The 40,652-nt window shown below is 49.5% G+C and carries 40 protein-coding genes (1 of these 40 only partly in view); 20 read left to right on the forward strand and 20 right to left on the reverse strand.

The window, feature by feature from the left end; translation table 11 throughout:
* Nucleotides 1-710, reverse strand: the 5' portion of a protein-coding gene (locus L5462_RS01345; RefSeq protein WP_237779045.1) for a sugar phosphate isomerase/epimerase. 37 nt of this gene lie to the left of the window's left edge; 710 of the gene's 747 nt are visible here — the first part of the coding sequence; its start codon is at nucleotides 708-710; its stop codon lies beyond the left edge, outside the window.
* A gap of 19 nt (nucleotides 711-729) precedes the next feature.
* Nucleotides 730-924 carry a hypothetical protein gene (locus L5462_RS01350; protein WP_237779046.1) on the reverse strand — a complete coding sequence of 65 codons (195 nt, stop codon included), beginning with the start codon at nucleotides 922-924 and terminating at the stop codon, nucleotides 730-732.
* Between the two features lie 72 nt (nucleotides 925-996).
* Here L5462_RS01350 and L5462_RS01355 point away from each other — a divergent pair, with 72 nt between their 5' ends.
* Genes L5462_RS01355 through L5462_RS01375 form a run of 5 tightly spaced genes read left to right on the forward strand, consistent with a single transcriptional unit; the run spans nucleotide 997 to nucleotide 5,837 of the window.
* Nucleotides 997-1,419: a PadR family transcriptional regulator gene (locus L5462_RS01355; protein WP_237779047.1), complete on the forward strand. Its 423-nt coding sequence runs from the start codon at nucleotides 997-999 to the stop codon at nucleotides 1,417-1,419.
* Nucleotides 1,416-2,465: an ATP-binding cassette domain-containing protein gene (locus tag L5462_RS01360; RefSeq protein ID WP_237779048.1), complete on the forward strand. Its 1,050-nt coding sequence runs from the start codon at nucleotides 1,416-1,418 to the stop codon at nucleotides 2,463-2,465. Before L5462_RS01355 ends, L5462_RS01360 begins: the two co-directional genes overlap by 4 nt.
* A 5-nt stretch (nucleotides 2,466-2,470) precedes the next feature.
* Nucleotides 2,471-3,628, forward strand: coding sequence for an ABC transporter permease (locus L5462_RS01365; RefSeq protein ID WP_237779049.1), 1,158 nt, complete (start codon nucleotides 2,471-2,473; stop codon nucleotides 3,626-3,628).
* 33 nt (nucleotides 3,629-3,661) lie between these two features.
* Nucleotides 3,662-4,867: a PQQ-binding-like beta-propeller repeat protein gene (locus tag L5462_RS01370; RefSeq protein ID WP_237779050.1), complete on the forward strand. Its 1,206-nt coding sequence runs from the start codon at nucleotides 3,662-3,664 to the stop codon at nucleotides 4,865-4,867.
* Between the two features lie 34 nt (nucleotides 4,868-4,901).
* On the forward strand, nucleotides 4,902-5,837 hold the full coding sequence (locus L5462_RS01375; protein WP_237779051.1) for a pyridoxamine 5'-phosphate oxidase family protein: 936 nt from the start codon (nucleotides 4,902-4,904) through the stop codon (nucleotides 5,835-5,837).
* Between the two features lie 66 nt (nucleotides 5,838-5,903).
* On the opposite strand, the gene L5462_RS01380 is transcribed toward L5462_RS01375, so the two are convergent.
* From L5462_RS01380 to L5462_RS01410, 7 genes are all read right to left on the reverse strand, one after another.
* Nucleotides 5,904-7,784, reverse strand: coding sequence for a hypothetical protein (locus L5462_RS01380; RefSeq protein WP_237779052.1), 1,881 nt, complete (start codon nucleotides 7,782-7,784; stop codon nucleotides 5,904-5,906).
* Between the two features lie 366 nt (nucleotides 7,785-8,150).
* On the reverse strand, nucleotides 8,151-8,426 hold the full coding sequence (gene albA, locus L5462_RS01385; RefSeq protein WP_013294904.1) for a DNA-binding protein Alba: 276 nt from the start codon (nucleotides 8,424-8,426) through the stop codon (nucleotides 8,151-8,153).
* A gap of 79 nt (nucleotides 8,427-8,505) precedes the next feature.
* Nucleotides 8,506-9,693 carry a nitrogenase component 1 gene (locus L5462_RS01390; protein WP_237779053.1) on the reverse strand — a complete coding sequence of 396 codons (1,188 nt, stop codon included), beginning with the start codon at nucleotides 9,691-9,693 and terminating at the stop codon, nucleotides 8,506-8,508.
* Nucleotides 9,694-9,701: 8 nt separating this feature from the next.
* The gene (locus tag L5462_RS01395) at nucleotides 9,702-11,219 is read right to left on the reverse strand and encodes a 2-isopropylmalate synthase (protein WP_237779054.1); all 1,518 of its coding nucleotides are present in this window, start codon (nucleotides 11,217-11,219) and stop codon (nucleotides 9,702-9,704) included.
* A gap of 153 nt (nucleotides 11,220-11,372) precedes the next feature.
* Nucleotides 11,373-12,164, reverse strand: a complete 792-nt coding sequence (locus L5462_RS01400; RefSeq protein ID WP_237779055.1) for a DUF63 family protein — start codon at nucleotides 12,162-12,164, stop codon at nucleotides 11,373-11,375.
* Nucleotides 12,154-12,816: a PHP domain-containing protein gene (locus L5462_RS01405; RefSeq protein ID WP_237779056.1), complete on the reverse strand. Its 663-nt coding sequence runs from the start codon at nucleotides 12,814-12,816 to the stop codon at nucleotides 12,154-12,156. The genes L5462_RS01400 and L5462_RS01405 overlap by 11 nt, the downstream gene beginning before the upstream one ends.
* Nucleotides 12,817-12,856: 40 nt before the next feature.
* Complete coding sequence (locus tag L5462_RS01410; RefSeq protein ID WP_237779057.1) at nucleotides 12,857-13,876, reverse strand: DUF1786 domain-containing protein; 1,020 nt, start codon at nucleotides 13,874-13,876, stop codon at nucleotides 12,857-12,859.
* A gap of 142 nt (nucleotides 13,877-14,018) precedes the next feature.
* Between L5462_RS01410 and L5462_RS01415 the strand changes: the two genes are divergently transcribed.
* The 9 genes from L5462_RS01415 (at nucleotide 14,019) to L5462_RS01455 (ending at nucleotide 21,785) form a co-directional block, all read left to right on the forward strand.
* On the forward strand, nucleotides 14,019-15,305 hold the full coding sequence (locus L5462_RS01415; RefSeq protein WP_237779058.1) for a TrpB-like pyridoxal phosphate-dependent enzyme: 1,287 nt from the start codon (nucleotides 14,019-14,021) through the stop codon (nucleotides 15,303-15,305).
* A 179-nt stretch (nucleotides 15,306-15,484) separates the two neighbouring features.
* Nucleotides 15,485-15,772: a hypothetical protein gene (locus tag L5462_RS01420; RefSeq protein ID WP_237779059.1), complete on the forward strand. Its 288-nt coding sequence runs from the start codon at nucleotides 15,485-15,487 to the stop codon at nucleotides 15,770-15,772.
* Nucleotides 15,773-15,784: 12 nt separating this feature from the next.
* Nucleotides 15,785-17,005 (forward strand): bifunctional 5,6,7,8-tetrahydromethanopterin hydro-lyase/3-hexulose-6-phosphate synthase, encoded by a 1,221-nt coding sequence (locus L5462_RS01425; protein ID WP_237779060.1) that lies wholly within the window; start codon nucleotides 15,785-15,787, stop codon nucleotides 17,003-17,005.
* Between the two features lie 18 nt (nucleotides 17,006-17,023).
* Nucleotides 17,024-17,608: a flavodoxin family protein gene (locus tag L5462_RS01430; protein ID WP_237779061.1), complete on the forward strand. Its 585-nt coding sequence runs from the start codon at nucleotides 17,024-17,026 to the stop codon at nucleotides 17,606-17,608.
* Nucleotides 17,609-17,684: 76 nt separating this feature from the next.
* Entirely contained in the window at nucleotides 17,685-19,241 is a 1,557-nt protein-coding gene (locus L5462_RS01435; protein WP_237779062.1) for a flippase, read from the forward strand.
* A 40-nt stretch (nucleotides 19,242-19,281) separates the two neighbouring features.
* Nucleotides 19,282-19,953: a TOBE domain-containing protein gene (locus L5462_RS01440; protein ID WP_237779063.1), complete on the forward strand. Its 672-nt coding sequence runs from the start codon at nucleotides 19,282-19,284 to the stop codon at nucleotides 19,951-19,953.
* A gap of 19 nt (nucleotides 19,954-19,972) precedes the next feature.
* Nucleotides 19,973-20,203, forward strand: coding sequence for a ferredoxin family protein (locus L5462_RS01445; RefSeq protein ID WP_237779064.1), 231 nt, complete (start codon nucleotides 19,973-19,975; stop codon nucleotides 20,201-20,203).
* A complete protein-coding gene (gene hisB / locus L5462_RS01450) occupies nucleotides 20,169-20,744 on the forward strand; it encodes an imidazoleglycerol-phosphate dehydratase HisB (RefSeq protein WP_237779065.1) in 576 nt (191 codons plus the stop codon). Before L5462_RS01445 ends, hisB begins: the two co-directional genes overlap by 35 nt.
* A 267-nt stretch (nucleotides 20,745-21,011) precedes the next feature.
* Nucleotides 21,012-21,785, forward strand: a complete 774-nt coding sequence (locus tag L5462_RS01455; protein WP_255772340.1) for a class II glutamine amidotransferase — start codon at nucleotides 21,012-21,014, stop codon at nucleotides 21,783-21,785.
* A 210-nt stretch (nucleotides 21,786-21,995) separates the two neighbouring features.
* Here the strand turns inward: L5462_RS01455 and L5462_RS01460 are convergent, their stop codons facing one another.
* The 6 genes from L5462_RS01460 to L5462_RS01485 form a co-directional block, all read right to left on the reverse strand.
* The gene (locus L5462_RS01460; RefSeq protein WP_237779066.1) at nucleotides 21,996-22,826 is read right to left on the reverse strand and encodes a F420-dependent methylenetetrahydromethanopterin dehydrogenase; all 831 of its coding nucleotides are present in this window, start codon (nucleotides 22,824-22,826) and stop codon (nucleotides 21,996-21,998) included.
* Nucleotides 22,827-22,994: 168 nt separating this feature from the next.
* Nucleotides 22,995-23,408: a cysteine peptidase family C39 domain-containing protein gene (locus tag L5462_RS01465; RefSeq protein ID WP_237779067.1), complete on the reverse strand. Its 414-nt coding sequence runs from the start codon at nucleotides 23,406-23,408 to the stop codon at nucleotides 22,995-22,997.
* 220 nt (nucleotides 23,409-23,628) lie between these two features.
* Nucleotides 23,629-24,567: a hypothetical protein gene (locus tag L5462_RS01470; RefSeq protein WP_237779068.1), complete on the reverse strand. Its 939-nt coding sequence runs from the start codon at nucleotides 24,565-24,567 to the stop codon at nucleotides 23,629-23,631.
* A gap of 79 nt (nucleotides 24,568-24,646) precedes the next feature.
* A complete protein-coding gene (locus L5462_RS01475; RefSeq protein WP_237779069.1) occupies nucleotides 24,647-25,729 on the reverse strand; it encodes an oligosaccharide repeat unit polymerase family protein in 1,083 nt (360 codons plus the stop codon).
* Nucleotides 25,719-27,074 (reverse strand): Ni-sirohydrochlorin a,c-diamide synthase, encoded by a 1,356-nt coding sequence (gene cfbB / locus L5462_RS01480; protein ID WP_237779070.1) that lies wholly within the window; start codon nucleotides 27,072-27,074, stop codon nucleotides 25,719-25,721. Before cfbB ends, L5462_RS01475 begins: the two co-directional genes overlap by 11 nt.
* Before the next feature lie 90 nt (nucleotides 27,075-27,164).
* Nucleotides 27,165-27,545 (reverse strand): hypothetical protein, encoded by a 381-nt coding sequence (locus L5462_RS01485; protein WP_237779071.1) that lies wholly within the window; start codon nucleotides 27,543-27,545, stop codon nucleotides 27,165-27,167.
* 643 nt (nucleotides 27,546-28,188) lie between these two features.
* Here L5462_RS01485 and L5462_RS01490 point away from each other — a divergent pair.
* Nucleotides 28,189-29,295, forward strand: a complete 1,107-nt coding sequence (locus L5462_RS01490) for a radical SAM protein (RefSeq protein WP_237779072.1) — start codon at nucleotides 28,189-28,191, stop codon at nucleotides 29,293-29,295.
* A gap of 1 nt (nucleotide 29,296) precedes the next feature.
* Here the strand turns inward: L5462_RS01490 and L5462_RS01495 are convergent, their stop codons facing one another.
* The 4 genes from L5462_RS01495 to L5462_RS01510 all read right to left on the reverse strand — a co-directional run bounded on the left by L5462_RS01495 (nucleotide 29,297) and on the right by L5462_RS01510 (nucleotide 33,208).
* Complete coding sequence (locus L5462_RS01495) at nucleotides 29,297-29,596, reverse strand: hypothetical protein (protein ID WP_237779073.1); 300 nt, start codon at nucleotides 29,594-29,596, stop codon at nucleotides 29,297-29,299.
* A gap of 4 nt (nucleotides 29,597-29,600) precedes the next feature.
* Nucleotides 29,601-30,368 carry a ParA family protein gene (locus L5462_RS01500; protein WP_237779074.1) on the reverse strand — a complete coding sequence of 256 codons (768 nt, stop codon included), beginning with the start codon at nucleotides 30,366-30,368 and terminating at the stop codon, nucleotides 29,601-29,603.
* 117 nt (nucleotides 30,369-30,485) lie between these two features.
* Nucleotides 30,486-32,303: a threonine--tRNA ligase gene (locus L5462_RS01505; protein WP_237779075.1), complete on the reverse strand. Its 1,818-nt coding sequence runs from the start codon at nucleotides 32,301-32,303 to the stop codon at nucleotides 30,486-30,488.
* A 158-nt stretch (nucleotides 32,304-32,461) separates the two neighbouring features.
* The gene (locus tag L5462_RS01510; RefSeq protein WP_237779076.1) at nucleotides 32,462-33,208 is read right to left on the reverse strand and encodes a TrmB family transcriptional regulator; all 747 of its coding nucleotides are present in this window, start codon (nucleotides 33,206-33,208) and stop codon (nucleotides 32,462-32,464) included.
* Between the two features lie 74 nt (nucleotides 33,209-33,282).
* On the opposite strand from L5462_RS01510, the gene hcp reads away from it, so the two are divergent.
* Both hcp and L5462_RS01520 read left to right on the forward strand, forming a co-directional pair.
* Nucleotides 33,283-34,770, forward strand: a complete 1,488-nt coding sequence (gene hcp / locus L5462_RS01515; protein WP_237779077.1) for a hydroxylamine reductase — start codon at nucleotides 33,283-33,285, stop codon at nucleotides 34,768-34,770.
* Entirely contained in the window at nucleotides 34,770-35,093 is a 324-nt protein-coding gene (locus L5462_RS01520) for a cupin domain-containing protein (protein ID WP_237779078.1), read from the forward strand. The genes hcp and L5462_RS01520 overlap by 1 nt, the downstream gene beginning before the upstream one ends.
* Before the next feature lie 113 nt (nucleotides 35,094-35,206).
* Here the strand turns inward: L5462_RS01520 and L5462_RS01525 are convergent, their stop codons facing one another.
* Nucleotides 35,207-36,442, reverse strand: coding sequence for an MgtC/SapB family protein (locus tag L5462_RS01525; RefSeq protein WP_237779079.1), 1,236 nt, complete (start codon nucleotides 36,440-36,442; stop codon nucleotides 35,207-35,209).
* A gap of 84 nt (nucleotides 36,443-36,526) precedes the next feature.
* Between L5462_RS01525 and ilvD the strand changes: the two genes are divergently transcribed.
* Genes ilvD through argS form a run of 3 tightly spaced genes read left to right on the forward strand, consistent with a single transcriptional unit; the run spans nucleotide 36,527 to nucleotide 40,320 of the window.
* Nucleotides 36,527-38,176, forward strand: a complete 1,650-nt coding sequence (gene ilvD, locus L5462_RS01530) for a dihydroxy-acid dehydratase (protein WP_237779080.1) — start codon at nucleotides 36,527-36,529, stop codon at nucleotides 38,174-38,176.
* 8 nt (nucleotides 38,177-38,184) lie between these two features.
* On the forward strand, nucleotides 38,185-38,622 hold the full coding sequence (locus tag L5462_RS01535; protein ID WP_237779081.1) for a signal peptidase I: 438 nt from the start codon (nucleotides 38,185-38,187) through the stop codon (nucleotides 38,620-38,622).
* A 15-nt stretch (nucleotides 38,623-38,637) separates the two neighbouring features.
* Nucleotides 38,638-40,320 carry an arginine--tRNA ligase gene (argS, locus tag L5462_RS01540; protein ID WP_237779082.1) on the forward strand — a complete coding sequence of 561 codons (1,683 nt, stop codon included), beginning with the start codon at nucleotides 38,638-38,640 and terminating at the stop codon, nucleotides 40,318-40,320.
* Nucleotides 40,321-40,652 lie beyond the last annotated feature (332 nt).

Consider the following 40,652-nt stretch of genomic DNA (forward strand, 5'->3'; position numbering starts at 1 on the left):
ACTCCCTCATAGTTATTCAGTTCTATAACCCCGCGGTCTATCCCCCGGAGGAGTTCAAGGTCAACTGTACCCTCCCCCAGGGGGAGGTGCTGGTCCCTTTCACCGTTGTTGTCGCTCAGGTGGTGGTGGGCTATTCTTTCCATCCTGAGGAAATCCTCCATGAACCCTGTGGTGTTTGCATGGCCCACATCCACAGTCACGTATGATCCACATTCCTCTGAGAATTCTTCAAGCTCACGGGGGCTGTTGCAGAGGTATGAGAATCTGCCTGGCATGTTCTCAACTGAGAACTTTACCGATGAATCCTCTGCATGGGCCACGCAGTTTCTAAGTGTTTCGGCCGCGAATTTAAGGGCAGCGTTTCTTATCCGCTCCTCCCTCCTGTGCACAAGGCCGGGATGTGTTGTTACGGTCGTTGCCCCTATCCTTGCTGCGAGTTCCACCGTCTCCATCATCTGCTTTTCTGTCTCCTCCCTCACGCCCTGGTTCATGCTGCCAGGGTTCAGGTCTATGGTGGGGGCGTGGAGGAGTATCTCAAGGTCAAAGGATTCAAAGACCTCCAGTGCTGCCCCGTCTTCAAGGAGCCTCCGGGGCCAGTAGGGTCCCTCACAGAGTATCTCAATGAGCTGGAAGCCGTCCTCCTCTGCTTTCTCCAGGATGTTCTCCATTGGTTCCATGAAAAGTGCCAGGGTTGAAAATCCAAGCCTCATATAGATCCCGGTTGATTTTCTATTCAGCCGGCCTTATGAGTGTTTCCATTCCCTCTGAAAATGAAAGATACTTATAGGTGCCTGGATCTGCAGGTCCCTGCGGTGTTAAGACGTCTAAAGTGCCCCTGACCATTGGCTGGATGTGAAGGGCGTTCCTCGCTTGATAATGTGTGGTGATCAGAACCGTTTCAGTGTTACCAGACCTTACCTTCATCGTACCACCAAAAAGTATATATAAAACAGGATATATCAGAAAATTGATATATCACTTTCTGGAGATGTCCTGATGTGTGCAGAAAATGGCCCCCATGGAGAGGGGGGACAGTTCGATGAGAAGATAATAAAGAGTTTCATGAGGGGATTCGGAAAAACAATGATCCTCTGGATGATAAGCAGGGAAAAAATCCATGGATACGAGATAATGCGAAGACTTGAGAAGTTCTACTCAATCAAGGGGATGCACTGCCAGGAGATCAAACCACCCGGTCCAAGCGTCATCTACCCAATACTCCACGACCTGGAGAAGAAGGGACTCATAAGGGGTTCATGGGAGATGCACGGGGAGAAGAGGGTCAAGTACTACGAGATAACCCCACTGGGCAATGAAACCATAGAGAGGATCCGTGATATAATGAAAAACCACATCTCAAGGATATGGGAGGACTTCTGGAACGACATGTTCCCATGTGAGAGGGAGGAGGAAGAATGAAATACGCCATAGAGACCTACGACCTCACAAAGGTCTACGGGGACTTCAAAGCCGTTGACAGCCTTAACATGAAGATAGAGAAGAACTCCATCTTCGGATTCCTGGGGCCCAACGGGGCAGGTAAGACCACAACCATAAAGATGCTCACCTGCCTCATACCACCAAGTTCAGGTACAGCCCGTGTCGCCGGATACGATATACTGGAGAACCCCGACGAGGTGAGACAGCAGATAGGCATGGTCCCCCAGAAGGTCAGCCTCTACGAGGACCTCACAGCAAGGGAGAACGTGGAGATGTGCGCAGACTTCTACGGGATGCCAGAGGACCTCAAGGAAACAAGGATCGATGAACTCATGGAGCTGGTCGACATAAAGTACGCGGCAGATAAACCCGTTGGACAGATGTCAGGGGGACAGCAGCAGAAGGTTTCACTGGTTGCAAGCCTGATACACCAGCCAGACATACTGTTCCTTGACGAACCAACCATAGGGCTGGACCCGACAACAAAGAGGGTGCTATGGGACCTCATCGAGGAACTGAACAGCAGCGGTCACACCATCATACTCTGCTCCCATGACATGTACGAGGTTGAACTCCTCTGCGACTACGTGGGTATAATAAATCAGGGTGTACTTGCGGCCTTTGACACGCCCCAGGGCCTCAAGGACACCGTTATAAGGGAGGAGGAATCCCTCAAGGCACAGGAGATTGGCACCATACTTGAGAGGATACAGGAGGAGACCCCTGAATCCGAAAAAAGGGTCATTGAGGAAATGAAAAAATCCGGGACCTGCACCGGTAAGGAGCTCAGCATGCTGATCACCGACCTCAGTGATGAACTCATAGCTGAACTTGAATCCCTCCCGGTTACACTGGAGGTTAAAAGGCACCACACCGGCAGGATAATACTTGAACTGGATGAGAGCTGTGACACTGCCATAAATGATGTCCTCGGGGCAGTTATAAGGAACAATGCCAGGATCAGCTCAATTTCAACCAGGGACCCCTCACTCGAGGACGTTTTTATGAAGGTTACAGGGAGGTAACCGGTATGGAAATGAAGAAGGTAATGTGGATGCTCAAGAAGGACCTCATAGTCCTCTGGAGGCACAAACCCCGCCTCATATCAATCATACTGTTCCCCATACTCATGATAACCCTCTTCGGTTACGGTATGGGTGGTACACTGGAGAACATACCCGTGGTTATAGTTGAGCAGAGCAGCGGACCCCTCACAGACCAGACCGTCGCTGCAATGAGAAACATGAGCCTCTATGATATAAAGGATATCATGAAGGACCCTGAAACCGCAAGGGACATGGTGGATGCAGGGGAGGTCAAAGCGGCAATAATACTCCCCCCCAACTATGACAACCTCACAGACGAACCCACCGTGGTCATGTACCTTGACTCCTCTGACCAGCTGGCAAGCCAGGCCCTGGTACCTGCAACCCAGGCACTGTTCAGCAGGCTTTCAGGTGAAATAGCGGTTCAGAAAATGCAGAGCCCCACAGTGAACATTCAGAACCAGAATTCAACCCCCGGGGAGACGGGCTTTCAGAGCATCGTGAGCACAATAAACTTCCAGGTTGACAGAATCTACGGGGACGTCAAGTACATGGATTTCCTGGTGCCCGCGGTACTTGCAATGACCATAATGTTCTCCTGCATGTTCGGTATGGGACAGTCAATTGCAGGTGAAAGGGAGAGGGGAGAACTCGCACGTCTCTTCATGACCCCCACAAGCGTATCAACAGTGGTTGGGGGTAAAATAATCTCAAAACTGGTTATAGAAAGTGGAAGAGCATTCCTGCTGCTCTGTGTGGCCATGGTGCTCTTCGGAATAAAGATCAATGGTAGCATGCTCCTTACGGTCCTTCTACTTGTACTCACTGCACTCTGCTTTGTTGGATTTGGAATAATGATATCGGCGAGGGTGGGAACCCAGGAGGACTACATGCAGATGGTGATGCCCTTTGCAATGCCCATGATGTTCGTATCAGGAGTCTTCTACCCCATTGAGACCATGCCATGGGTGTTCCAGAAGCTGGCATACGTGGTGCCCCTCACCTATGCCAACGACGCTCTGAGGTCAGTGATGCTGAAGGGTGCTGGTGTCGGGGACATCTGGCTTGACCTGGCCGTGCTTGTGGGATTCACACTCCTGTTCTTTGCAATGGGGGTTACCAGGTTTAACAGGGACATTTAGGTGGTAATGCAATAAATTTCAGGTGGTAATATGATGAGGAAAGGTTTAATTGCGGCACTTATAATCATTGGGATGGTTTTAAGCCCTGTATCAGCTGCAGACTGGCCCCTCTTCCATGGGGACCAGCAGCGCACAGGTTTCTCTGAGGAGCCAAGTGACTTCTCAGCGAGGACATGGTATCTCTCCATCGGCGGGATAAAGTCATCACCCGCAATATTCAACAAGGTGGCCTACATCGGCTCAGTCGATGGTAGGGTTTATGCGGTGAACCTCGAGACCGGTTCAGTTGTCTGGAGCTACCGGACAGGAGGTGCGGTTGTATCATCCCCCGCGGTGGTCAATGGTACCCTTTATGTGGGTTCAGGGGACGGATACCTCTATGCAATAGACACAGACACCGGTGACCTCGAATGGAAATTCAAAACAGGTAACAGGATAGAGTCATCCCCTGCAGTGAGCGGGGGTACCGTATATGTGGGGTCAGATGACTGCAGGCTCTACGCGGTTGATGCAGATGACGGGTCAAAAAAGTGGGAGTTCTATGCCGGGGAGGCTGTTAAATCATCACCACTTGTGGTGAACGGAACCGTCTACTTTGGATCATGCAACGGTAATGTCTATGCCCTATCAGAGTCCGATGGAAAGGAGAAGTGGAGCTACACAACCGGTGACCAGGTCATCTCATCACCGGCCTTCTGGAACGGGACCATCTACGTGGGTTCAGATGACGGGAACATGTATGCCCTATCAGAGTCCGATGGAAGCGCGGTCTGGAGGTACAGCCTCGGTGATAGAGTCAGGTCAACACCCGCCATTGACACAGAGGAGAACAGCCTCTTTGCTGGATGCGATGACGGCAACGTGACCTCACTTGATACAAGGACAGGTACCCTGAAATGGTCATTCAAAACAGGTGGGGCCGTGAGATCATCACCAGCCATCTTCGAGAACATGGTGGCTGTGGGCTCAGATGACGGGGCACTTCACATCCTCAACAAGTACACAGGAAAGGAGGAGTGGAGCTACTCACCGGGTTACTACCTTTTCAACTCACCTGCAAGTTCATCACCCGTCGTCTACGGCAAGACCATCTACTTTGCAACCGAAAATGGCTACATCTATGCCCTTGACTCCAAGAAGAAGGAGGGTCCCACCTCACCATTCGCATACTATGTGGTTGTGATAATCATAGCCATCATAGGGGCTGGAGCTGTGATAAGAAGGGTTGCTGGAAGATAAACTCTTCTTTTTTATTAAAAATGAAGGTGAATGTATGTTCAGGACACTCATAATCTATGAGAGCACCTATGGAGCCACAGAGGAGGCTGCATCAGCCATTGGGAGGATACTCGGCCCCTCAAGGTGCTGCACCACCGGCGAGTTTCAGGAAGGTTACAGGGAATTTGATTTCTTCGTTATTGGTTCCGGGGTTTACAGGGGCCGTTTACACGACAGGATAACTGATTTTATAAAGAAAAATTCCTGGCTTCGTGATAAACCCGTGGCGATCTTCTCAGTTTCCCTGGACCGGGATGATGGCAGAAGGGCTCTCAGTGAGGCTGAAAAACTTCTTGGGGGCGCTGTCCATTCAGCCACCATTGGTGGGCGCATGATCCTTGACAGACTCTCTGATGGGGATCTTGAGGATCTCAGGAGGTTTTCCGAGGTTGCTGGAATTGAAATTAAGGATTCTGACCTCTTTGATATCTCAGAGGTGATTGAAGTCGCCCTTGATCTTAAAGAGATCAGGGACACGCTTATGACCGGCATTGATGGGGATAAACTCCGTGAATCCATTGATGAGTTTCTGAGGTCCCATAACACATGTGTCCTTGCAACCTGCCATGACAGCTGCCCAAGGGCAACACCACTTGAATACGTGTATGACGGTGAGTCCATATACGTGATCAGTGAGGGTGGGGAGAAATTCGCTGGTATCCTTGAGAACAGTAACGCATCTGTTGCAGTTTACGAGGACTACACATCCATGAGCAACCTTGCAGGGATGCAGATAACCGGTGCCGTGGAGATACTGGATGAAGAGGAATCAGAGAGGATCTATAATCTAAGGGGCCTCGATCCTGAGGCCATGAGAAATCTCCCCGTGGATATGAACGTCATAAAGATCTCCATCCACAGGGTTGAGTTCCTAAACAGCAGGTTCAGGGAGGCCTCATCGGGCGCAAAACAGGTGCTCTGGTTTAAATAGAAGGCCTGAAAAATTTTATGAAATCCTAGAATTGTGCTAAACTCTAAAAAAAGTTTTATGGAATGCCTAGAGCATTCCATTGTTGTATTTATCCAGCATACTCATCCACTGGAGGACTTTCTGCTGATCCTTTTTGCTGAGGCTGCTCCAGCTTGATGCGTCATGGGTTGCGAGGAAAGCATCTGCCTGGGCGATCACGCTGAGAACCTGTGGGGAAGCATAGGCTCCGTTGAGTATATTCAGTTTTGCTGCAAGTAGCTGTGCATATAGCTTGTTTATTCCATTGGATGCTGAACCATTGAAGCTGAGGATTCTCACAGCCTGTTCAGCGGTGGTGACAAGTACACTCCTATCTCCACCGGCAGTTCCAAGCCATAGACCCGTGCCAAGGAGTGGTGTGACAGCATCCCTGTTGTTCCCATTGAAACCTGCGTGGGTCTTCCAGTAACCTATTGTCAGTGTACCGTAGGGGCTCCTCACATATACATCAACCAGCCATGAGTCTGATCCCCCAGTGCTGGTATCACATGTTACAAATGATGCCCCATTAACCTCTGTGTAAGCTCCAGGTGCATTGTAGGGTCCATAGGTCACAGAATAGTTGAATGTGTAGGTTTCTCCGGGCATTATGTCACTGCCCACACTGATGATTCCCAGGCAGCCCCATCTGTCGTCGGATACAGTTACAGATTCATCAACAAGTTCTGAAGGATCAGCGAATGTCACATCAGCCGTTGCGGTGTACTCTGTAGATCCCCCAATCTCTGAACTGTCCAGGTAATGGTCATGGTTCTGCTGAACCACCGTTGCGGTGTTAACCCTTGAAGAACCATCGGGGAGGTGTCCCATGTAGTTTAGGACAAGTGTCCCGCCTGGTTCAAGTACATAGGGGAAGGTTGCGCCGGTTAAATTCATCATAAGTCCCGGTGATACGGTATCGGAGACAGAGTTGATTACAGCGGCGATGGGTGCAGGGTTGAACACTGAGATGGTGCCTCCCACCATCCAGTCACTGTCTGTTCCAGTATCAACTGAAATGTTAACCGTGTATTTCACGGTTACCGTGTCCCCCATATTCACGGTGACCTCTGTTAAGTCGGCCTCCTTGCTGATGTTCCATGTGTAGGTCCTAGTGTATGATGTTGTGGCATTCTTGGAGACCATCAGCTCATATACATTAACGCGGACGGATGCACTGGCACTCTGACCGGTTTCCCTTATCGTGGCCGTGTTGTTGTATGTTCCGGCCCCGCTGAACCTCCTGGTGTAGGTAACTGATCCTGAATCGTTAAAGAGCCATGACTCTCCACTGGTGTCATCAACATGTACGCACTCATTCACAGTCACCGGTACCGCAGCTAGTGCTGCAGTCGCTGATGGTGCCGGTCCAAAGGGTATTCCAAGGCGTCCTGAATGGTTTGTGATTGTAACATTAGCTGTTACCTTGTAGTTGCCCCCTGGGTGTACCTGTGCCGGTGTGAGGTAAATCCTGTATGGGTATGTACCTGTTTCCCCTGGATCAAGAACAGGATTAGCTGATATATCCAGTGGATAAGTGCCTATAAGGTCATTTGGTGGTGGTATACCATCCCTAAGCTCCAGTATAACCGAGAGATTCTCTGTGGAAACACCCCCACCATTGTGTACAGTCACATTACCCTCAATCCATGCCCTGTCTGTTGGGTTTTCTCTCTCAACACCTACTGTGTACTCTGAAGTGGCAGAGTCTCCCTTAAAGATGTCCCAGCTATCGGGTGTGACGTTCTTGTGAATCTGCCATGTGTATTCCCGCACATAGCTTGTGTCTGCCGTGACACTTGCTGTGAGCGTTGTCCCGGACTGACCTCCGCTTTCTGCGGAGGATGTACCTGTGAGGACCAACACTAAAAGAAGTGTCAGCAAACCTACCGGTCCAATGAACCGGGAGGCCCTGAATTTCCTATTCATTCATCCCCCCTCCTTTTCAGAAAAAAATAATTTCCAGTCCCCTCAATTTAAAGTATTGAGGAGTGGTTCTCTGTATGTGGACGATGCCATAAATAGTTTGGTGAAATACTGAAAAACCTTGAAAAAATAATCACAATCTCCAGAATATATGAATAAATTATTACAATCCTGTGAAAATTAGATATTACATTGAGGGTTTAGGTGAAATGGTATGAATACCATCTGGTATTTCTGATAAAGTATTATGGGGTTAAGTGAGAAGGCAATGACTGTTCTGAATCCCCTGATAAAGAGTAAAGGTGCTGAAAATTCAGTGCATATAAAATATAAAAGAATGGAAACCTGTGGCTTCCATCTTTTATATCCCTAATCCTTTCTGAGCTGGATTTCTATTGCTGAAACATTGGTAGCGGTTCCCTCGTTACCAATGATCTCCTCTGTACATATGTCGATGTTCTCTATCTGTATGTCTGGTATGAAACGGTTCCTCACAATCTCTGCAACGTCAACAGCCCGACTTATAGCTCTTCCACGGGCTTTAAGGATCACTTCACTGGTTCCACCGTTCATCTGAGTCACTACGGCCAGAACATAGTTCATTACAGGCTTGTTTCCGATGTATACTACATTCTCCTCTGACATCACTTAACCTCCAAGAGTGTCTGTAATAAAGATAGAAACCCTGGATTATATAAAGTTTGTGATATACTAATTAAAAAATTTAATAACAAATCCTGGACCTGACCGCTTCAAGTATACTACCGCCGGTTACACAGGCGCCCCTGAACCCTGCAGTGAGGGCGGAGCCATGCATAACATCAATTAGAGGTACCCCCAGTGATTGTGAAAACCTTGTCTCTGCAACTCCACCGAGTATGACCTCAGGTTCATTCCTGATAAGCGCATCCTCCAGCTCATAGAGATCAGCCCCAACCAGGACCTCCGACCTCACGCCAGTTCCAGAGAGGTTCTCAAGTGTGTAGTCACCAATCATGTCCATTGCCACCAGAGCAGGTTTCATTCCAAGTTCAGTTACAAATTCAGCCAGTGCAACGGCCCTTGTGGGTCCTGAAACTATACCCACCCTCACACCCCCAAGTTCAGATCTCAGACGATCCATTTCCTCAGCGTATTCACCTATTTCATCCTGGATCGGGTAATCAATGCTGAGGTGGTCAAGTATCCCCTCATAAAACCTGAGTGTGTTTGAAAATCCCAGGGGAATGGGGTGGTGGATGAAGGGAATGCCGAATTTCTCCTCGAGAAACCTGCAGGGATCTATCCCTGATACATCACAGAATGAATAATTCAGATGGGCGGACGCAATCCTCTCAATGTCACTGACTGTGCTTCCTGATGTGAGTACACAGTTCACAGAAACACCCATACCGCCAAGGGTATTCACAATATGGTTGAGGTCGGGCCCGCCCCTGAATTCCCCTATGATGTTTATTGATGGTTCAGCTGATGGTTTCACATCAGCTGAAAGGGACTCGATGAGTGCCATCATAACATCAAGGTATCCTTCACCCTGGTTTGACTCAAAGCCCCCTGCACTGATGGCTATGATTTGAGAGTCAATTTTACCCCTAACCTCCGCCACAGCCCTCCCTAGATCCTCACCTATTATGCTTGTTGCACAGGAGCTCATAACAGCTATGAGGTCCGGTTTAAGGGTTCTGTCAGCATCAACTATGGCCTTCTTGAGTTTATCGGTGGCTCCGAATACCACATCTGATTCAGAGAGCTCTGTTGATAGAACCCTTATCCTCTTACCTCCCCTAGCCGTCAGAAGGTAACCAGTGTGGTATGCGCAGCCCCTGGGGCCGTGGATGAGTGGTACAGCATTGCGGATGCCTGAAACAGCCCTTACGGCCCCGAAGAGTTTGCATGTTGATACTGGTTCCATCGGTACACCTATTTGAGGCTCAGGATCTTGTTGATTGCATCGAGGACCGCCTCCACACTTGCCATTACTATATCCTCCCTGGTGGATCTTCCTGTTGCCTTGTTGCCCTCGGCGTCGCTCATGACAACGAATACCTCTGCAAGGGCATTGGTACCGCCTGTTATTGCCTCTATATTGTATTCATCAAGTTCTATATCTGCTGTTTCACTTACAAGGCTCTGTATGGCATTTATGGCCGCATCCACAGGCCCCACCCCTGTCATTGATGTTGTCTTGATCTCATCTCCGATCCTCAGCTTCACGGTGGCCGTTGGCATCACACTCTCACCTGTCATCACCGCTATACCCTCCAGCTTCACGATCTCCCTTGTTGCCTTTCCAAGGATTGTGACTGCCATTGCCCTGAGATCTGCATCTGTGATCCTTTTTCCCTTATCTCCAAGTCTTTTGACCTGTTCATATAGTGTGCAGAACTGGTCCTCGTTCATATCTATACCGTATTCCTGAAGCTTCGATCTGAGGGCGTTGGCCCCAGTGTGCTTGCCGAGGACTATCCTCCTCTTGTGGCCAACCATCTCAGGGGTTATGGGTTCATAGGTTTCTGCCTTCTCAAGAACCCCGTGGACGTGTATGCCTGCCTCATGTGCAAAGGCGTTTTCACCCACGATTGCCTTGTTGGGGGGCATCCTTACCCCTGTTATCTTTGATACGAATTCTGAGATGTTCACAAGTTCAGTTGTCTTTATGGTGATGGGAAGGTCATAGCGGGTTATGAGGGCCATTACAACCTCCTCGAGGGCAGCGTTTCCTGCCCTTTCACCGAGTCCATTTATGGTTGCATGTACCTGTGATGCACCGGCCTCTACCGCCGCAAGGGAGTTTGCAACTGCCAGTCCAAAGTCATTGTGACAGTGGACGCTTATTTGTGTTTTAATCTCATCCCTGAGGCCCCTTATGAGGTGGTTCATCGCCCTGGGTATCATCACCCCAACCGTGTCTGGAACATTTATCATATCTGCGCCTGCATCCTCTGCAGCCCTATATACCTCCACAAGGTAATCAAATTCAGTTCTTGTGGCGTCCTCGGCAGAGAATTCCACGCTCAGCCCATGTTCAACCGCATATTCCACCCCGAATACTGCCCTGTCTATTATCTCCTCAGGGGACATTTTGAGCTTGTACTTCCTGTGGAGAGGGGATGTCCCTATGAAGGTGTGTATGTAGTCAGCGCCGCAGTCAATAACAGCGTCTATGTCCTCCCTGAGCACCCTTGCCAAACCACAGGTATTCGCATCAAGGTCCAGGTCAACTATCCTCCTTACGGAGTCCATCTCCCCTGGGGAGGCTGCAGGGAACCCTGCCTCTATTGTGTCAACTCCAAGGGAGTCCAGTTTCCTTGCTATGCATATCTTCTCATCCACCGTGAGCGCCACTCCAGGTGTCTGCTCACCGTCCCTGAGTGTTGTGTCAAATATCCTAACCGTCTCAGGTAGCTTCATTTCCGGTTTAACCTCTTCTATGTACATTTATAATTCCCCGTGGTCTGGCCTTTTATCATGATCTATATGCTGCCACAATTAAAAGCTTTTACACCGCAGATCCGGTTATAAGTTATAAGTTATAACTTAAAAGTCAGGGAAAGCCGTCTGTCCCTGGATAAAGGGGTCCGGATATAATTATTAAACAGCCATGCTGAGACTCAAAAAGTTCCTGAGGCCCGGTGCAAGACCAAGTATGAATATCACAAGTTTAAGGAGATCTGAGTCCCCGGGGTCCTCAACATACCTGTCAATGGCATAGAGCGCCGCCACTATGACCGCTATCTTGAGGGGGAACATCACAAGGGCCGTGCCGGTGAGGGCCGTGAATGCCGATGGCAGAACATGCTGCTCAGCATAACCATAGAGGTCAACCGCAACGTAGGTTGAGGATGCATCAAAAAGGTGTGCGCATATCACGTAAAGGTTCATCCTCTCCCTTAGAAGTTCCCATTTAATGCTTATTATATAGAAAAGGACTGCTGATGCCAGGAATACTCCCAGTACAGAGAAAAAGGGTATGGGATTAATGTTCTGCATGCTTATGATGTTTGGTATGGAAAGAATCGCCCCTGTAGCGAATACAAGCTTTCTGTAATCCCATCCATAAATTTTCTCAAGTTTAACCGAGATGAGAAGCGTTGCTATTGCCGTGAGTCCCACGAGGATATATATGCCAGGTGTCACAAGGAGATGGGTGAGGGGGTAGATCCCATTATCAACAAGGGCCCTCGCACCTGACCCGAGAAATATGAAGGGAAGCAGCGGTACCAGGAGTTCCCGGGGACTCTTTTTAAGCCACCTGAACATTCTGAGTATGACGAGAACAACAGCCCCGAGTACAATGCCAAAAACGACTGTGTTGAGGGGTGTGTAGCCCGGGTGTAGGTAGAAGAAGTTGCTCTCCAGGAACTCCTGAAGCTCAGATATCATTTCTCATCCTGCCTATGAGTTTTTTATTGATTACCTCCCTCACAATCAGGGGAAGAGGTGTTCTTCTACCCTCAGGTCTGGTTTTACCCCTTCTTATGCCATCAATTATATCATCAACTGTATTTTCAGATTCCACCACCGTGAATGAACTTCCAACAGCCTCCACAAAGTGTGCATCACTTGCACCTATCTCAGGGATGCCCCTCTTTCTTGCGAATTTCCTGGCCCTCCAGTTGGAATACCCCACTATGTAGCGGGAGTTGAGGGTTTCAAGTGCATCAACACGTAGGTTTCTCTCGTTCACAAAGAGGCCCTGCCTGTACCTGACAAAGGGGTGTGGGATTATGGCAAGTGCATCCTGTGAGTGTATCTCATCCAGGGTCTCTGCAGGTGTGAGGCCCCTCTGTATTTCCTCCTGCACTCCCAGTGCCACTATGTGGCCTGCAGATGTGCTGAGCTCCACTGCAGGAACCACCGTGACCCCAAACTCTGCTGAGGCCCCCATGGCAATCAGGGACCCCTTCACTGTATTGTGGTCTGCAATCGCAACTACATCGAGGCCCACAATGGAGGCCCTTTTCAGTATATCCTGTGGCGTTCCCCTTGCATCCCCTGAGTATACGGTGTGTATGTGGGGGTCAATCCTTATCATGAAATCACCTTAACAATTGCGCTCATGTTCCCTAGACCCATCAGTGCATCACCCTGTATTCTATGCTTCCTATAAGCCCCACGGGCCCCGTCATCATGACGTCCCCTGCAGGTGCAGCATGGTGGACCCTGAGGGGTGTTTCATCGAGAATTCTTCTCTGGGGGCCCGTTGCAACAACCACCTCAGGCTCACCCACCCCTTCAAGGACATGGGCACCATGACCCCCGTCGCCATGGACCTCCTGATGGGTTATCTCCCCACGGGCGAGTTTCAGGAGGAGTTCCTCAAGTTTCTCAGGGGACAGCATTTTTGTGTGGTGCTCCATGACCCCATGTATTCTTCCATCCAGGATGCTGGCTGCCAGGGTGTGGCCGTTACCCGCATCAACAGCGACCAGCGGACCATCTGCGTCCACTGCGGGGTCAAGGAGTGCCCCTGCTATTGATGCGAACTTGGAATCCATCATAAGGATCGGGTGCTCAGCTGAACCCTCAATGGATTTCATCCTGGTGAAGTAATCGGGCACGTCGCCAAGGTATGAGAACTCCTGAGGTTTCACTGGTTCTGTGAGTTTCTCCCGGATCTTCATAAAACGGAAGTTCCTATCACCCATATCACCACCCGCACCATGGTCCTGAACAGCCACCCCCAGGAAGTCAATCTCCAGTTCAACATCAAAGTGTCCCAGGGCCCCGGCTATGGCCTCAAGATCAACATCCCCCAGCTTCACCCTCCTCAGGCCTGGGTCCCTGTCTGATATCTCTATCCCCATTGCCCTGACCCTTTCAAGGTCATCCCTGATTGTCCTTGCTGCCTCAGGGGTCATCACAACCCGGTAGCCCCTCTCAAGGTGTTCCATTATAGCCCTGCTCACGGGCCCCCCACCCATTGTCTGGCCATGAATGAAGATGTCCTCAGTGATTCCCCTGATCCTTTCTGCGATTATCCTTGTGGGTGAGGGCATTACCATTTTTATGGAATTTTCAATTCTATCAACTGTCGTGTCATGGTACATTATATCCTGGGTCCCTGCCCCCACATCGACTGCAAGTATCTTCATGTGGGAATCATATCTTCCCCCCATTTATTAACCGTTTCTTAAATGTACATATATGTACTGTAAAGTTTTAAATAGTTCTTTGAAGAGACGTTATGCATGTAAATGCTGATGATGACTTTATCATAAAATCTAAGGTGATACCATGAACAAGATTGTTCTTGACGAAAACGAAATACCAAAAAAATGGTACAACATCAACCCGGACCTGCCATCACCACTACCCGAACCCAGAAACCCTGAGGGCGGAGAGAACATAGAAAACCTCCCGAGGGTATTCTCAAGGGGTGTGCTTGAGCAGGAGATGTCAATGGAGCGCTGGATAAAGATCCCCCGTGAGGTCAGAGATGTTTACAAGATGATCGGAAGGCCCACCCCACTTTTCAGGGCAAAGGGCCTTGAGGAGATGCTTGACACCCCCGCCAGGATATACTACAAGAGGGAGGATTATTCGCCCACAGGAAGCCACAAATTGAATACTGCGATAGCACAGGCATACTATGCCCGTGAAGATGGTGCTGAAAGGCTCACAACAGAAACAGGTGCCGGACAGTGGGGAACAGCTCTCTCACTTGCATGTTCACTCATGGACCTCCAGTGCAAGGTCTACATGGTCAGGGTTTCCTTCAACCAGAAGCCCTTCAGAAAAACAATAATGCAGCTCTACGGTGGCGAGGTTGTCCCATCACCAAGTGACCATACCGAATTCGGAAAGAAAATACTCAGCGAAGACCCCGAACACCCAGGATCCCTTGGTATAGCCATATCCGAGGCAATGGAGGAAGCCCTTCAGTATGAAAACGTTTACTACTCCCTTGGAAGCGTCCTCAACCACGTTCTACTACACCAGACAGTGATAGGTCTTGAAACACAGAAGCAGCTGGAAATAGCAGGTGAAACACCTGATATCATGATAGGCTGTGTCGGAGGGGGCAGCAACTTTGGTGGGGCAGTTTTCCCATTCATAAAGGATAAAATTGATGGTAAACTCGACTGTGAATTCATAGCAGCTGAACCAAAATCATGTCCAACCCTCACCCAGGGAGAATACCGGTACGACTTCGGTGACACGGCGGGGATGACACCACTCCTCAAGATGTACACACTCGGCCACGACTTTGTACCCCCCTCCGTGCACGCAGGCGGTCTGAGGTACCATGGAATGTCGCCACAGGTTGCACTCCTTGTGAGGGAGGGCATCGTCAAGGCCAGAGCCGTTGCACAGCATGAAATATTTGAGAGCGGTGTTAAATTCGCAAAGGCCGAGGGAGTGGTCCCCGCACCAGAAACATGCCACGCCATAAGTGTTGCCATGGAGGAGGCCAGGAAGTGCAGAGAGACCGGTGAGGAAAAAACAATAGTTGTGAGCTTCTCGGGCCACGGGCTCCTGGACCTCCAGGGTTATGGGGACTATCTTGAGGGCAAAATCTAAAGGCCCATTAATCCTTCAGGAGCAGCTGGCTTAACCCGGCCTTATGTGATGTGAAGCTCAGGCTGACTTCGGCCAGTGCCCCCTATCTTCTTCTTCAATACATATAAATACCATCACAACCTACACTAGATTAGTTTATATCAATCTTTAATTTATATCAATCTCATCAAGGTGATCTGATGGACTACAGGAACATCGTTATCGGTGCCATGATCCTTATCATAGCACTGATGGTCGGTTTCAATGTTGCCCTGTACATGGGGGCCCAGGAACAGAACGTAACCCAGCTGGACTGGGCTGACAATGCAACAACAGATATGAGTTTTGCAAATGAATCCCCCGCGCCGGTCAGTACCGACAACACGAAAACAACCACAAAGAGAACCAGAACAAACATCACACCCGGTGAAGGAAACACCACAGAACCTGAAGAACCCGAACCACCGGCTCAAAATCAAACCACATAAGGAGGATCAATATTGTACAGAATAGGTGAAGCACTCATAGGAAGCGGTAACGAGGTCGCCCATATAGATCTCATCATAGGTGATAAGGAGGGAAACGCAGGGGCTGCCTTTGCAAATGGCCTCACCACCCTCTCCCTCGGCCACACACCACTTCTATCGGTTATACGGCCCAACCTCATGACAAAACCCGCGACCCTCATAGTACCCAAGGTTACGGTGAGCTGCCTTGAGGACGCCGATAAGGTTTTCGGATCAGCCCAGATAGCAGTTGCCCGTGCAGTTGCCGATGCAGTTGAGGAGGGAATAATCCCCGAGGAAAAGGTTGAGGACCTCGTGGTAATTGTCAGTGTATTCATACACCCCGAGGCAGAGGACTACCGCAAGATATACCAGTACAACTACGGGGCAACCAAACTAGCCCTCAGAAGGGCCATGGAGAACTACCCCTCAGCCAGAAAGGTCCTCAGTGAAAAGGACCGTGGAAGTCATCCCATCATGGGCTTCAGGGCAGTCAGACTCTGGAACCCCCCCTACCTGCAGGTTGCCCTTGACCTTGACAGTATGGAGGGGATGGAGAGGATCATTGACGCTCTCCCCAACAGGGAAAGGATACTCCTCGAGGCCGGAACACCGCTTGTCAAGAAGTTCGGTGTTGGTGTTGTAAGCAGGATAAGGGAGCTTCGAAGGGACGCGTTCATAATAGCCGACCTCAAAACCCTTGACGTTGGCAGGATAGAGGTTAAAATGGCTGCAGATGAGACTGCTGATGCCGTGGCCATATCAGGTCTTGGAACCGTTGAATCCATTGAGAAGGCCATCCACGAGGCCCAGAAGCAGGGCATATACTCCATACTGGACATGATGAATGTTGAAAACTTCGTTGATAAACTCAGGGGCCTCAGATACAAGCCAGACATCGTCCTCCTCCACAGAAATGTGGACCTTGAAACCCTCAGGGCAGAGCGTGGAGAGGACATTGGTGAAATGAGCGAATGGGGTAATATCAGGGAAATAAAGGATATACTCGGTCCCAGGGGCCTTGTGGCTGTTGCGGGCGGTATAACGCCCTCCAAGATGCAGGAGGCCCTTGATAGTGGCGCCGACATAATAGTGGTTGGAAGGTACATAATCGGCTCAAGGGATGTGAGGAGGGCAGCCGAGGACTTCCTGGAGCACATGCCCCAGGATCCCGACACCATGAGACTGCCCCTTGACGAGGACGAGTCAATCTAGCCAAGAAGAGGGTTGCATATGATAGTGGGTATATGTGGAAGCCCCAGGAAACAGGCCACCCATTACGTGCTTGAAAGGGCCCTTGAAACACTGGAGGATGAAGGGTTTGAAACCGAGTTCTTCACTGTGAGGGGTAAGAACATCTCACCCTGCAGGCACTGTGACTACTGCCTCAGAAACAGGGAGTGCGTGCTGAAGGACGACATGTACCCACTCTACGACCTCCTGAGGGGGGCCCACGGAATCATAATTGCAACCCCTGTCTACAATGGTGGTGTCAGCGCCCAGGTGAAGGCTATAATGGACCGCTGCCGGGCTCTGGGTGCAGAGGACTACGACTCCCTCAGGGGTAAGGTGGGTATGGGCATAGCTGTTGGTGGTGACAGGTGCGGGGGGCAGGAACCTGCCCTCATGCAGATACACACCTTCTATATCCTCAACGGGGTAATACCAGTAAGTGGGGGGTCCTTCGGAGCGAACCTTGGTGCATGTCTCTGGTCAAGGGACAGTTTGGAGGGCGTTAAGGAGGACTCCTATGGGTTAAAAACCCTTGATAAAACCCTCAAAATGTTTAAAAGGTTTCTGAATTTCCAGAACCCATAAAATTTACTTATTATCGTTACCCTCTGACCCAAAGGCTTATTTAAGGCACCGCCAGATCTATTTTTCCGGTGATTCAATGGCATCTTCAGGTACCTCCAAACTTCTAAAGGGCAGCTTCTTTATAATAATCGGCAACCTCCTTTTCAGGGTGGGTGGATACGTCTACCGGGTTCTAATGACACGTCTCCTTGGACCCGAGGGCTACGGGCTCCTGGGACTGACACTCCCATTCCAGGGTATATTCCAGATACTGGCCGCTGGGGGGCTTCCACCGGCAATAGCCAAGTATGTAGCCCAGCACCGGGCCCTCAAGGAGGATGAAATGGCCAGGCAAGTTGTTGTAACCTCACTGAAGGTCATGATATTCCTTGGTCTGACCTTCTCCCTCGTAATGTTCTTCACAGCCCCCTGGCTCGCAAACCAGTTCTTCCATAAACCAGCAGCCCAGTACCCCCTGCAGGCTGTTGCACTCATAACACCCTTCAGTGTAATAGTGGGGGCCTTCAGGGGCGCATTTCAGGGTATATACCGGATGGAGTATGTGGTGGTTACAAGGGCTGTTGAGCAGGTTTTCATGATAATCCTCGCAGTTGTCCTTGTGATGGCAGGCTTCTATGCAGCAGGGGCGGTCATGGGTACCGCAATGGGTTTTCTTGCCTCGGCCATATCCGCCATTCTGATATTTAAAAGGCTGATGAACAGCTACTTCCCACCTGCCCCCCCGGAAAAGAGGCTGACCATCAGGGAGGAGCTGGGACTTGTCAGGGTGCTTCTCTCATTTTCCATCCCCGTTATAATCACCGCCCTCTCTGAGATGGCAATATATGATATAAGTGTATTTGTGATAGGTGTGTTCATGGCAACAACCTCTGTGGGGTACTACACTGCGGCTGATCCCATTGCAAGACTCCCCCTTGTAATATCCCTCTCTGTGGCAACCGCTGTTCTTCCTGCGGCATCAGAGGCCTTCGCTCTGAAGGACAGGAGGCTCCTTGAAACCTACATTGTACAGTCATACAGGGTTGTGACTCTCCTTGTGCTCCCTATGTGTGTTGGCATAGCCGTCTTCTCAGAGCCCCTCCTTGAACTTCTATTTGGGAGCAACTTCATCTTCGGTGCTGGTGCCCTGAGCATACTGGTTGTTGGGATGAGCTTCTACACCCTTTTCATGATATCCTCAAGCATCGCCCAGGGAATAGGGTATCCCCGTCTTCCAATGTACGTGCTGGTTGCTGGAACTGTCATAAACCTTGCACTGAACGTTGTCCTCGTACCTTTACTTGGAATCGAAGGGGGAGCCCTTGCAACAACAATTGCTGCCCTTATCATAATGATCGTTATTCTCTGGAAGACCTCAGAGATAACCGGTGTGAAGCCCCCGGGCCTCTCACTTCTCAGGATAGGATTCGCATCAGGGGTTATGGGGGTCTTCATGCTGCTCCTTCCCCAGACCATAATGGGGCTCCTTCTGGCAATCCTGCTCAGTCCCCTGGTTTACGGTGCGAGCCTCCTCATTGCAGGGGGTGTTGAGAAGAGAGATGTGAGGCTTTTGAGGAAGTTTGCATCAAGGATGGGCTCCCTTTCAGGACCCGTGAACAGGGTGGCTGATTTTATGGATCGATGGGCAAGGTGATGGCATAAGAATATAAAGAACAAGATCCATAGGTTCTACAATGAGCTTCAGCTGCAGAATCACCATTGACGGAACCGAAGTCCCCGTGGATGAGAGGAGGTTCAAACTTCTCAGGCTGATCCAGAGCAGGGGTTCCATAAGCAAAGCAGCAGAGGAGACAGGTATTCCCTACCGCAGCGCCCTTGCATATATAAGGAACCTTGAGGAACTCCTTGGTGAAGAGGTTGTAGAAACCAGAAGGGGTGGAAAGGGGGGTGGTGGAGGTAGCAGACTCACAGAAACAGGTATCAGGGTTGTCCTGGAGTATCTTAAATTAAAGAGGGCCCTTGAAAGGCAGATTTCCAGTAACGAAATTCAGGGAACTGTTGAGGAGATTTCAGGGGATGGTTCAAGAATAAGGGTGGGAAATTCCCTACTGGAGGCGCCAATGGTTGAGGGGTTATCCCCTGGGGATGAGGTTATACTACTCGTTGACCCTGAGGATATTGTGCTCATGGGTGAAAGGTATGATACCAGCATGAGGAACATCATTCCAGGAACTGTTACAGGCCTTGAACTGGAGGGGGACATTGTGACTGTCAGAATCAATGCAGGTGACATTAAACTCAAAACCCGGATAACACGTGAATCCCAGAGGAAACTGAAACTGAACCCTGGATCCGATGTATATGCGGGTTTTAAGGCTGTTGCTGTTACTGTTCTTAAGATATGAATGATTGGTGGTGATTTAATTGAAGATCATTGTGGATCCAGATAAATGCACCGGATGCGGTGAGTGCCGTGAGGCTTGTCCCAAGGGGGGCAGGATATGGACCATAGACAGGAGAAAACCTGCCAGAGCCTCAAACCTTGAATTCTGCCACCAGTGCATGATATGTGCAAGTAAATGTCCTGAAGGCGCAATAAGGATCATAAGGGATGATAACTATGAGAAGAAGTCTGAAGACCAGGGAAACCCTTGAAACCCATGTGAAGGTTGATCTGAACCTTGATGGCAGTGGAAGGTCAAATGTAAATACGGGCCTTGGATTCCTTGACCACATGCTTGGATCACTGGCCCGTCACGGGCTTATGGACCTTGAGGTGGAGGCAAGGGGTGATCTGGAGGTGGACGACCACCACACGGTTGAGGATGTTGCGCTGACACTGGGTGAGGCCCTCAGGGAGGCCCTTGGTGATGGGAAGGGTATAAGGAGAATGGCCCATGCAATGGTCCCAATGGATGAGTCCCTGGCCACAGTTGCACTGGACCTGGGTGGAAGACCCTACACGGTACTTGAACTTGAGTTCAGTGGTGCCAGGATTGGGGATGTAACATCAGATAATATAGGGCATTTCTTTGAGTCATTTGCGGCTTCTGCGGCCATCAACATCCATGCGTCTGTCAGGGGAAGTAACGACCACCATAAGGCCGAGGCACTCTTCAAGGCACTTGCAATGGCACTTAGGGATGCTGTACGTGTTGAACACGATATGATTCCAAGCACAAAGGGCAGATTATAGAGAATCTGCAGAGAATGTGTGGATGACAACATGCTCCTGAAGTAAGTTCATTATTGCATCTTATCGTTTCTCAGTATGTGAATCAAGGATATTCTCACAGGTCATTGCAGATAGGGATTCTTATGTTATGGATGCAATTTTATTAAACAGTTTTCACTTAAATTTATACAGATACAGCTTGCAGTTTACGGCTGATGATATTAGCCAGTCTGCGTCACAATCCATCACGGAAGAATCTTATTAAAAAATTTAAGGGGGGTAACTGCTTTGTGTGAACTTCTGGGGTTCTGTTTTAACAGAAAAGTGGAACCATCCTTTTCCCTCAGGGGTTTCAGGATGAGGTCAGAGTATAATCCTCACGGCTGGGGGCTGGCCTTCTATCCAGATAAATCGGTACAGGTTTACAAAGAGCCCTGCCCATCAAAGGAGAGTCCCCTGTCACAGTTCCTGGAGAACTATGAACCCATAAGTTCCAGGATCATAATATCCCATATACGTTGGATAAGCAGGGGGGATAAGTCCCACAGAAACACACACCCCTTCCAGAGGGAATGGGATGGAAGGGACTATGTGTTCGCCCACAACGGCACCCTCGACATGAATAACCCTGAGGGTGGAAGGTATAAGCCCGTTGGAACAACTGACTCCGAGATCGCATTCTGCCACATAATGAACCGCATCAGTGATGAGGGCATTAAATTCCGGGATGATGGGGATTACAAGTGGCTCCGGGGTGTCATGAAGGAGATCAACGGGCTTGGGAATTTTAACTGTCTCCTCTCTGATGGTACGCACCTCTTCTCCTATCATGACATAAAAGGATACAATGGCCTCCGCCAGTTGCATCGAAAGGCGCCCTACGGTCCTGTTGAACTCCTTGATGATGATTACCAGATAGACCTCGCCCACGAGAAGAAGCCTGACCAGGAGGGTTACATCATCGCAAGCAGACCATTAACCAGTGAAAAATGGGAGGCCTTCATTCCAGGGGAATTGAGAGTTTACAGAGATGGGAAGTTAATCTGCAGGGTCAGCGAGTAAAACATCTGACCACTGGTAAGCTGCAGCTCATTATTTCCAGCGAGCCAGGTCATCCTATTACACATTTTCATTATAGTATTCAAATGCCGCGGGACCCTAATGTGCAGCCATGGAGTATACACACTCTGGAACTATAAGTATAACTGCAAAGTGAGAATTAAAATCCTAATTAAAAGGCTCATGCATCAGAAAAAATAAGTGGTTGAAGATCTATTCTGGCTTGGCCAGAAGATCCGTCTTGCTAAGTGTTTCGCCTTCCTTACCGTGTGGTGTTCTAAGCACGGTGTCGTTGGCCTTTTCGATTTCCCTTGCTTCAACTGCAAGTCTGGCAGCTGCAGATAGCATTTCGTGTGCTGAGGCAACGATTGGTATGTACTGGTCAGGGTCCTGTACCATGAAGCAGCCCCTCACGTCTATGTCAGCCACCTTGGTTGCTATCTCATATGCAGCCATTGCCTTGGCCTTTGCATATGGGTTTGTGTAGCCTGCTGCTTCAACCGCCTTATCTGTGTCTATTACCACCTGTGGAAGTTCAGGTGACTTTCCGGATTCAACATCCGCGATCATTGCATCGATTGTGTTCTGCACAACCCTGTATGCTCCTGTGAATGCAAGAACCTTTATAACGTCGGAGTTGAAGGATGCCATCTCTGTTGGGTCCAGGAACTCCCTTCTTGCCCCTATCATGGGGTCTGCCTTGACTATTATGTATCCAAGTCCCTGCTCCTCTATTTCATCCTTGACCCTGAGGCCGGGTGCGTCACCTATTATCATGGCTGGAACATCAGCCTCTGACAGGAGCTCCCTTGCCTTTGCAGGGCCTGGTGCACCAGGGTTTGGGCTTATGAATATAACAAAGTCCCTATCCATTTCAAGCATGGTTGGTACTGCCCTCTCGATTTCATCGGGGTTCATCTTTGCACCTGAACCCACGACACAGACATCGATGTTTGGCCTGTCTGCCCTCTCATCAAGTAACAGGTCCAGCACAGGTGAGGTCCCGATGTTACCACATTTTATTATACCAATTTTTACAACCATTAGATCACCAGAATCTTATTATTTTGCACCTTATTAAGTATTTTATGATTTAAAGATTATGATTAAGCTTTTATATGAGTAGTATATTTTTTACCTTTTCTGGGATCATGATGATTAAAATTTAAATTATATATAATATTTTAATCATTTAATTTAATATTGGGTTTATTAATCCTCCTCCCTTTCAACCACAAGAACGTTGCCTGTGAATATTTTTGAGAAGATCTCCCTCCTTATCCTGATCCTCCCCATGGCAGGGTCAGCCAGTGTGATGTTTCTATCATCAACCGAAAGAACAACGGTGTAGTGTGACGTGTCCCCGTACCTTACAAATGCTATGTGGTTCCTCCTCAGATCCGATATCTCCATCCTGACACCCCTTGCACTCAACCCCTTCGAGGTTGCTGCGAGTATCAGACCATACATGGTGGTCCCTGATTCGTCTGTGCCTGCAAGCTCCGCCAGTTCTGCCTCACTGCAGTGAACTCCAAGGTTTCTGAGAACCGTGGCAAGTGCCGCGGGACCGCAGCTGTGGCCGCTGCTCTGCCTCACTATAACCTCATCACCCAGAGACGATTTCATATCAAAAACCTCCATATTAATACCAGTTTTCATAATAAATTATTAATTATTATTAATAAATGTATATGATCAGAGTGAAACAGAAACCCATGAGCTCATATAACGCATGGTGGTCCTGCTTCAAATGAAAAAGAGGTTGGAAGAGCAGCGAGGAAATACCCTGACCATCGCCAAGAATAGGGGTTCCTCAAAGAATTAATGGCCTGAAGGTATCCATCAGCTACCTGAAACCTTTTCGGGCATCCCAGATGCGCCTCATAGACCTAAATCCACCCCTGGGGCCCGCGACCTCATGGAACTCATCAATGAGTCCTGTTAAGTTCCTGACGGCCCTCTCAGCATTCCCTACAATTCCTGCGGATTCAGGTGGTTTCACATCATCCACAACCTCACCCAGCATGGCAGAATCAACCACAGGTATCCCCACCTCACCTGCAAGGTCCACACTCGCGTGTCTCTCATGGAAACCCCGGAGCTTAATTGCCGGAACACCCAGCACCGCAGCCTCGATTGTGAGGCCCATTCCTGCCCCGTATATAACAAGGTCAGCGTAGGCCATGAGGGATGGAAGATCAACAAACCCCTCAAGGACCTCCGTATCCTCTGAACCTACGAAGCTCCTCACATAATGTGGACTGAAGCGGAAGGGTACCACTATAATGCGTCTTCCAAGGGCTTCAACTCTCGATATGAGGTCAGGTATATCCCCCCTTCGCAGGTCGCCTCCAAGGACCAGGAGAGTGTAATTCCCGATACCTGGATCCTCAGTCTGGAGGCGGCTCACGTAGAGGGCATGGGGGTAGCCACCTATGACCTCAACGTTCTCAAGGAGGTACTCATCCTCAAGGTAATCCCTGTAACGGGTTGAGGGTGCAGTTACAATATCTGCAAATGCGATCATCTCAATGGGGTTGTAGATGTCCTGTTCAATATGAAGGACACCCTTCCCCCTGAGATATGATGCTGCGATGGCCTTCCTCACATCACCTGCATTCCCGCATGTGAGCACAAGATCCGGGTCTATTCTTCCAAGGTGGCTCCAGGTAGCTGCAATATCCCTCAGGACAAGGTACGCTATTTCCATCTTACCCCCTGATCTGCTCCTGCTGGTTCCCATGGAATAGTATTCCTGGCAGAGGTCTCCCAGGACATCCCTCACTCCCCCACCATGGCACAGGCAGTGATATTCATGTTCAGATTCCTGCATGAGGGGATGGAAGGTCTTTGCAGGTGCAAGTTCAGCTGCAACTGCCAGTTTCAGGATAACACCTCCAGAGAACGTATATAATTGATATGACAGCCACCATGTAGAACAACCAGACCACAAGGTCTGTTGGGCCTGTTTCAACCCAGATTATGGTATGGGCCAGAATTACCGAATAAATACCTGTAAAGATCCCATTAAGTGCTATCTGAATCCTGTGCATTGATCCAAGAATCAGGCCCAGGAGGAACATCTGGATAACCATTGCAGGAAGCCCGAAGTCCAGGAGGGGGGGTCCGAATATGAGTGATGTTGTTGAGTGCCTGTAGCCAAGCACAGCCTCACCGACGATTGCCCTTGGATCCGTTGAGTGCAGATATCCTGTGAGGGTGTAGTAGAGGAGTTCCCCGCCGGTTGCCCCCTGGTGGTCCAGGAGCCTGTCAAACACCATTAGGGTGTAGCCTGCTCTGTAGAGGAGGAGTTCCAGTGGATTGAGGGTCCACGTCTGCCATTCAATTGATTTAACAGCAATGTAACCGACGGCTATTGCCACAATGGCAAGAGCTGATAGTAGGAGGGCTATCTGGCGGGAGGATGGCCTTGCAGAGTAGTAGATGGTTATGATACCGCTCAGCAGTATAACCACAACGGTTGTCCTGTAGCCTGTGAGGGCGAAGAGTGCGGCGCCAAGTATAAGTGGAATATAGTACCTCCTCCTGGGGTAAACTGCAAGAAGCATGTTAACCGAGGGGAGGAATATGATGTATGAGAGAAGCCATATCTTCGTAACCGCCCTCGCCTTGAGGTGACCGCTGAGGAGTGGAATTCCCCCGAGAAGATAGAGGTTAAGTAACTGTAGGAGGATTCCCGCGGTGACCAGAAGGAGGAGAAGTGTCTCTCCGAGATTTCCTGGCCTATCATGTTTCTCTGTTGGTATCTTTCCGGATATATGCGCTCCCAGAATGAATATAGTGGCACCCAGAGCTATATAGAGAATTGAAGCACCTGATGGAAGTTTCAGACCCCTTATGCCCATCAGTGTCCCTGAAATGGCAAGTGCAAGATATATAAGTAGCGCTGCAATGACAGAATAGGGGGAGAATACATCAAACCTCATCCTGGAGCTCCCATGCATTCCTTGTGAAGTTTGCGGCAAATGTGGGGCATGATGCTGCGTGTATGTGCACGTAACTTGCAAGTGCCGATCCAGAGGTTATTCCATCCATGGAATCCATTATACCCCTACCCCTGAGCACCCTGAAGGCAAATTGCGCATCTCCGGTGACTGAGACCCTTGAGTAGTGGAATTCATGTCCCCTGAACACATCCCCCTCCCCTGTTATCAGGTTATCAGAGACCGCCTCAGAGATCACGTAGCTCAGTCCCTGGACATTTTTCGTCATCTCAGCACTGTAGGGGAACACACCACTCATCTCACGCCCATCAATGGACCTCATAAGGTACATCAGGCCGCCGCATTCCCCAAATATGGGCCTGCCGTCTGCATGAAACTTCCTCACCGACATCCTCATGGATCTGTTGGATTCCAGTTCCCCTGCAAAGACCTCAGGGTAGCCGCCCCCTATGTATACCGCGTCAACATCAGGAAGCTCCTCATCATGGAGGGGACTGAAGTAGACAACCGAAGCCGCGTTATCCTCAAGGGCCTCTATGTTCTCCCTGTAATAAAAGTTAAAGGCCTCATCAAATGCCACGCCTATTTTAACCTTCCTTTTATTCTCCCTCTGCCACAGGGGTTCCCTTTCCCCATCAATCTTCCCTGCAGATGCCATTATATCCTCAAGGGCCTCAAGGTCCAGGTACTCCTCCATTGCACTGCCCCATCTCTCAATGTATGATGCTATCTGTTCCCTTTCAACGGCAGGTACAAGTCCAAGGTGTCTCTGCTCAACCTCCAGTTCTGCACTCCTTGGTATCCCCCCCACCACCTCAGTGCCTGTGAGTTCCTCCACAGCCTCCTTTGTCTTGAGGTAGTGTCTCCTGTTCTTAACCTGGTTCAGGATAACCCCCCTGATTTTAACCTCAGGGTCAAGGGACCTGAAACCCAGCACCATGGCTGCCGCGCTTTTAACAAGACTTCTTGAATTTATTATGAGAACCACGGGGGCTTTAAGGGCCTTTGCAACTGAAGCTGTGCTTCCAGTATCTCCAGTTGAGCTTATACCCTCATATAGTCCCCTTACACCCTCTATTATACCCATTCTGGCTCCAGATATTTTCATTGCCCTTGTGAAGGCCTCCCTTATCTGGGCATCTGTCATGAAGAATGAGTCGAGGTTCCTTGATACGTTGCCTGTGGCCATGGTGTGATATGATGGGTCTATGTAGTCAGGGCCCACCTTGAAGGGCTGGATACCCCTATCTGAGAGTGCCCTCATTATCCCTGTTGCTATGGTGGTCTTGCCAACTGCGCTCCCTGTCCCTGCAAGTACAAGTCTCATATATGAAACTCGATGCTACATTTATTTAAGTTTTGGGAGAACAGCACCTTTCTTCTCTTTCCCAGAAATAAAAAAAGGATTTGTCAGAAATCATCTGAGAAGGTACCTTGCCCTTGATGTGTGTGACTTTCCATGGACAAGGCAGAAGTCGGCGTCGCATCTGCTGCAGAACCACATCCCCTCTGGACATGTGGAGCCCTCCTCATATCTCAGTGTTCCGTGCCTGCCACAGAAGGGGCAGTAATTCCTGAACCGTGATTTATGCTCCCTGTAATCCCCATGGAGTGAACATGAACACCTTCCACTGGCCTCAACGTAATCCGCGGTTACAGTGTGGAATGATGCCCCCACATCCCTTGATGTGCGTCTGTAGGCCCTCACATGTTTCCTTTTGAGGACCCTCTTTTTATAGTATGCCTTTGTGTGGATTCTTTTTTTGCTGTACTTCTTATGATACTTCTTCGCATCCACCTTCAGGGGTTTTGCGCTGATCTCAGTTCCTCTATCCTCAGCCTCAGAAGAGGTTATGCCCGCTGCAGCTATGGAGAATAGAAATAGGGATGCAATAAAAAGTCGCTTAATTTTACCGCCTCCAATCCAGAAAGATATTTAATGTTCCCTCTGGATGTTAGGAATATAACTGTGACCTCATATATAAATATTTTGCCTCAGAATTGAAAAATAAGACGTTTTAGAACTCTTTTTTTCAATCAGAGCCTTCTAATTACTTTTTAAAAATTGAAGTGATGGGTGTGATCTTTTAATTTCTTCTTTAAATCACTGTGACACTACTGTTTCCCTTTTTCAAAAAATAAGCCCTATTAAACCTTTTTTTAAATTGAATGATCTGATGGTTTATTTAAGGGGGTGCATAGGCACCATTCTGAGAGGATACACAACATGAAAAAAGGGCTGTGTTCATATCAGGGTATTAAATGGATTATTTTGAATTTTAAATATTCTTTTGGTGGTTAAAAATTAATTTAAATCTTTTTTATGGCTTAAAATCAATTATAATCCTTTAAAATCATTCATTCTATCTCCCCTAGAATCACTGTGGATCCCACGAGCCCTGATAAAATTAGTTATAGAATCATGGACATATTGATTCACCATGAGTCTTGATGAAAGGGTCCAGGTGCTGAGTGACAGTGCCCAGTTTGACCTCTGCGACTACAGTGCAGACCCCTCCCAGAGGAACCCCTCGGTGCCGGGTATCTACTACACCAGTTACAGGGGCTGCAGGGTCCCCCTCTTCAAGGTTCTGCTCACCAACAGGTGCTGCAACGATTGCAGGTACTGTATAAACAGTGCAGAGAAAGAGCCCGTAGAGCTGAAGCCAGAGGAAATTGCAGGGATATTCCTTGACTACTATGAGAGGCGCTACGTTGATGGACTCTTCCTCAGTTCGGGGGTGAGCAGGGACCCTGATGAAACCATGGAGAAGCTCCTGGAGACACTCAGAATCCTGAGGCTTGAGGGCTACGGCGGCTACATACACCTCAAGATCATCCCCGGCTCATCCATGGACACTGTAAGGAGGGCCATGGAACTTGCAAGTCGTGTGAGCATCAACCTTGAGACCGCGACCAGGGATGGCCTTGATGAACTTTCATCCACCAAGGACTACAGTGTTGACATCCTGCGGAGAATGAGGTGGATCAGCAGGTTCAAAAAGAGACACCCTGAACTTGCACCCTCAGGTCAGAGCACCCAGCTGATGGTTGGGGCTGTTGATGAAACAGATGAGGATATAGTTAAACGTGTCAAGTGGATCTACGATAAATATTCCCTCAGGAGGGTGTACTTCAGTGGTTTTCAGCCCATTGAAGGGACTGACCTTGAAAAAAGGTCCGAAGCAGATCCCCGGCGTGTCTTCAGACTCTACCAGACAGACTCCCTCCTTAAGTCCTATGGTTTCGGTGTTGATGAGTTGAGGTTCAGTGGGGGTTACCTGGACACCTCTGTGGATCCAAAGTACGCCGCAGCCATGGATATGGATATCTTCCCGGTGGACCTCAAGACCGCCCCCTATCATGAAATCATCAGGGTCCCTGGAATAGGGCCAAAGTCGGCCAGAAAAATAATTGAACTGAGGGGTAAGGTTAACCTCACCCCGGATATCCTGAAGGGAATGGGGGTGAGACTGGGAAGGGCCGAGCCCTTCATATACCTTGACGGATCCCAGACAACCCTCAGCAGCTGGAATAAGAGTGATTGACCTACTGGAGTTCAGAGAACATCTTCCATATTTCAGGGTACTTCTCCTTAACGGCCCTTTCTATGAGGTCCGATGCCTCCCTGCTTATGCTGAACTCTGGCTGTGTCTTCTTCAGGTACCTGAGTACCGCTGCAGACCTTGCAGACCAGAGGGTTATGCGGGGGTTGCGTTTAACCTCCCTTATAACAGCCTCAACCTGCACATCTCCAGTCACTGAGTCAGAGGTCTCCTTCAATTCCTTCCTTGTCCTTGACTGGATGAGTGCATCGAGTCCCATTCCAAGGCCCTTCTTCTGTGTCATCATATCACTCCATACCCAGTATTTCGGCTGCGAGCTTCATGTAGGCCCCTGTTCCTGTGCTTTCAGGGTCATAGGTGATGCATGGTTTTCCATGGCTGGGGGCCTCTGCAAGGCGTACATTTCTCGGTATCCTTGTTCTGAAAATGTTCTCCCTTTCACCAAAGAACCTTTCAACCTCCCTCTGCACGTCCCTTGCAAGGCGTGTCCTCGAGTCGTAGAGTGTTATGAGTATCCCCTTTATGGGGCATGGACTCTGGAGACGTTCCTCGACAAGGTTCATTGTCCTTAGGAGGTCAGCCATTCCCTCGAGGGCATAGTACTCTGCCTGTATCGGTATTATGACGCTGTCAGATGCCACGAGTGCGTTGAGTGTGAGGATCCCAAGTGAGGGCGGGGCGTCTATGAATATGTAGTCGAATTCATCCCTTATATCCTTCAGAGCCTCCTTGAGAATGGCGTGGTAGCCTATCTCACTGCTGAGTTCTATCTCTGCACCGCTGAGGGATATGTTGCTTGGTGCAAGGTATAGGTCCTCGAGTTCAGCTGGAACCATCACATCCCTGAGGGATGCCTTTCTGCTGAGTACGGTGTAGATGGTTGAGTCCAGTTCAGATTTATTCACACCGAAGCCTGTTGTTGCGTTACCCTGAGGGTCCATGTCAACCACCAGCACCCTCCTCTCAAGGAGTGAAAGGGCTGCTGAGAGGTTCACTGCGGTTGTTGTCTTGCCACAGCCCCCCTTCTGGTTTATGATTGAAATTATCTCTCCCATTGAATCACCGATCATGATCTGGTCTTAATTTAAGACTATCACCTGGAACTTAGAATTTAGAACTTATAAATTATATCTTATAAGTTATAACTTATAAGAAGATGGATCAAAAAAAATTTAGAAGTTGATTCTCTCTGAAAGCCTGACAGGGAGGGGAAGTCTCCTGAAGGGCATTCCATGTGTCTCTGATCTGACAAGTTCAATGAGCTCTTCGATATCCATCTGAACCTTTTCACCGGTGCTTCTGATGTTAACTGTGAGTTTCCCCTCAAGTTCGCTGTCACCCACAACCACAACGTAGGGAACCCAGTCCTGGGCAGCGTTCCTTATCTTCTTACCAAGGGTTTCTGCTCTGTCGTCAAGGTCAGCCCTCACATCATTTGCCACCATCTCTGATACAAGGGACTCTGCAAATTCAAGGTGTCGTTCGGCAATTGGAAGCACACGTACCTGTGTCGGTGAAAGCCAGACAGGTAGCATGGGTGGTTTCTCATCCATCTCAACGGCTGTCTTTTCAAGTAAACTGCAGATAACTCTTTCTATGCTTCCTGTGGGGCTGCAGTGGAGGATTATGGGGTTGACCTCCTCCTCGTCACTGTTAACATAGGTTATACCGAACCTTTCCCCGCTCTCAACATCTATCTGTACTGTTGGGTTCTCTATTGGCCTTCCAAGGTAATCTATGGCTGCGAAGTCCATCTTGGCAATCCAGTAGTGCTTCCTTGAGGGTAGAAGTTCAAGGAGTATGGGTTTTCCTATTTTATCGGCCACTGAGTGCACCCAGTCAGAGTACTCCTCATAGAATTCCCTGGTGGCCCTGAATATCACCTCATAGTTCACCTGCAGGTCCTCACCGGTCTTCATGCACATCTCCACCTGTCCTGCAAACGCGGTGAGTGCCTGTTCAAGGTCGGCGCATACCGTGTGAAGGTCGGGCATTGTAAAGCCCCTGAGCCTTTTGAGGCCAACCACCTCACCCTTCTTCTCAAGCCTGAAGCTGTAGGTGGAGAGTTCATATATGGATGCTGGGAGGTTCTTCCATGTGAGGAACGAATCTGAGAGTATCCTGAAGGCCCCAAAGCAGCAAGCGTATCGCAGCATGAGCTCCTTCTTGTTCTTCATCCTGTACTGCCTTTCACCGAACTTCTCTGCATGGACCCTGATGGCCTCGTCCTCAAGGTCATACATTATGGGGGTCTCAACCGGCATTGCCCCCTCACTGGTTACAAGCATGTAAACGTAGTCTGCAAGAAGATCCCTTATCAGCCTTCCCCTGGGGTACCATCTGAGGTGTCCCACATCGGCTGATGGTTCATAATCCGCCAGGCCCTTCTCCCTCATGAGTCTAACGTGTGGTGGCTCCTCGCCAGATGATTCAAGTTCACCCAGTTCATACTTCACAAGGTTTTCAAGGTCCCTGCTGGTGAACTCAAATTCCTCCGGTCTGATTTTCTGGCCCTTATGGAGTATGAACCACTCTGATTCCTCCGATTCCTCCTCCTCTTTCATTGGCTCCGGCCTTATGGTCCTTGAGAGTTCCGATAGTGGGTGGCCCTTACAAGATATTCTGAATGCCTTGTACCAGCCGAAGGGGACCCTTGAGACCTCAAGTCCCCTATCCCTCAGTGCCTCCTCCATGCCCTCAAGAACCCTGCGGGCTGTCTCCGGGGAGCTCAGTGATGAGCTAAGGTGTGCGTATGGGTATATAACCACATTATCGGCCTTAACATCACCAAAAACCCTTACTATTTCATTTACTGCATTTTCAATGACTGAATCAGGGTTCTCCTCATCCTCAGCCTCCACTGCTGTGAAGACCACCAGGGACTCGGTGAAGTGTCCCTGCATTTTATCTTCGGGTATTTCCTCTGCTATCCCTGTTTTGTTCTTTGTCTCGTATTCCAGGTAATCAGAGTGAATTAACAGTATCCTCATGCCATCACCTTGTAAGAATAATATAATGTTATTGTTTTAAGGGCGAAGGTTTTTAAATATTGCCTATCATGTGCACGGGATGATAGAAGACTGTACAAATACTGCATATCCAGAGATTCTGTGCTGAAGACCTGCAGATTGCTGTCTAATAGGTGTGGCTAGATACCTCCTGCTCCTCCCTCAGATTTCCCATACCATATGCTGTCAAATATCCTTGAGTAGTTCTCTGCTATCTCAAGGTACTGGTTCCATATACCCATTGCAGTCTCAGGTATCGGTGATCCCTCAGGTGTGAACCTGGAGAATATCCACATCATCTCCCCTGAATCCCTCACAAACATCCGAACAGGTGGCATGCTTATGACCCTCACCTCACAGGGCAGATCAAGGTCTTCAGACGCCATTATCCTTACATCAGCGCCCCTATCCACTATCCTCTCAATTGCAGGGCGCAGCTCCCTCAGCTCACCCCTGAAGATGAAACCCATCCTCATTTTGAGTTCGGACCTGGTTCTTGATATGATCTCAAGTTCCTTCTTCATTATCTTCTCCTGCCCGTGTATGAGCCATACAGGCGCAGGTACCCTTGCAACCCTATCCTCGTAGGTTCTCCTGAGGTGTTGCATGGCCTCATCCAGTTCCTTTATTATCCTCCTCTTCTCCCTCCCGAAAACCTCTGCAGGGGGGACCACATGATACCTGAGGGGTTTGCCGCGCTCCACCTCCACAAATCCCCTTTCTGAAAGCTGCCTCAGTATCTCATAGATCCTTGATCTGGGGATTCCTGATGCCTCGGCGGCCTCGGCGGCCCCTGCGGATACCAGTGATACCATTGCAGTGTATGCAGCCGCCTGATAGTCTGTAAGTCCCATAAGTTTAAGTGCTTTTATTACCTTCCGTTCCATCCAGACACCTGTTTGTTACATTTTATACTCAAATAGTGACAAAAATTATATATAATTTGCTGTCAGTTTTTAATATGGTGATTGAAATGAAGTACCGCTGCAAGGTATGTGACTACATATATGACCCTGAGGTGGGTGACCCCACGTCAGGTATAAAACCCGGAACACCCTTCGAGGAACTTCCAGATGACTGGGTATGCCCGGTCTGTAACGTTGGTAAGGACCAGTTCGAACCCCTCAGGGGTGAGGTGAAGCGCGTGAGGCCAGAGGATATAGAAATGTTCTGCTACCAGTGCTCCCAGACCATCCGTGGAAGGGCCTGCATAGTAAAGGGGGTCTGTGGAAAGGAAGCTACCGTGGCAAGACTCCAGGATAACCTTCTATTTGCAATAAAGGGAATATCTGCCTACCTCTACCATGCCAGGGAACTTGGATACACCGATGAGGTGGTGGACGCATTCCTTGAGAGGGGATTCTACTCAACACTCACCAACGTGAATTTTGATGGAGAGGAATTCGTAAGTCTTGCCCTTGAGGCGGGTGAAATGAACCTGAGGACCATGAAGCTCCTCAAGAAGGCCCACATGGACACCTACGGGGAACCTGAACCCACAGAGGTAAGGGTTGGGGCCCTTGATGGTCCGGCCATAATAGCAACAGGGCACAGCCTGAAGGCGCTTGAAGAGCTGCTCAGGCAGACCGAAGGTACAGGTGTGAACGTGTACACACATTCAGAGCTGCTTCCAGCCCATGGTTACCCTGGCCTCAGGAAGTACCCGCACCTTGCCGGACAGCTTGGCGGGCCATGGTTCGACCAGAGGGAGACCTTCTCACGCTACAGCGCCGCAGTGCTTGGAACATCAAACTGTGTGCTGCTTCCACGTGACAGCTACAGGGAGAGGATGTTCACCTGTGGTGTTGCCCGCCTCCCCGGGGTTAAGCATATTGAGGGCTACGACTTCAGTCCGGTGATAGAGAAGGCCCTTGAGCTTCCGCCCCTTAAAGAGGAGGAAGCCACGACACTAACAACCGGCTTTGGACTCTCAACAATCCTCTCACTTGCAGATAAAATAAAGGAACTGGTGGAGGAGGGTAGAATCAGCAGGTTCTTCCTTGTTGGTGGCTGTGATTCGCCCCTGCCACAGGCAAGGTACTACACCGAATTTGTGAGGAAGCTCCCTGAGGATACCGTGGTTCTCACACTGGCCTGCGGTAAGTACCGTTTCAACTCAATGGATCTGGGTGACATCGAGGGGATCCCCCGCCTCATAGACCTGGGCCAGTGCAACGATTCCATAGTGGCAGTGGAACTTGTGGAGGCACTGGGCAACCTCTTCAATATGGACGTGAATGAGCTGCCCCTCAGCATAGTCCTCAGCTGGATGGAGCAGAAGGCCGCTGCAATACTCTGGAGCCTACTATCACTGAACCTAAAAGGCATGTACATAGGTCCCATACTGCCTGGGTGGGCCAACGATGACATCATAAATGTGCTCGTTGATAAATATGAACTCACACCAATAGGTGACCCTGAAGAGGATATAAAGAAGATGATGGAGTAATGGAAATGGAGATTAAGGGAAAGGTTCTGAAACTGAATGAACTCATTGACTACCAGGACGATTCGGTGGTGAGCAGGGAGATAATCAGGAAGGATACCGGTACCGTGACCCTATTTGCCTTTGACAGGGGCCAGGGGCTCAGTGAACACACTGCACCCTTCGATGTCATGGTCCAGGTGATTGATGGTGAGGCAGAAATCACAATAAGCGGAGAGAAGAACCGTGTGGCTGCAGGCGAGATGATAATAATGCCGGCCAATGAGCCCCATGCGGTGATGGCGGTGGAACCCTTCAAGATGCTCCTAACCATGATAAGGTCATGAGTTTGTTTGGATTCAAATTAAGAAGGGGTACCAACACCCTAAAGCCTAAAAAAATCAGGACCCATGTCCCCAAGAGTATCTATATCGCCATAAAACCCATCTCAAAGAAAACACTAGATCCCCATAAGACCAACCGCCACGAGCCCCGTGACCACAATGACAAGGAAGAGGGTCCCCACCCTCTTCCCGAACATTCTTGTGCCAAGTGCAAAGGCTATTCCACCCTTTATAATCGTGTTTGAGACTCCTGCAAGGGTTATGGCAGCTGCAGCTGTTGAAGAACTTAAAGAACCCCCTGCTGCCAGTAAAGACATACTCACAGTTATGGCATCCACATCAGCCACTCCAGAGATCACAGCCGCTGCCAGGACCCCCCCACGGCCAAGGTAGACGTTCGCGGCCTTTGATAGGAATAGAATGACCAGAAAAAGCACCCCAAATAGGAGAGCGGGCTTAACAGAGAATGGGTTTTCAATTTTAATATCCTGGTCAATCTTTGATGGTGACCTGATGAACAGAACACCCAGAGCCATCCCGGTTACCCCCATGGCAAGCATTGGGGGTGCAACGTACCCCATCAGGGAGGGGTTTATAACAGAGACCTCCAGCAGGATCCTGAAAAACATCATTGAACTTGAAACAACCGCCGCGAACACCGCCGGCCTTATGAGATCCTCAGATTCCCTCACGCGCCCTGCCATTGCCGTAACCACAGCTGTACTCGACACCAGTCCCCCTATTATTCCTGTGGCACTAAGACCCCTGTCTGGACCTGCTATCTTCATAGCAATGTAACCTGCATAGCTTATGGCTGATATGAACACAACCATCAGCCACACCTGATAGGGGTTAAAGACCCCCCAGGGGCCAAGCGATGTATCCGGAAGAAGCGGGAGAATCACAAAGGCTATCACAAGGAATTTTATTGTATCTATCATCTCCCTCTCACTTATCCTCCTTACGGCAATGTGAATGTACCTTTTGAGGGCAAGAAGCGCCGTTACAATGATAGCAAGCATTGCTGCAAGCCTGTAATCACCTGAAAAGCACATAGCCCCAAGCATGAAGGTTATAAACGCTGCAACCTCCCCTGTTATCCCTATATCCCCATCGTCCCTCATGCTCACAATGTAACTTGCAGATACTATGGCAACCAGCCCCAGAAAGGCAGCGGGGAGCATCAGAGGAAAAATCCCTGAGAGATACGCTGAAAGAGCCCCCATGAGTGATATCAGAATGAAGGTCCTTATACCTGCAAATTCTGTCCCCCTGGTCCTCCTCTCCCTCTCAATACCCACCAGGGCTCCTATGGCCAGGGCTATCAAAAACTTAATTACCGGGAAATCCATGTTATAATATATGGCAGTTAAATTAATATTATTTATTCCATGATAATTAATAATAATCAGGGTGATGATAATAACGGTGATTCCATGAAAAGTGATACCATAAAGAGGGGAATACAGAGGGCGCCCCACCGCTCCCTCCTCAGAGCATGTGGCCTGACAGACCAGGACTTTGAAAAGCCATTTATAGGGATAGCCAACAGCTACACCGATATCGTGCCAGGGCACCTGCACCTCAGAGAACTTGCAGATGAGGTTAGAGCTGGAATCAACGCTGCGGGTGGAGTTGCATTTGAATTCAACACCATGGCCATATGCGACGGGATAGCCATGAACCATGAGGGCATGAAGTACTCCCTTGCATCAAGGGAGATAGTCGCAGATACAGTGGAGAGCATGGCAAAGGCCCACGCCCTTGACGGACTTGTCCTTCTCCCAACCTGTGATAAGATAGTCCCGGGTATGCTGATGGCCGCTGCAAGACTTGACATACCATCAATAGTGGTCACCGGCGGCCCCATGCTACCCGGAGAATTCCAGGGAAAGAAGGTTGACCTCATAAATGTATATGAGGGTGTGGGCGCCGTTAGCGCAGGTGAAATGAGTGAGGATGAACTTGACAAACTCGAAAGATGCGCCTGTCCAGGTCCAGGTTCATGTGCAGGACTCTTCACAGCCAACACCATGGCCTGCCTAACAGAGGCCCTGGGTATGAGCCTACCTGGATGCGCAACTGCACATGCTGTAAGCTCAAAAAAGAGGCAGATTGCAAGGCTCTCAGGTCACAGGATAGTGGAAATGGTCAAGGAAAACCTTAAACCCACAGGGATAATGAGCAGGGAGGCATTTGAGAACGCTGTGATGGTGGACCTTGCACTTGGGGGGTCAACCAACAGTGCACTCCACATCCCGGCCATAGCAGCTGAGATAGAGGGCCTTGGCATCAACCTCGATGTCTTTGATGAGCTGAGCCGTAGAATACCCCACATAGCATCAATCTCACCCGCAGGTGAGCATATGATGATAGACCTTGATAGGGCCGGGGGAATACAGGCCGTCATGAAAACCCTCAGGGACCACCTCAACACCAGCTGCATGACCTGCACAGGAAAAACCGTCGCTGAGAACATGAGAGATGCCAGGGTGAGGGACGCCACAGTTATAAGACCCCTGGATGACCCGGTCCACAGGGAGGGTGGCCTCGCCATACTCCATGGTAACCTGGCGCCCAGGGGCTCTGTGGTGAAGCAGGGAGCCGTTGCAGAGGATATGCTTGTCCATGAGGGCCCAGCAAGGGTATTTGAGAGCGAAGACGAATGTGTTGATGCAATATTCAATGGAGAGATAGCCGAGGGTGATGTTATCGTCATAAGATACGAGGGACCCAAGGGTGGCCCGGGTATGAGGGAGATGCTGAACCCCACCTCTGCAATTGCAGGTATGGGACTTGAAAGGGTGGCCCTAATAACCGATGGAAGGTTCTCAGGGGGTACCAGGGGACCATGCGTGGGACATGTCTCCCCTGAGGCAATGGAGGATGGACCCATAGCAGCTGTAAGGGATGGGGACACAATAAGAATAGATATACCCTCAAGAAAACTTGAGGTTGATCTGACAGAAGATGAGATCAAAAGAAGGCTTGAATCTGCAGAAAAACCGGAACGCCATGTTAAGGGATGGCTCGCACGCTACAGAAAACTCGCAGGTTCAGCAGATACAGGCGCCATTCTGAGATAGGTGTAAGCATGAGTGATGATAAAAGGGAATGGCTTGAGGCAGCAGCATACATTCTCCTCCTCTTACTTGCTGTTGTTGCATCACAGCACATGAACGTGGTTGTATCAGGAAGCATGGAGCCCGTCTTCTACAGGGGAGACATAGTGATAATCGAGAAGAGCAACTTCTTCGGCATAAATGAACTGAACCCTGAAAACATACAGAAGGGTGACATAATAATCTATGACGCTACATGGTTCCCTGAGCCGGTTATACACCGGGTTATAGCCGTAGAAAAGGATAAAACAGGCAAAAAATACTACATCACGAAGGGCGACAACAACCCAACACCTGACCCTGCGCCTGTCTACCCATCACAGGTCGAGGCAAGGGTCATAACTGTGGGTTCAAATCCACTCATGATACCCAAGGTGGGCTACATAACACTCTGGCTTAAGGGACTCTGAAGGCAGGTGAGGAAATTGTTCAGATACATTGAAAACAGTGCAAGGGATTCAATAATTGAAGCGCTTGAGAAGCTCCAGCTACCAGCACCATCAGAGATCAAACTGGAGGAACCCCCAAACCCCCAGCTGGGGGATCTTGCATGCACGGTGGCCTTTGAAATCGCAGGTGAACTCAAAAGACCGCCAATGGAGATAACCTCAGATATAATGTCGGTTATTGAAACTCCTGAGATCTTTGAGGCCGTCGAATCAAAGGGACCCTACATAAACTTCTTTGTTGACTATGGGAAGCTTTCAGGAAAACTCCTTGAAATCATGGACGATGACTACGGGTCCCATCCAGAGAGGGGTGAGAGGATAATACTTGAGCACACCTCTGCAAACCCCAACGGTCCGCTGCACATAGGACATATAAGGAATGCCATCATCGGGGACTCACTTGCCAGGATACTCAGAAAGGCAGGATACGATGTTGAAACCCAGTACTATGTCAATGACATGGGGCGCCAGATAGCCATGATAGTCTGGGGCCTCCTGAACCTCCATAAAAACCTGGACGACTACCCCGGCGATAAGAGGGACCACAGGGTTGGAAGGCTCTACCTTGAGGTTAACCAGAAACTCGGGGAGGATCCGGGTGTAAAGGACGATGTGGACGAACTCCTGAGGAAGTACGAGGCCGGTGAGAACGAGGAAACCTTCAGGGAGGTTGTTGATTACTGCCTCGATGGGATGAAGGAGACCATGAGGAGGCTCCATGTCCACCACGACAGGTTCGTTTGGGAGGGGGAACTGGTGAGGGATGGGACGGTTGGTGAGGTTATAGAATCCCTCAGAAAAACGGGACTCACCAGGGAAAATGAGGTCCTCTACCTTGACCTTGAGGAGTTCGGCATTGAAAAGGAGCTTGTGCTCACCCGCTCAGATGGAACATCCCTCTACTCAACAAGGGACATAGCATACCATCTCCAGAAGTCCCGTGAAGGGGATATTCTCATTGACGTCCTTGGATCAGACCATAAACTTGCAGCAGAGCAGGTGGGAGTCGCTGTAGGCCTCCTTGGTGGTAAGAAACCAGAGGTCATATTCTATGAGTTCATAACACTTCCAGAGGGCTCAATGTCCACGAGGAGGGGCGTCTTCATATCAGTGGATGAGCTGATGGATGAGGCCCACAGAAGGGCACTTGAGGAGGTTAAAAAGAGAAGAGAACTTCCAGATGACGTCGCAGATGAAATCGCCGAGGCCATCGGCAACGGGGCCATAAGGTACTATATAGCACGCCTTTCACCCGAGAAGCATATTGTATTCAGGTGGGATGATGCCCTCAGCTTTGAACGTGGCTGTGCATCAATACAGTACGCCCATGCAAGGGCATGCAAACTCCTCAAGAAGGCATCCTTCAATGGTGATGAGGACATCGAAGACGGCTGGGAACCTGAAGACGACGAAAAGGAACTTGTGCGTCTCCTTGCCCGTTTCCCTGTGGTTGTTGAGGAGGCCGCAATGGCAAGGAGGGTTCACCCCGTGGCACAGTACGTGCAGGACCTTGCAAATGCCTTCAACAGTTTCTACAGATCCACACCTGTCATCGGGTCCGAATTTGAGGGTGCAAGGCTGAGACTCGTTGATTCTGTTAGAATCGTAATCAGAAATGCCCTTGGTCTTCTGGGTATACATGCCCCGGAGACCATGTAAATCACATTTTTCAGGACCATTGAAACTGGCATTCAGAAAAAAGATTCCTGGGTGCCACATAAATGTATTGAAGACTGGAATGTTCAGTCCACGTTAAATGAAGAGGGATGCTATGAACAGAGAGCCCATCTAAAATGTCCCTCAATCTCTTTATCATTGCACTCCGGTTCATAACATGCCTGAACAGCACATTACCATCATCCAGATATTAAACACTCTCAATCATCCCATGAGCCAGTGCATTATCGCCTTCTGTGCATGGAGCCTGTTCTCAAACACTCTCAATCATCCCATGAGCCAGTGCATTATCGCCTTCTGTGCATGGAGCCTAC

The organism is Methanothermobacter sp. K4, assembly GCF_022014235.1.
In the GTDB taxonomy this organism is placed as follows: Archaea; Methanobacteriota; Methanobacteria; order Methanobacteriales; family Methanothermobacteraceae; genus Methanothermobacter.

Excerpts from the sequence above, each read along its gene's own strand:
- L5462_RS01350 (WP_237779046.1), bottom strand. The coding sequence starts at position 924 with ATGAAGGTAAGGTCTGGTAACACTGAAACGGTTCTGATCACCACACAT.
- L5462_RS01355 (WP_237779047.1), top strand. The coding sequence starts at position 997 with ATGTGTGCAGAAAATGGCCCCCATGGAGAGGGGGGACAGTTCGATGAG.
- L5462_RS01360 (WP_237779048.1), top strand. The coding sequence starts at position 1,416 with ATGAAATACGCCATAGAGACCTACGACCTCACAAAGGTCTACGGGGAC.
- L5462_RS01365 (WP_237779049.1), top strand. The coding sequence starts at position 2,471 with ATGGAAATGAAGAAGGTAATGTGGATGCTCAAGAAGGACCTCATAGTC.
- L5462_RS01370 (WP_237779050.1), top strand. The coding sequence starts at position 3,662 with ATGAGGAAAGGTTTAATTGCGGCACTTATAATCATTGGGATGGTTTTA.
- L5462_RS01375 (WP_237779051.1), top strand. The coding sequence starts at position 4,902 with ATGTTCAGGACACTCATAATCTATGAGAGCACCTATGGAGCCACAGAG.
- L5462_RS01380 (WP_237779052.1), bottom strand. The coding sequence starts at position 7,784 with ATGAATAGGAAATTCAGGGCCTCCCGGTTCATTGGACCGGTAGGTTTG.
- albA (WP_013294904.1), bottom strand. The coding sequence starts at position 8,426 with ATGTCAGAGGAGAATGTAGTATACATCGGAAACAAGCCTGTAATGAAC.
- L5462_RS01390 (WP_237779053.1), bottom strand. The coding sequence starts at position 9,693 with ATGGAACCAGTATCAACATGCAAACTCTTCGGGGCCGTAAGGGCTGTT.
- L5462_RS01395 (WP_237779054.1), bottom strand. The coding sequence starts at position 11,219 with ATGTACATAGAAGAGGTTAAACCGGAAATGAAGCTACCTGAGACGGTT.
- L5462_RS01400 (WP_237779055.1), bottom strand. The coding sequence starts at position 12,164 with ATGATATCTGAGCTTCAGGAGTTCCTGGAGAGCAACTTCTTCTACCTA.
- L5462_RS01405 (WP_237779056.1), bottom strand. The coding sequence starts at position 12,816 with ATGATAAGGATTGACCCCCACATACACACCGTATACTCAGGGGATGCA.
- L5462_RS01410 (WP_237779057.1), bottom strand. The coding sequence starts at position 13,876 with ATGAAGATACTTGCAGTCGATGTGGGGGCAGGGACCCAGGATATAATG.
- L5462_RS01415 (WP_237779058.1), top strand. The coding sequence starts at position 14,019 with ATGAACAAGATTGTTCTTGACGAAAACGAAATACCAAAAAAATGGTAC.
- L5462_RS01420 (WP_237779059.1), top strand. The coding sequence starts at position 15,485 with ATGGACTACAGGAACATCGTTATCGGTGCCATGATCCTTATCATAGCA.
- L5462_RS01430 (WP_237779061.1), top strand. The coding sequence starts at position 17,024 with ATGATAGTGGGTATATGTGGAAGCCCCAGGAAACAGGCCACCCATTAC.
- L5462_RS01435 (WP_237779062.1), top strand. The coding sequence starts at position 17,685 with ATGGCATCTTCAGGTACCTCCAAACTTCTAAAGGGCAGCTTCTTTATA.
- L5462_RS01440 (WP_237779063.1), top strand. The coding sequence starts at position 19,282 with ATGAGCTTCAGCTGCAGAATCACCATTGACGGAACCGAAGTCCCCGTG.
- hisB (WP_237779065.1), top strand. The coding sequence starts at position 20,169 with ATGAGAAGAAGTCTGAAGACCAGGGAAACCCTTGAAACCCATGTGAAG.
- L5462_RS01460 (WP_237779066.1), bottom strand. The coding sequence starts at position 22,826 with ATGGTTGTAAAAATTGGTATAATAAAATGTGGTAACATCGGGACCTCA.
- L5462_RS01465 (WP_237779067.1), bottom strand. The coding sequence starts at position 23,408 with ATGAAATCGTCTCTGGGTGATGAGGTTATAGTGAGGCAGAGCAGCGGC.
- L5462_RS01475 (WP_237779069.1), bottom strand. The coding sequence starts at position 25,729 with ATGAGGTTTGATGTATTCTCCCCCTATTCTGTCATTGCAGCGCTACTT.
- cfbB (WP_237779070.1), bottom strand. The coding sequence starts at position 27,074 with ATGAGACTTGTACTTGCAGGGACAGGGAGCGCAGTTGGCAAGACCACC.
- L5462_RS01490 (WP_237779072.1), top strand. The coding sequence starts at position 28,189 with ATGAGTCTTGATGAAAGGGTCCAGGTGCTGAGTGACAGTGCCCAGTTT.
- L5462_RS01495 (WP_237779073.1), bottom strand. The coding sequence starts at position 29,596 with ATGACACAGAAGAAGGGCCTTGGAATGGGACTCGATGCACTCATCCAG.
- L5462_RS01500 (WP_237779074.1), bottom strand. The coding sequence starts at position 30,368 with ATGGGAGAGATAATTTCAATCATAAACCAGAAGGGGGGCTGTGGCAAG.
- L5462_RS01505 (WP_237779075.1), bottom strand. The coding sequence starts at position 32,303 with ATGAGGATACTGTTAATTCACTCTGATTACCTGGAATACGAGACAAAG.
- L5462_RS01510 (WP_237779076.1), bottom strand. The coding sequence starts at position 33,208 with ATGGAACGGAAGGTAATAAAAGCACTTAAACTTATGGGACTTACAGAC.
- hcp (WP_237779077.1), top strand. The coding sequence starts at position 33,283 with ATGGTGATTGAAATGAAGTACCGCTGCAAGGTATGTGACTACATATAT.
- L5462_RS01520 (WP_237779078.1), top strand. The coding sequence starts at position 34,770 with ATGGAAATGGAGATTAAGGGAAAGGTTCTGAAACTGAATGAACTCATT.
- L5462_RS01525 (WP_237779079.1), bottom strand. The coding sequence starts at position 36,442 with ATGGATTTCCCGGTAATTAAGTTTTTGATAGCCCTGGCCATAGGAGCC.
- ilvD (WP_237779080.1), top strand. The coding sequence starts at position 36,527 with ATGAAAAGTGATACCATAAAGAGGGGAATACAGAGGGCGCCCCACCGC.
- L5462_RS01535 (WP_237779081.1), top strand. The coding sequence starts at position 38,185 with ATGAGTGATGATAAAAGGGAATGGCTTGAGGCAGCAGCATACATTCTC.